This window comes from Conexibacter stalactiti, assembly GCF_033542075.1.
GTDB lineage: Bacteria > Actinomycetota > Thermoleophilia > Solirubrobacterales > Solirubrobacteraceae > Conexibacter > Conexibacter stalactiti.
On the sequence record NZ_JAWSTH010000007.1, the window covers coordinates 1 to 56827 of the forward strand.

General features: G+C 72.1%; 50 protein-coding genes (1 of these 50 cut by a window edge). 13 read left to right on the top strand and 37 right to left on the bottom strand.

From position 1 onward, the window contains the following. A partial coding sequence (locus tag R7226_RS04540; protein ID WP_404827773.1) for a sensor histidine kinase occupies positions 1 to 1266 on the top strand: 1266 nt, incomplete at its 5' end. Next, positions 1259 to 1933: a response regulator transcription factor gene (locus R7226_RS04545; protein ID WP_318595849.1), complete on the top strand. Its 675-nt coding sequence runs from the start codon at positions 1259 to 1261 to the stop codon at positions 1931 to 1933. The genes R7226_RS04540 and R7226_RS04545, both read left to right, overlap by 8 nt. A gap of 5 nt (positions 1934 to 1938) precedes the next feature. Here R7226_RS04545 and R7226_RS04550 read toward each other — a convergent pair whose 3' ends face one another. The 3 genes from R7226_RS04550 to R7226_RS04560 form a co-directional block, all read right to left on the bottom strand. After that, positions 1939 to 3414 (bottom strand): hypothetical protein, encoded by a 1476-nt coding sequence (locus tag R7226_RS04550; RefSeq protein WP_318595850.1) that lies wholly within the window; start codon positions 3412 to 3414, stop codon positions 1939 to 1941. A gap of 75 nt (positions 3415 to 3489) precedes the next feature. Then, on the bottom strand, positions 3490 to 4434 hold the full coding sequence (locus R7226_RS04555; RefSeq protein WP_318595851.1) for an ATP-dependent DNA ligase: 945 nt from the start codon (positions 4432 to 4434) through the stop codon (positions 3490 to 3492). Beyond that, positions 4361 to 5371, bottom strand: a complete 1011-nt coding sequence (locus tag R7226_RS04560) for a DMT family transporter (protein ID WP_318595852.1) — start codon at positions 5369 to 5371, stop codon at positions 4361 to 4363. Before R7226_RS04560 ends, R7226_RS04555 begins: the two co-directional genes overlap by 74 nt. 71 nt (positions 5372 to 5442) lie before the next feature. On the opposite strand from R7226_RS04560, the gene R7226_RS04565 reads away from it, so the two are divergent. Further along, entirely contained in the window at positions 5443 to 6360 is a 918-nt protein-coding gene (locus R7226_RS04565) for a LysR family transcriptional regulator (protein WP_318595853.1), read from the top strand. Here R7226_RS04565 and R7226_RS04570 read toward each other — a convergent pair whose 3' ends face one another. Continuing rightward, positions 6361 to 7167, bottom strand: coding sequence for an SDR family NAD(P)-dependent oxidoreductase (locus R7226_RS04570; protein ID WP_318595854.1), 807 nt, complete (start codon positions 7165 to 7167; stop codon positions 6361 to 6363). A 76-nt stretch (positions 7168 to 7243) separates the two neighbouring features. Between R7226_RS04570 and R7226_RS04575 the strand changes: the two genes are divergently transcribed. Next, positions 7244 to 7960 (top strand): metal-dependent transcriptional regulator, encoded by a 717-nt coding sequence (locus tag R7226_RS04575; protein WP_318595855.1) that lies wholly within the window; start codon positions 7244 to 7246, stop codon positions 7958 to 7960. A gap of 14 nt (positions 7961 to 7974) precedes the next feature. Here R7226_RS04575 and R7226_RS04580 read toward each other — a convergent pair whose 3' ends face one another. The 3 genes from R7226_RS04580 to sucC form a co-directional block, all read right to left on the bottom strand. Continuing rightward, complete coding sequence (locus R7226_RS04580; RefSeq protein WP_318595856.1) at positions 7975 to 9075, bottom strand: aminotransferase-like domain-containing protein; 1101 nt, start codon at positions 9073 to 9075, stop codon at positions 7975 to 7977. 74 nt (positions 9076 to 9149) lie between these two features. After that, entirely contained in the window at positions 9150 to 10022 is an 873-nt protein-coding gene (gene sucD / locus R7226_RS04585) for a succinate--CoA ligase subunit alpha (protein ID WP_318595857.1), read from the bottom strand. Continuing rightward, positions 10019 to 11173, bottom strand: a complete 1155-nt coding sequence (gene sucC / locus R7226_RS04590; protein ID WP_318595858.1) for an ADP-forming succinate--CoA ligase subunit beta — start codon at positions 11171 to 11173, stop codon at positions 10019 to 10021. The genes sucD and sucC overlap by 4 nt, the downstream gene beginning before the upstream one ends. Before the next feature lie 84 nt (positions 11174 to 11257). On the opposite strand from sucC, the gene R7226_RS04595 reads away from it, so the two are divergent. Then, complete coding sequence (locus R7226_RS04595) at positions 11258 to 11938, top strand: HAD-IA family hydrolase (RefSeq protein ID WP_318595859.1); 681 nt, start codon at positions 11258 to 11260, stop codon at positions 11936 to 11938. Between the two features lie 19 nt (positions 11939 to 11957). Next, on the top strand, positions 11958 to 12752 hold the full coding sequence (locus R7226_RS04600; protein WP_318595860.1) for an MBL fold metallo-hydrolase: 795 nt from the start codon (positions 11958 to 11960) through the stop codon (positions 12750 to 12752). Positions 12753 to 12810: 58 nt separating this feature from the next. On the opposite strand, the gene R7226_RS04605 is transcribed toward R7226_RS04600, so the two are convergent. The 11 genes from R7226_RS04605 to R7226_RS04655 form a co-directional block, all read right to left on the bottom strand. Beyond that, positions 12811 to 13296, bottom strand: coding sequence for a GNAT family N-acetyltransferase (locus R7226_RS04605; protein WP_318595861.1), 486 nt, complete (start codon positions 13294 to 13296; stop codon positions 12811 to 12813). Continuing rightward, positions 13293 to 13748, bottom strand: coding sequence for a DUF4442 domain-containing protein (locus R7226_RS04610; protein ID WP_318595862.1), 456 nt, complete (start codon positions 13746 to 13748; stop codon positions 13293 to 13295). The genes R7226_RS04605 and R7226_RS04610 overlap by 4 nt, the downstream gene beginning before the upstream one ends. A gap of 4 nt (positions 13749 to 13752) precedes the next feature. Then, on the bottom strand, positions 13753 to 15543 hold the full coding sequence (accC, locus tag R7226_RS04615; RefSeq protein ID WP_318595863.1) for an acetyl-CoA carboxylase biotin carboxylase subunit: 1791 nt from the start codon (positions 15541 to 15543) through the stop codon (positions 13753 to 13755). An 11-nt stretch (positions 15544 to 15554) separates the two neighbouring features. After that, positions 15555 to 16556: a phosphatase PAP2 family protein gene (locus tag R7226_RS04620; protein WP_318595864.1), complete on the bottom strand. Its 1002-nt coding sequence runs from the start codon at positions 16554 to 16556 to the stop codon at positions 15555 to 15557. A gap of 85 nt (positions 16557 to 16641) precedes the next feature. Then, on the bottom strand, positions 16642 to 17928 hold the full coding sequence (locus R7226_RS04625) for a sulfate adenylyltransferase subunit 1 (RefSeq protein ID WP_318595865.1): 1287 nt from the start codon (positions 17926 to 17928) through the stop codon (positions 16642 to 16644). Between the two features lie 17 nt (positions 17929 to 17945). Continuing rightward, on the bottom strand, positions 17946 to 18851 hold the full coding sequence (cysD, locus tag R7226_RS04630) for a sulfate adenylyltransferase subunit CysD (RefSeq protein ID WP_318595866.1): 906 nt from the start codon (positions 18849 to 18851) through the stop codon (positions 17946 to 17948). Then, entirely contained in the window at positions 18851 to 19789 is a 939-nt protein-coding gene (locus tag R7226_RS04635) for a sulfite exporter TauE/SafE family protein (RefSeq protein WP_318595867.1), read from the bottom strand. Before R7226_RS04635 ends, cysD begins: the two co-directional genes overlap by 1 nt. Before the next feature lie 43 nt (positions 19790 to 19832). Beyond that, positions 19833 to 20507: a phosphoadenylyl-sulfate reductase gene (locus R7226_RS04640; protein ID WP_318595868.1), complete on the bottom strand. Its 675-nt coding sequence runs from the start codon at positions 20505 to 20507 to the stop codon at positions 19833 to 19835. A 42-nt stretch (positions 20508 to 20549) separates the two neighbouring features. Further along, positions 20550 to 21233, bottom strand: a complete 684-nt coding sequence (locus R7226_RS04645; RefSeq protein ID WP_318595869.1) for an HAD family hydrolase — start codon at positions 21231 to 21233, stop codon at positions 20550 to 20552. A gap of 25 nt (positions 21234 to 21258) precedes the next feature. Beyond that, entirely contained in the window at positions 21259 to 23091 is a 1833-nt protein-coding gene (locus R7226_RS04650; protein WP_318595870.1) for a nitrite/sulfite reductase, read from the bottom strand. Positions 23092 to 23172: 81 nt separating this feature from the next. Continuing rightward, entirely contained in the window at positions 23173 to 23388 is a 216-nt protein-coding gene (locus tag R7226_RS04655; RefSeq protein ID WP_318595871.1) for a hypothetical protein, read from the bottom strand. A gap of 26 nt (positions 23389 to 23414) precedes the next feature. Here R7226_RS04655 and R7226_RS04660 point away from each other — a divergent pair, with 26 nt between their 5' ends. Together R7226_RS04660 and R7226_RS04665 are read left to right on the top strand one after the other, a co-directional pair. Then, complete coding sequence (locus R7226_RS04660) at positions 23415 to 24572, top strand: hypothetical protein (RefSeq protein ID WP_318595872.1); 1158 nt, start codon at positions 23415 to 23417, stop codon at positions 24570 to 24572. Further along, positions 24569 to 25504, top strand: coding sequence for an SGNH/GDSL hydrolase family protein (locus R7226_RS04665; RefSeq protein ID WP_318595873.1), 936 nt, complete (start codon positions 24569 to 24571; stop codon positions 25502 to 25504). The genes R7226_RS04660 and R7226_RS04665 overlap by 4 nt, the downstream gene beginning before the upstream one ends. 49 nt (positions 25505 to 25553) lie before the next feature. Here R7226_RS04665 and R7226_RS04670 read toward each other — a convergent pair whose 3' ends face one another. The 3 genes from R7226_RS04670 to R7226_RS04680 all read right to left on the bottom strand — a co-directional run bounded on the left by R7226_RS04670 (position 25554) and on the right by R7226_RS04680 (position 30762). Then, positions 25554 to 27122, bottom strand: coding sequence for an acyl-CoA carboxylase subunit beta (locus R7226_RS04670; protein ID WP_318595874.1), 1569 nt, complete (start codon positions 27120 to 27122; stop codon positions 25554 to 25556). Between the two features lie 62 nt (positions 27123 to 27184). Further along, on the bottom strand, positions 27185 to 27688 hold the full coding sequence (locus R7226_RS04675; RefSeq protein ID WP_318595875.1) for a DUF2269 family protein: 504 nt from the start codon (positions 27686 to 27688) through the stop codon (positions 27185 to 27187). A 116-nt stretch (positions 27689 to 27804) separates the two neighbouring features. Next, positions 27805 to 30762 carry a hypothetical protein gene (locus R7226_RS04680; protein WP_318595876.1) on the bottom strand — a complete coding sequence of 986 codons (2958 nt, stop codon included), beginning with the start codon at positions 30760 to 30762 and terminating at the stop codon, positions 27805 to 27807. A 276-nt stretch (positions 30763 to 31038) separates the two neighbouring features. On the opposite strand from R7226_RS04680, the gene R7226_RS04685 reads away from it, so the two are divergent. Beyond that, on the top strand, positions 31039 to 32964 hold the full coding sequence (locus tag R7226_RS04685; protein WP_318595877.1) for a metallophosphoesterase family protein: 1926 nt from the start codon (positions 31039 to 31041) through the stop codon (positions 32962 to 32964). A gap of 44 nt (positions 32965 to 33008) precedes the next feature. On the opposite strand, the gene R7226_RS04690 is transcribed toward R7226_RS04685, so the two are convergent. Beyond that, positions 33009 to 34622, bottom strand: a complete 1614-nt coding sequence (locus R7226_RS04690) for an acyl-CoA mutase large subunit family protein (RefSeq protein WP_318595878.1) — start codon at positions 34620 to 34622, stop codon at positions 33009 to 33011. 100 nt (positions 34623 to 34722) lie between these two features. Here R7226_RS04690 and R7226_RS04695 point away from each other — a divergent pair, with 100 nt between their 5' ends. Further along, complete coding sequence (locus R7226_RS04695; protein ID WP_318595879.1) at positions 34723 to 35418, top strand: molybdenum cofactor biosynthesis protein; 696 nt, start codon at positions 34723 to 34725, stop codon at positions 35416 to 35418. A gap of 305 nt (positions 35419 to 35723) precedes the next feature. On the opposite strand, the gene tenA is transcribed toward R7226_RS04695, so the two are convergent. Together tenA and R7226_RS04705 are read right to left on the bottom strand one after the other, a co-directional pair. After that, positions 35724 to 36470: a thiaminase II gene (tenA, locus tag R7226_RS04700; RefSeq protein ID WP_318595880.1), complete on the bottom strand. Its 747-nt coding sequence runs from the start codon at positions 36468 to 36470 to the stop codon at positions 35724 to 35726. 2 nt (positions 36471 to 36472) lie between these two features. After that, a complete protein-coding gene (locus R7226_RS04705; protein ID WP_318595881.1) occupies positions 36473 to 37006 on the bottom strand; it encodes a ferritin in 534 nt (177 codons plus the stop codon). A 113-nt stretch (positions 37007 to 37119) separates the two neighbouring features. Between R7226_RS04705 and R7226_RS04710 the strand changes: the two genes are divergently transcribed. Next, entirely contained in the window at positions 37120 to 38067 is a 948-nt protein-coding gene (locus R7226_RS04710) for a UDP-glucuronic acid decarboxylase family protein (protein ID WP_318595882.1), read from the top strand. Between the two features lie 56 nt (positions 38068 to 38123). Then, positions 38124 to 39659, top strand: a complete 1536-nt coding sequence (locus R7226_RS04715) for a sugar transferase (RefSeq protein ID WP_318595883.1) — start codon at positions 38124 to 38126, stop codon at positions 39657 to 39659. 22 nt (positions 39660 to 39681) lie between these two features. Here R7226_RS04715 and R7226_RS04720 read toward each other — a convergent pair whose 3' ends face one another. The 8 genes from R7226_RS04720 to R7226_RS04755 all read right to left on the bottom strand — a co-directional run bounded on the left by R7226_RS04720 (position 39682) and on the right by R7226_RS04755 (position 50033). Then, positions 39682 to 40068 carry a response regulator transcription factor gene (locus R7226_RS04720; protein WP_318595884.1) on the bottom strand — a complete coding sequence of 129 codons (387 nt, stop codon included), beginning with the start codon at positions 40066 to 40068 and terminating at the stop codon, positions 39682 to 39684. Next, on the bottom strand, positions 40065 to 43046 hold the full coding sequence (locus R7226_RS04725; protein WP_318595885.1) for an ATP-binding protein: 2982 nt from the start codon (positions 43044 to 43046) through the stop codon (positions 40065 to 40067). The genes R7226_RS04720 and R7226_RS04725 overlap by 4 nt, the downstream gene beginning before the upstream one ends. Further along, positions 43046 to 43777, bottom strand: coding sequence for a CheR family methyltransferase (locus R7226_RS04730; protein WP_318595886.1), 732 nt, complete (start codon positions 43775 to 43777; stop codon positions 43046 to 43048). The genes R7226_RS04725 and R7226_RS04730 overlap by 1 nt, the downstream gene beginning before the upstream one ends. Positions 43778 to 43892: 115 nt before the next feature. Continuing rightward, positions 43893 to 46091 (bottom strand): tetratricopeptide repeat protein, encoded by a 2199-nt coding sequence (locus R7226_RS04735; protein ID WP_318595887.1) that lies wholly within the window; start codon positions 46089 to 46091, stop codon positions 43893 to 43895. Beyond that, entirely contained in the window at positions 46066 to 46710 is a 645-nt protein-coding gene (locus tag R7226_RS04740; RefSeq protein ID WP_318595888.1) for a hypothetical protein, read from the bottom strand. Before R7226_RS04740 ends, R7226_RS04735 begins: the two co-directional genes overlap by 26 nt. A 368-nt stretch (positions 46711 to 47078) precedes the next feature. Next, the gene (locus R7226_RS04745) at positions 47079 to 48296 is read right to left on the bottom strand and encodes a glycosyltransferase (RefSeq protein ID WP_318595889.1); all 1218 of its coding nucleotides are present in this window, start codon (positions 48294 to 48296) and stop codon (positions 47079 to 47081) included. 46 nt (positions 48297 to 48342) lie between these two features. Next, positions 48343 to 49197 carry a hypothetical protein gene (locus R7226_RS04750; RefSeq protein WP_318595890.1) on the bottom strand — a complete coding sequence of 285 codons (855 nt, stop codon included), beginning with the start codon at positions 49195 to 49197 and terminating at the stop codon, positions 48343 to 48345. Continuing rightward, positions 49194 to 50033 (bottom strand): glycosyltransferase family 2 protein, encoded by an 840-nt coding sequence (locus tag R7226_RS04755; RefSeq protein ID WP_318595891.1) that lies wholly within the window; start codon positions 50031 to 50033, stop codon positions 49194 to 49196. Before R7226_RS04755 ends, R7226_RS04750 begins: the two co-directional genes overlap by 4 nt. A gap of 169 nt (positions 50034 to 50202) precedes the next feature. Between R7226_RS04755 and R7226_RS04760 the strand changes: the two genes are divergently transcribed. Next, positions 50203 to 51567 (top strand): GAF domain-containing protein, encoded by a 1365-nt coding sequence (locus R7226_RS04760; protein ID WP_318595892.1) that lies wholly within the window; start codon positions 50203 to 50205, stop codon positions 51565 to 51567. A 57-nt stretch (positions 51568 to 51624) separates the two neighbouring features. On the opposite strand, the gene R7226_RS04765 is transcribed toward R7226_RS04760, so the two are convergent. From R7226_RS04765 to R7226_RS04785, 5 genes are all read right to left on the bottom strand, one after another. Next, positions 51625 to 52488 carry a TetR/AcrR family transcriptional regulator gene (locus R7226_RS04765; RefSeq protein ID WP_318595893.1) on the bottom strand — a complete coding sequence of 288 codons (864 nt, stop codon included), beginning with the start codon at positions 52486 to 52488 and terminating at the stop codon, positions 51625 to 51627. A gap of 92 nt (positions 52489 to 52580) precedes the next feature. Further along, positions 52581 to 53213, bottom strand: a complete 633-nt coding sequence (locus R7226_RS04770) for a TetR/AcrR family transcriptional regulator (RefSeq protein ID WP_318595894.1) — start codon at positions 53211 to 53213, stop codon at positions 52581 to 52583. Between the two features lie 136 nt (positions 53214 to 53349). Beyond that, positions 53350 to 54339 carry an NAD-dependent epimerase/dehydratase family protein gene (locus tag R7226_RS04775; protein ID WP_318595895.1) on the bottom strand — a complete coding sequence of 330 codons (990 nt, stop codon included), beginning with the start codon at positions 54337 to 54339 and terminating at the stop codon, positions 53350 to 53352. Further along, positions 54336 to 55622, bottom strand: a complete 1287-nt coding sequence (locus R7226_RS04780) for a nucleotide sugar dehydrogenase (RefSeq protein ID WP_318595896.1) — start codon at positions 55620 to 55622, stop codon at positions 54336 to 54338. Before R7226_RS04780 ends, R7226_RS04775 begins: the two co-directional genes overlap by 4 nt. A gap of 69 nt (positions 55623 to 55691) precedes the next feature. Beyond that, positions 55692 to 56827 carry the 3' portion of a hypothetical protein gene (locus R7226_RS04785; protein WP_318595897.1) on the bottom strand. Its footprint extends 571 nt past the window's final position, so the window shows 1136 of its 1707 coding nt (coding positions 572-1707); its start codon lies beyond the right edge, outside the window; it ends in the stop codon at positions 55692 to 55694.

Consider the following 56827-nt stretch of genomic DNA (forward strand, 5'->3'; position numbering starts at 1 on the left):
CGCCGCGAGAGCGCGGAGAGCGCGCCCCGCCGAGCGCCGGGAGCCGCGCAGATGACGGCCGCGCGGCTGCGCGATCCCGCCTGGCGCGCGACCGCGCTGATCGGCGTCGTGCTGCTGGCCGCACTCGTGCTCGCGCTGGCGGCGCGCGACGGCGCGGCGCGTGCCGCGGCCGTCGCGATGGCGCTCGGCGTGCTGCCGTTGGTGGCACTCGTGCTCGGACCTCCGGCGGTGCGGCGGTTGCGCAGCGCGGAGGGGCGTGCGCTGCTGGCCGCGATCGCCGTCGGGGCCGCCGCGCTGCTGCTGCTCGCGATCGCCCGCTTCGACGGCCGCCAGTCGGTGCTGCTGCTCGCGGTCGCGCTGCTTGGCGCCGCCGCGGGCGTGGTCCTGATCGGCGACGACCTGCGACGTCGCACCGCGCGCGCCGGCAGCCGCGCCGAGCGCTCGCCATGGCAGCGGATGACGGCCGGCGAGCGCGTCCGTGCGCTGCCGTGGCAGTCCGGGGCCGGAGCGCTCCTGATCGGCTGGTCGACGCTCGTCGGCCTCGGCATCGTCGGGCCGTACCTGGCCGACACCGGGATCGCGCTCGCGCTGCTGGTCGTGCTGCTGGTCGGGCTCGCGGGCCTCGTGCTCGTGCTCGTGCCGCTGCTCGTCGGCGCGGCCGCGCGCGGCGACCGCGACCGGCTCGCGCAGGCACGCGAGGACGAGCGGCTGCGCGTTGCCGCGCACCTGCACGACTCCGTCCTGCAGACGCTCGCGCTCGTGCAGCGGCAGGCCGGCGACCCGGCCGCCGTCGCGCGGCTGGCGAAGGGTCAGGAGCGCGCGCTGCGCGCCTGGATGGCGGGCGAGGCGGAGCTGGGGGCGGCGACGCTCGCCGGCGCGCTGCACGCGACCGTCGACGAGGTCGAGCGCGAGCAGCGCGTCGACGTCGAGGTGACGGTGCTGGGCGACCGCCCGCTCGACGACCCCGGCCGCGCGCTCGTGGCGGCCGCGCGCGAGGCGCTGCGCAACGCGGCGCGCCACGCGCCCGGCGCCGCGATCGTCGTCTTCGCCGAGCTGTCGGAGCGGGGCGCGGCCGTCTACGTGCGCGACGAAGGCGGTGGCTTCGCGCTCGAACAGGTCCCGAACGAGCGGCGCGGCGTGCGCGACGCGATCGTCGGCCGGATGACGGGAGCGGGCGGCGCGGCGAACATCGATTCCGTCCCCGGCGACGGGACCGAGGTCGCGCTGCGGCTCGGCGACGCGATCGGGGAGGCGGGCGATGAGTGACCGGCCGCTCGTCGTGATCGTCGACGACCACCACCTCTTCCGCGCGGGCGTGCGCGCGGAGCTGTCGGCCGCCTGCGACGTCGTCGGCGAGGCGGCGACGCCGGAGGAGGCGATCGCCGTGATCGGCGCCGCCTCGCCCGATGTCGTGCTGCTCGACGTGCACCTGCCGGGCGGCGGCGGCCTGGCGGTGCTGGAGGCGTTCCGCGGTGAGACCGGCGCGCCGGCCTTCCTCGCGCTGTCGGTCTCCGATGCGGCCGAGGACGTCGTGCCGATGGTGCGCGCCGGGGCGCGCGGCTACGTCACGAAGACGATCGACACGGCGGCGCTGCTCGACGCGATCACGCGCGTGCGCGACGGTGAGCCGTACTTCAGCCCGCGGCTGGCCGCCTTCGTGCTGCAGGCGTTCAGCGCCCCGCCGGAGAAGGCGACGGACGACGAGCTGGACCAGCTGACGCCGCGCGAGCGCGAGGTCCTCCATCACCTCGCGCGCGGCTACGCCTACAAGGCGATCGGCGCCCGGCTGGGGATCAGCCCGCGCACCGTCGAGACGCACGTCGGCTCGGTCCTGCGCAAGCTGCAGCTCTCCTCGCGCCACGAGCTGAGCCACTGGGCCGCGAAGCGCGGCCTCGTGGGCGAGGAGGAGCCGCCGGCGCCCGACGGCCCTTGACCGCCTCAGCGGCGGCCGCGGCGGCGCGCGGCCTCGCCGTCGGCGACGAAGCGGATCGAGCGCACGACCGCGCCGTCCTGCTCGTCGACGGTCACGACGACGAAGCCGCTCGCGACCGTTCTGCGCCCGGACTTCGCCGTCAAGCGATAGCTCCAGCTGCCCGGCTCGTCGCCGCGCGGCGTCAGCCGCAGCGTCTCTCCGGCGCGCTGCGCCGCGACGTCGGGCAGCGCCATGCCGGGCGTGCTCCACTCCGCGCAGGGGTCGTCGACGCGGTAGCCGCGGACGTAGCCGAGACCTTCCAGCCGCACGCTCAGCGGCCGCTCGGCGAGCGCGTGACAGTCGTGGCCGCGCGCGCCCCAGGCGAGCGTGAGCCGGGCCGGATCGCTCTCGCGCGCGATCGACAGGCGCGGCTCCAGCGCTCTCACGACGGCGACGCTGATGCGGCGCGAGCGTTGCGGGCAGTCGACGCCGTCGCGCTGCTCGACCCAGCTCAGCACCACATCCAAGCGCCCGGGCTCGGCGGGCGCGCGCAGCTGCAGCGCGTAGCCGCGCGGCGGCAGCGAGATTCGCGACGGCTCGCCGACGGCGCGGCCGCCGCGCACGGTCGTCAGCGTCGCGACGAGGTCGCTGACCCGCCGTCCTCTGCGCGCCTGCACCGGCACGAGCGCGGTGCCGCGCGCCGCCAGCTCGCGTGGAAACGGCTCCCACTCCAGCGCGGGCAGCCCGCTCCGCCGGCAAGCTCCGCCCTCGGTCGGGCGTCTCGCCGTCGACTGCGGGGTCGTCGGCGCGGACGGCGGGACCGGGGCGCCGCCGGACGGCGCCGCCGGCGCGTCCGGGAGCGGTCTCGGCGGCGGCGGCTCGACGACCGGCCGCTGACCGTCGAACCAACCGGCGAGCGCGTCGTCGCCGTGCTCGCCGGGATCGTCGGGCAGTCCGTCGGAGCGGCCGCGCGCGACCGCCTCGGCGCAGCGCGGCGCCGCCTGCGCCAGCAGCGGGTCGGTCAGGGCGAGCGAGATGCGCGCGCCGTCGGGTGAGCGGTCGACGGTCAGCGGGCGCGGGAGCGGATCGGGCGCGATCGTCGCGCTCGCCGTCAGCGTGCCGTCGAGCGGGTCGGTGGCGAGCGTCAGCACGACGTCGCCGGGCGCGGCCGGCGGCTCGACGCGGCAGCTCGTGCCGCCGTCGGCGACCGCGTTGGACGCCAGTCGCACGGTCACCGTCGCCGCGTCGACGGCCGGCGGCAGCGGCGGCGGGAGGTGCAGATCGAGCGCGATCGCCAACGTCCCGGCCGCCGGGTCGAGCACGACGTTCAGCGCTGCGAGGTCGTAGACGACACCGGGGTCGGCGGCGTCGGCGATCGTCGCGGTGCGCGGCTGCGGCGGCTCCTGCGCCGCGGCTGCGGCGGGCGCTGTCAGCGTCGCGAGCGCGACGCCGGCCGCGAGCGCGGTCAGAAACGATCCCCGTTGGCGCGCACGCGCTCCCATGCCGGGCATCCTACCGACCGCTCAACCGCTGCTGAGCGGTCTGGTGCCGCGGCCGCCCACCGCGCCGCCGCGCCCTCAGTCGTCGAGCTGCTCGATGCGGCAGTCGGCCGGCGGCTTGTCCTCGCGCCAGCGCTTCAGCTTCGCGCCGTGGCGGATGCGGCCGCCGGCGACGTGGTCGAAGCTGACCTCGACGACCAGCTCGGGCCGCAGCCCGACCCATTCGAGGTCCTTGTCGTTCTTCCAGCGCGAGGGGTCGGCGGAGCCGCGCTCGCCGCTCTCGAACGGCCGCAGTCTGTCGACCAGCGAGCGTCTCTCCGCCGCTCTCAGCGACGACGTGTGGCCGACCACGCGCAGTTCGCCGGCATCGTCGTAGAGGCCGAGGATCAGCGAGCCGACGGTCAGCGGCTCCTTGCCGGGGCGCCAGCCGACGAGCACGGCGTCGGCGGTGCGCAGGCGCTTGATCTTCGCCATCCCGGCGCGCTCGCCGGGGCGGTAGGGGGCGTCCCACTCCTTCGCGACGACGCCCTCGGCGCTGCGCAGCCATTGCTCGGCCTCCTGCGGCGTGCGCACGAGCGGGGTGCGATCGAGGCCGGGGGCGTCCAAGGCCTCCAGCGCCGCCCGCCGCGCCGAGAACGGCTCGCTCAGCAGCGAGCGCTCGTCGTCGGCGAGCAGGTCGAAGGCGATGTAGCGGGCCGGCGTCTCGACCGACAGCTTCTCGATCCGTGACGCGGCCGGGTGGATCCGCTGCGAGAGCAGGTCGAAGTCCTGACGGCCCTCGGCGTCCTCGATCACGATCTCGCCGTCGACGACGTAGCGGCCGGGCGGGAAGTTGAGCTCGGGGAAATAGCGCTCCAGCGGTCTGCCGCCGCGCGACTGGATCCGCACGCTGTCGCCCTCGACGAACGCGATCGCGCGGAAGCCGTCGAACTTCGGCTCGTACGCCCAGCTATCGCCGCTCGGAAGTGACGAGCGCGAGCGAGCCAGCTGAGGGCTGAGGGGCGGGCTGAGCGGAAGCGCCACGGTGGCGCGATGGTATCGGCAGCGACAGCGTGCTGGTGCGCAGGCGGGCCGCGACGGGCAGTTGGATGACCACGACCGCTGAGACGACGAGCAGTCCGCCGAGCAGCTGGACCGGCCCGAGCGCCTCGCTGAAGACGAGGCCGCCGAGCGTCACCGCGACGAGCGGGTCGAGCGCCGACATGATCGAGGCGCGGCTGGGGCCGAGCCGCTCGACGCCCGCTATGAAGGCGGTCATGCCGACGGCGGTCGAGAAGACGGCGATCACGGCGATCCACAGCCACGCCTGCCAGTGCAGCGCGCCGAGGTCGACCGAGCCGGAGGCGGTGCCGGCCGTCGCGAAGGCGATCGCGGCGCCCGTGCAGACGAGCGCGGAGAAGGTCAGCGGATGGAGGCGGCCGCCGAGCGCATCGGCGCTCAGCACGTAGGTCGCGTAGAGCGCGGCGGCGGCGAGCGCGAGCACGACGCCGAGCGGGTCGATCGCGCCGGTCGAGCCGCCCGCGAGCACGAGCAGGACGCCGCTGGAGGCGATCGCGACGGCGCCGAGCCGGCGGCGCGACGCCGGCTCGCGGCGCAGCACGATCGCGGCGATCACGACGATCGCCGGGTAGCTGAACATCAGCAGCTCGCCGAGCGACGCGTCGATCCGCGTCAGCGCGGTCGCGTAGAGGCCCGACTCGGCGCTGTAGAGGAAGAGCCCGAGGCCGAGCGCGGCGAGCGCGGCGCGACGCGAGCCGATCCGTGCGACGCCGCGGTAGGCGGCGAAGCCCCACAGCAGCGCGGCGCCGATCGCGAAGCGGACCGACATCAGCGTCAGCACCGAGGCGCCGGCGGCGTAGGCGAGCTTGGCGAGCACCGCCATCGAGCCGAAGCCGACCGCGGCGATCAGGCACAGGAGCAGCCCCTGGCGCTCGCGGCTGATGTCGGGAGAAACGTTCACGCAGACCAAGGTAGGCGTGCGCGTGCCATCGCGTTACCCTTGATCTCCATCGGTATCCATAGGATCTGCCTTTGACACTGCAACAGCTCCAGTACTTCCTCGCCGCGATCGAGCACGGCACCTTCAGCGCCGCCGCCGACGCGCTCTACATGGCGCAGCCGTCGCTGTCGGAGCAGATCCGCCGCCTGGAGACGGAGCTGGGCGTCGCGCTGTTCGTGCGCGCCGGCCGCAGACTGGTGCTGACCGAGGCCGGCCGCGCGCTGCGGCCCGAGGCCGAGCGGACGCTGGAGGCGGCGGCCCGCGCGGCCGCGTCGGTCGCCGACGTGCGCGAGCTGCGCGCCGGCACGGCGACCTTCGGCACCTTCGGCGACGCGCCGACCTGGCTGATCGGCAACGTCGCCGCCGCCTTCCGCCGCCGCCACCCCGACGTGCGCCTGCGCGTCGTCGGGCTCAACTCCAGCGAGGTCGCCGACGAGGTGCGCGAGGGCAGCGTCGAGGCCGGCCTCGTCGTGCTGCCGATCGACGACGCCGGCCTCGACGTGCGCCCCGCGATGGAGGACGAGCTGGTCTACGTCAGCGCGGCGCCGGAGCGCGTCAGCGGGCCGATCGCGATCGAGCGGCTCGCCGACGCGCCGCTGATCCTCTACGACGCCCGCTGGGGCTGGGAGGACCCGACCCGCCGCGCGCTGCTCGCACGCGCCCAGCGCGCCGGCATGCGGCTGGAGCCGGCGATCGAGGTCGAGGAGGTCGGCAACGCGCTCGACCTCGCCGCCCGCGGCCTCGGCGACACCGTCATCTCCGCCTCGATCTCGCTGCGCCGCGGCGCGCTCCCGAGCGCGCTCAGATACGTCTCCTTCGATCCGCCGCTGCACGAGACCTTCGCCTTCATCACGCGCCGCGACGCCGTCCTCTCGCCCGCGACGAGAGAGCTGATCGCGCTCGCCGAGCGCCAGCTCGCCGACATGGAGGCGCGGCGCGCGGCGGCGTAGTCAGTCGCGGCGCGGCGCCGCGCTCGGTCCGCGCAGGCGGCGCAGGATCGCGTCGGCGAAGCGCGGGGAGATGCCGTTGGCGACGCCGAGCAGGCCGACGAGGCGGGGAAAGGCGACCGTGCGGCGGTCGGCGGCGACGGCGGCGAGGATCGCGTCGGCGAGCGCGTCGGGCGAGGCCGCTCTGGCATCGCCGCGGTACCAGGCCGGCATGCGCGCCTTCTCGTGGTCGTGCAGCGCGGTTGCGATCTCGCCCGGGAAGGCGACCGTCAGCGAGACGCCGGTGCCCGCCAGCTCGTGCCGCAGCGCCTCGCCGAAGGCGCGCTGGGCGGCCTTCGTCGCGCCGTAGACGGCGGCGTCGGGGAAGGCGCGCTGGCCGGCGCCGGAGGAGACGATCACGACGTGGCCGCGGCCGGCGGCGACCATCGGCTCCAGCGCCGCCCGCACCGTCCAGACGGTCCCGAGCCAGTTGACCGCCGTCATCTGCTCGATCCGCTCCGGCGACAGCTCGCGGAACGGGCCGTAGTGGGCGATGCCGGCGTTGGCGACGACGAGGTCGATCCCGCCGGTCGCGGCGACGAACCGCTCCACCGCCGCCTCGACCTGCGACCGCTCGGAGACGTCACACGGCAGCGCGTGATGGCCGCCGGCGAGCCCGGGCAGCTCGGCCGCGAGCCGCTCCAGCTCCGGCGCCGAGCGCGCCGCCAGGCCGACGCGCGCGCCGCGCGCCGCCAGCGTGTGCGCGAGCGCGCGCCCGATTCCGCTCGATGCGCCCGTCACGAGCGCGCGCGTGCCGCTGCCGACCTCCATGGGGGCGAGCTTAGTACTACGATCCGGAGTCCGGGCCGGGTTGCCGGCGAATCGAGCAGCGGAAAGGGGAGCACGCGTGTCCCACGAGCACGTGACGGTCGCGGAGGAGGAGTACCTCCAGATGCTCTTCTGGCTGTTCGAGGCCAACCTGCCGATGACGGGCGCCAACCTCGCGCGCGCGATGCAGCTGTCGGCGCCGACGGTCCACGAGATGCTCGGCCGGCTCGCGCGCGACGGCTACGTCACGCGCGAGGCCGACAAGTCGATCTCGTTCACCGAGGAGGGCCGCCGGCAGGCCGAGGAGGTCACCAGCCGCCATCGCCTGATCGAGCGCTTCCTGACCGACGTCGTCGGCGTCCCGTGGGACGAGGTGCACGAGGAGGCCGAGCGGCTCGAGCACGCGATGACGCCCCGCTTCGAGGCGTACGTGCGCGCGTCGGTCTCTGACGCCACGACCTGCCCGCACGGCCATCCGATCAAGGTCGGCGAGCGCATCTCAGGCGTGCCGCTGGCCGACTGCGTGGTCGGCGCCAGCGTCAGCATCCTGCGGCTGGAGAACGAGGCCGAGGACGTCCTCCACTACCTGATGGCCCACGGCATCGAGCCGGGTCTCGACGGCACCGTCGCCGCCAGCGACGACGAGCAGGTGACGGTCGCGACCGCCGCAGGCGAGGAGCGCACGATCACGCGCATCGTCGCCGAGACGGTCACCGTCAGAGCCGACCCCTCACCGCCGCCCCGCACCGCGATTCCGGCGGAGCAGCTGGTAATGGGCGACCGCTACGGCCGATGACCTGAGCGGGCCGCTCAGGCCACCGGCAAGGAATTGACGGCGTCGGCCAGGCGGTCGACGCCCTCCTCGATCTCCGCCGGCTTGACGCCCGAGTAGGCGAGGCGGAAGGCGTTCTCGCCGCCCTCGATCAGGAAGTCCGTGCCCTTCACGATCGCGACACCGCGCTCGGCGGCCGCCTTGAAGAGCGCGTCGGCGTCGAAGCCCTCCGGCATCTCGACCCAGAGGAAGTAGCCGCCCTCGGGGGCGACGAAGCGCGCCTCCGGCAGCTTCGCGGCGAGCGCGTCGCAGAGCGCCTCCGAGCGCTCCTTCAGCGCGACCTTGACGGTCTCGATCGAGCGCTCGTACGAGCCGTTGCGGCAGAAGGTGTTGACGATCGACTGCGCGACCATGTTCGGCGAGATGTACGTGTTCGTCGCCAGCTTCGCGATCCGCGCGATCAGCTTCTCCGGGCCGACGAGGTAGCCGACGCGGATGCCGGGACAGACGGTCTTGGAGAACGACGAGGCGTAGACGACCTGGTCGTCCTGCGCCAGCGACAGCATCGTCGGCAGCGTCTCGCCGGTGAAGCGCAGCTCGACGTACGGGTCGTCCTCGAAGATCAGGAAGCCGTTGGCCTTCGCCAGCTCGACCAGCGCCTGCCGCTTCTCCAGCGACAGCGTGTAGCCGGCGGGGTTCTGGAAGTTCGGGATCAGATGCGCCAGCTGCGGTCTGACGCCGTCGGCGAGCAGCGCCTCGATGCCGGCGACGTCGACGCCGTCCTCGTGCAGCGCGACCGGGCGCAGGTCGCCGCCGCGCGAGCGCAGCGACAGCAGCGTGCGGTCGTAGGTCGGCCGCTCGACGATCACGACGTCGTCGGGCTCGACGAGCGCTTCGAAGAGGAAGGCGTCGGCCTGCATCGAGCCGTTCGTGACGATCACGTTCTCCGGCGCGACTCCGTGCTTCTCGGCGATCCAGGCGCGCAGCGGTCTGTAGCCGATCGACGTGCCGTACGAGAACGTCCCGGACGGGTCAGCCGTGAAGGCGGCGTCAGCCGCGGCGCGCAGGCCCTCGACGTCGATGATGTCGAGCGAGGGTGCACCGCGCGCGAAGGAGATCGGAGCGGGTTCGGAGGCCATCCCCGCAGGGTACGCGATTAACGACGCAGCGCCCCTTTCGGGGCGCTGCGACAAACACAGATGCGGCAGGCTGCCTACTTGAGCAGCTCCATCGCGAGCTCCGCGGTCTCGGTCGGGGTGCGGCCGACGCGGACGCCCTTGCTCTCCAGCGCCTCGGCCTTCGCTCTCGCGGTGCCGGCGGTGCCGGAGACGATCGCGCCGGCGTGGCCCATCGTCTTGCCTTCGGGCGCCGTGAAGCCGGCGATGTAGGCGACGACCGGCTTGGAGACGTGCGCCGCGATGTACTCGGCCGCCTCCTCCTCGGCGGAGCCGCCGATCTCGCCCGACATCACGATGATCTCGGTCTCGGGATCGGCCTCGAACAGCTCGATCACGTCGATGAACGACGAGCCCGGGACCGGGTCGCCGCCGATGCCGACGATCGAGGAGTTGCCGAAGCCGCGCTGCGCCAGCTCGTTGCCGATCTGGTAGGTCAGCGTGCCGGAGCGCGACACGACGCCGACGTTGCCCGGCTTGAAGAACGACGCCGGGATGATGCCGACGCTCGCCTTGCCCGGCGACAGGATGCCCGGGCAGTTGGGGCCGACGAGGCGCACGTCCGGGTTGCGCTTGAGCTGCGTGTAGACGCGCAGCTCGTCGTGCGCCGGGATGCCCTCGGTGATCGCGACGATCAATCTGATGCCGGCGTCCGCCGCCTCGAGGATCGAGTCGGCGGCGAAGCGCGGCGGGACGAAGATCATCGCCGTGTTGGCGCCGGCCTTGTCGACCGAGTCGGCGACCGTGTTGAAGACGGGGATCCCGTCGACGTCCTGGCCGCCCTTGCCGGGCGTCACGCCGGCGACGACCTGCGTGCCGTAGCGCTTGTTGTTGGTCGCGTGGAAGGTCCCCTCGCGGCCGGTGATGCCCGTGACGACGAGGCGGGTCTCTCTGTCGACGAGGACGCTCATGCGGGAACTCCGGTCTTGGCGAGCTCGACGACCTTCTCGGCCGCCTCGTTCATCGTCGTCGCGGTCGCGACGTTCGGCAGGTTCGCGTCGGCGAGCAGCTTGCGCCCCTCGACGTCGTTCGTGCCGTCGAGCCGGACGACGAACGGCACCGTCGGCTGGATCACGCCGTACGCCTCGATCAGGCCCTTCGCGACCTCGTCGCAGCGGGTGATGCCGCCGAAGATGTTGAAGAGGACGGCTCTGACCTTCGGGTCGGAGAGGATCACCTCGACCGCGGAGACGATCGCGTCGGACTTCGAGCCGCCGCCGGCGTCGAGGAAGTTGGCCGCCTCGCCGCCGTGGAGGCCGACGACGTCGAGCGTCGACATCACGAGCCCGGCGCCGTTGCCGAGGATGCCGATGTCGCCGTCGAGCTTCACGTACGTGAGGCCGCGCTCGTGCGCCATCTGCTCCTGCGGGTCCTCGGCGGAGGGGTCGCGCAGCGCCGCGTTGTCAGGGTGGCGGTAGAGCGAGTTGCCGTCGAGCGTGACCTTCGCGTCGAGCGCGACGACCTCGCGAGCCGGCGTGATGATCAGCGGGTTGACCTCGATCAGCATCGCCTCTTCGGCGACGAAGGTCGCGTACAGCTTCGTCAGCATCGCGCCGACCGGGCGGATCAGGTCGGCCGGGATGCCGGCGGCGAACGCCAGCTTGCGGCCGTGGAAGTCCTGAAAGCCGAGCAGCGGGTCGACGTGCAGTCTCGCGAGCGCCTCGGGCGTCTTCTCCGCGACCTCCTCGATGTCCATGCCGCCCTGAGTCGAGAGCATGACGAGAGGGGCCTTGGCGGCACGGTCGAAGACGATCGACGCGTAGTACTCCTCGGCGATCTCAGAGGCGCCCTCGATCCAGACCTCATGGACCGTGAAGCCCTTGATGTCCATCCCGAGGATGTCGGTGGCGTACTGCGTCGCCTCCGCTCTGTCCTTCGCGAGCTTCACGCCGCCGGCCTTGCCGCGGCCACCGATCAAGACTTGCGCCTTGACGACGCAGGGGTATCCAATTTCATCAGCTGCGGCGACGGCGGCTTCAACCGTCGCGGCAGGCTTCCCGGAGGGGACCGGGATTCCATGTCGGGCGAAAAGTTGCTTGCCCTGATATTCGAGCAGGTCCATAGCGCTCGCGGACTCTACTCCGCAATACCAGAATTGGTCCCCACAACGCGCGAATACCTGCCGAGCAGGCATAATGGCCGGCCAATGGCCATTCCCAGAACTGTCACATTCGTTACGTTCGACGTCTACGGCACCCTGATCGACTGGGATTCGGGCGCCTACGACGCCTTCGCCAGAGAGGCGAAGCGCGACGGCTTCACGATCGAGCGCGACCAGCTGATCCCGCTCTTCCACTCGATCCAGGCCGAGATCCAGGCCGGCTCCTACGAGCTGTACGCCGAGGTCCTGCGGCGCACCGCCGTGCGCATCTCCGAGGAGCTGGGCTGGGGGCTGGAGCCCTCGCGCTCGGGCTTCCTGCCCGACTCGGTCCAGCGCTGGCCGGCGTTCAGAGAGGCCAACTCGACGCTCGCGAGATTCGCGAAGCAGTTCAGAACCGGGCTGATCTCGAACATCGACGACAAGCTGCTCGGTCAGACGCGGCGCCACATCCCGCTCGACTTCGACCTCGTCGTGACGGCGCAGCAGGTGCGCTCGTACAAGCCCGACCCGGCGCACTTCAAGGAGTGCGAGCGGCGCGTCGGCGGCAAGAGAGGCTGGGTCCACATCAGCTCCAGCTACCCGACCGACGTCGAGCCGTGCCTCAGAGCGAGAGTCCCCGTCATCTGGGTCAACCGCGACAGAGCGACGCTCGAGAGCGGCCAGAAGAAGCCTGACGCGGAGGTCACGAACCTGCGCGAGGCGCTCAGACTGCTGGCCGGCGACTGAACCGCGGAGGCCGCGCGCGATGAAGGCCGTCAGCGTCCACGCCGACGTCATCGTCGTCACCAGCCGCATCTGGAAGACGACGGCGACGCTCGTGCGCAGCGGCGGCGAGGCCTTCCTGATCGACTCGCCGATCATGCCGGACGAGCTGGAGATCCTGCCGGCGCTGGCCGAGCAGGCCGAGTTCCCGATCAGCGGCCTGCTCGCCACCCACGCCGACTGGGATCACCTGCTCGGCCGCTACGCCTTCCCGGAGGCGGCGCTCGGCGTCGGCGAGACGACGGCCGCGCGGCTGACGGCCGAGCCCGGCGCGGCCGCGCGCGAGCTGCGCGACTTCGACGAGGAGTACTACATCGACCGGCCCGGCCCGCTGTCGCTGCCCGGCGTGCAGGCGCTGCCGGTGCCCGGCTACTGCGCCGTCGGGGAGCAGGAGCTGCAGCTGCACCCGGCCGACGGTCACACGGCCGACGGCAGCGCCGTGCTGATCCCGTGGGCGCGCGTGCTGGTCGTCGGAGACTACCTCTCCTCGCACGCGATCCCGGAGCTGTCGCCGGGCGCCTCGATCGACAAGTACCTCGCGACGCTGAGACGGTTCGGCCCGCTGCTGACGGAGGCCGACGTCGTCGTGCCCGGCCACGGCGAGCCGCTCGACGGCGCGCGCGCCGCCGCGATCCTGCGCGAGGACGTCGCCTACCTCGAAGCGCTGCGCGGCGAGGATCCGGAGAGAGCGCCGCTGCCGCTCGCGCGCCGGACAGGCGCGCAGAAGAACCTGCACCAGTACAACCTCTCGCTGCTGCGCGACGGCAAGGCCGTCTGAACGGAAACCGGCTCGAGGCGCTGAAGGCGCCGCGGCGTCGGGCGCCGGTCTTCGCGCTCTAGCGCGGATCGTCGAGCGAGCGTGCGAGCACCAGCTCGCGCTTGCCGCCGGAGCGGCCGACGTGGAAACCGAAGCGCTCGTAGAGCGCGATCGCCGGCGCGTTGTCCTCGTGCGTGTCCAGCTCGATCCAGCGGCAGTTGCGCTCGCGCGCACGCTCCAGCGCCGCCGCGACCAGCACCGCGCCGAGCCCGGCGCGGCGGGCGCTCGGCGTCACGTAGAGATCCTCCAGCTGGCACTCGCTGCCGGCCCGCCAGAGGTTGAAGGCGAAGCGCAGCTGGCAGACGCCGGCCGCCGGCTCGCCCTGCGCCGGCGCCGCCAGCAGGAAGTCGGCCTCGCCGCGCTCCAGCACGCGCTCGACGCCGGCGTGGAAGGCGTTGTCGGAGGGCCAGTCGCGGCCGAGGTGGTCGCGGAACTCGACGAGCAGGTCGGCGACCGTCTCCGCTTCCAGCAGCGTCGCGCGCCAGACGTGCGGAGCTCGTGTCACGCCGCGGCGCGCTTCACGTACCAGCGGACCGTCATCTCGGCGACGACGTCGCCCCCGCCGTCGCGCAGGACGACCGCGACGGGGAAGCGGGTGCGGCCGTCGGCCTCGACCTGCGCCAGCAGCTCGCTGACGTCGGCGTCGAGCGTCGCGGTCGCCGTGATCGGGCCGTTGGCGACCTTTCTGTAGGCGATCTCGGCGCTCTGCGCGAGCGGGATCAGACCGGCGAGGTGCTCGCCGAAGGCGCCGAGGAAGGCGGCGCCCGAGGCGAACTCGCCGGCGCCGAAGAGCGCGGCGGCGTGCTGCGAGCCTATGTGGTTCTTCCCGTGGTCGGCATCGGGGGCGACGACGACACCGCGGCCAGGAGCGACCTCGATCAGCTCCAGGCCGTTGTGCGCGTTGAACGGGATCGCCGAGGCGAGGCCCGCGCGGACGGCGTCGAAGTCGAGCCCCATCGCGCTACTCCGCGGCCGCCGGCGATCTGATGACGGCGATCGTGTCGCCGGCGCTGATCGCGGCGCCCTCGGTGATCGGGATCTCAGCGATCACGCCCGCCTTGTGGGCGGTGATCTCGTTCTCCATCTTCATCGCCTCGATGATGCAGAGCAGCTGGCCCTCCTCGACCGTGTCGCCCTGCTTCACCTTGACTCTCCACATGTTGCCCTGCATCGGCGAGGGGAGCGTGTCGGCGCCGCCGGCGGCACCGCCGCTCTTGCGCTCGCGGCGCGGTCTCTTGCCGCCCGCGGCGGGAGCGGAGCCGTTGAGCGCGACCGTCCCGCCGCCCGCGTACGCGGCGCCGATCACTCTCACGTCGAAGCGGCGACCGGAGACCTCGACCGTGTAGGTCTGCTCCAGCTTCGGCTCGTCCTCGTCATCGGTGGGGACCGGCGGGGGGAAGGCCAGCTCTCTGAGCCACTTGCGATCCTCGACGAGGTCGCGGCAGGTCTCCGCGTTGTCCCACTGCGGGGTCGCGAGGATCGCGGAGTGGAACGGCAGCAGCGTCTTCAGCTCGCCGATCTCGTACTCGGAGAGCGCGCGCAGCATCCGTCTCGTGGCGGAGGCGCGGTCGCTGTCCCAGACGATCAGCTTGGCGACCATCGGGTCGTACATCGGCGAGACCTCGCCGCCGGGGCCGACGCCCGAGTCGACGCGCACGCCGGGGCCCGAGGGCTCCTTGTAGTCGCTGATCTTGCCGGGGGCGGGCGCGAAGTTGCGCGAGGCGTCCTCGGCGTTGATGCGGCACTCGATCGCGTGGCCGCGCAGCACGACGTCGTCCTGGGTGATCGACAGCGGCTCGCCGGCGGCGGCGCGGATGCCCTCCTTGACGATGTCGACGCCCGTCACCATCTCGGTCACGCAGTGCTCGACCTGGACGCGCGTGTTCATCTCGAGGAAGTAGTACTCGCCGTCCTGCAGGAGACCCTCGATCGTGCCGGCGCCGACGTAGTGGACGGCGGCAGCGGCGTCGGTCGCGATCTTGCCGATCTTCTCGCGCAGCTCGGCGTCGACGGCCGGCGCCGGCGCCTCCTCGATCAGCTTCTGGTGGCGGCGCTGGATCGAGCAGTCGCGCTCGCCGAGGTGGATCACGTTGCCGTGACGGTCGGCCAGCACCTGCACCTCGACGTGGCGCGGATCCGGCAGGTAGCGCTCGAGGTAGACGGTCGCGTCGGAGAAGAACTTCTCGCCCTCGCGCGCGGCGCCCTCGAAGGCGGCATCCAGCTCGTCGTCGGTCAGCGCGACGCGGAAGCCCTTGCCGCCACCGCCGCCGGCTGCCTTGACGGCGACGGGAAAGCCGATCGTTCTCTCGATGATCTTGCGCGCCGCTCTGACGTCCTTGACCGGCTCGGTCGTGCCCGGCACGATCGGCACGCCGGCCTTCTTCATCAGGTCGCGCGCGGCGGTCTTGGAGCCCATCGCGTCGATCGCGGCGGCCGGCGGGCCGATGAAGGTGATCCCCGCCTCCTCACAGGCGGCGGCGAAGGCGGCGTTCTCGGCCAGGAAGCCGTAGCCGGGGTGGATCGCCTCGGCGCCCGATCTCTTCGCGACGTCGAGGATCTTGTCGACTCTCAGGTAGGAGTCGGCGGCGGGGCCGGGACCGATCAGGTAGGCCTCGTCGGCGCGCTTGACGTGCAGCGCGTCGCGGTCGAGCTCGGAGTAGACGGCGACGGAGGCGATGCCCAGCTCTTCGCACGCGCGGATGACGCGGACGGCGATCTCGCCGCGATTGGCGATCAGGATCTTCGAGAACACGCGGCGGAAGGTTAGTCGGTGGACACCGAAAACGACCCCGATCTGACGTTGCGATCGTTGCGGTCGCGTCGAGCCGTCCAGCGGGCGAAGGCGCGCCGCACGCCCCAGAAGGCGACGACGGCGTAGATCCACCCCAGCAGGATGTCGACGACGTAGTGCTCACCGCTGTAGACGAGCGCGAACGCCATCACGAGCGGATAGGCGCCGAGCAGCACCCGCAATGGCCACCGCCGCGCCGACTGCCACAGCTCCAAGGTGATCAGGAGCGAGAAGGCGGCGTGCAGCGACGGCACCGCGGCGACGTCGTTGGCGTACTCGTAGCCGGTCCCGACGACGCCGAATCTGGCGGGGATCCCGAGCTGGCCCCACAGCTCCGGGATGACGCGCGAGACCGGCGGGATCAGGCCGTCCTGCGCCGCCATCCACGGCGGTGCGGCGGGGAACAGGGCGTAGGTCGCGAAGCCGAGCAGCGAGAGCGCCGCGACCGTCACCGCGTAGCGGCGGAAGCGCATCCGGTCGACCTTCCAGAGGATGCCGGCCAGCAGCGGGGTCGCGAAGAAGTGCGACATGTAGACCGCCCACGCGATCACGCCCCACCACGGCAGCGCGCCCGGTTCGTAGAGGCGCTCCTGCAGCCACACCGTCGGCACCTGGCCGCCGAAGAGGAACTCGTCGGCGTCGATCTGCGGCAGGAAGAACGGCTCGAAGATCAGCCCGTCGGCGACGCCGCGCAGCAGGTCGTAGAGCGCGAGTATCCCGAAGAACGGCAGCCAGTCGAGCACGACGCCTCTGAACCAGCCGCCGACGTCGCCGAGCGAGAAGGCGAGCAGGCCGAGCACGACCCACGCGGCGATCCAGTCGCGCGTCAGCGGCAGCCCCTCGAAGGCGACGAACCAGACGGTCGCCGCCAGCCACGCCAGCGGCGCGGCGATCTGCAGGACGCGCAGCCAGGCGGGACGTCCGCGCGGCGCGGCGACCCGCTGCCGCCGCTCCGCGCTGGTCCTCGATTCCATCGCGCGACGATACCGCCGCCACCCGTTCCGCGAGTTCCCGCTGACGTGGCGCGCCGGCGCCCGCCGCCGTGGAACTCGCAATCCGTCAGGACACGATGAGGCCCGCGCCGACGGTGTCGTTGGTCGACTCGTCGATCACGATGAAGCTGCCGGTGTCGCGGTTGCGCTCGTAGGAGTCGAACGCCAGCGGCGCGCTGAGGCGCAGCTTGACGTGGCCGATCTCGTTCAGCGACAGGCCACCCTCGGCCTCCTCGCGCTCCAGCGTCTCGACGTTCAGGCGCCAGTCGATCGCGTCGACGATGCCGCGCACCGAGCGCGTCGCGTGCTTGATCGCGTATCTGCCGCGCGGCTGCAGCGGGGCGTCGGTCATCCAGCAGACGACCGCCTCCAGCTCGCGCGCGACCGTCGGCGCGTCGGAGGGGCGGGCGATCAGGTCGCCGCGCGAGACGTCGAGGTCGTCCTCCAGTAGCAGCGTCACGGACTGCGGCGGGAAGGCGGCGTCGAGCGGGCCGTCGATCGTGTCGATGCCGGCGAGCTTCGTCGTGCGGCCGGAGGGCAGCACGACGACCTCCTCGCCGGGGACCAGCACGCCGCCGGCGACCTGCCCGGCGTAGCCGCGGTAGTCGTGGTAGCGCTCGTCGTTCTGCGGCCGCACGACCCACTGGACGGGGAAGCGCCAGTCGTCGAGGTTGCGGTCGCCCGCTATCTCGACGGTCTCGAGGTGGTGCAGCAGCGTCGGGCCGTCGTACCACGGCATCGTCGTCGAGGGGTCGACGACGTTGTCGCCCTTCAGCGCCGAGATCGGGATGAAGGTGATCTCGCTGAAGGCCGCGATCGGCTCCGACCACGCGGTGAAGTCGGCGACGATCGCGTCGAAGACCGACTGGTCGTAGTCGACGAGGTCCATCTTGTTGACGCAGACGACGAGGTGGGGCGTGCGCAGCAGCGCCGAGATCGCGGCGTGGCGGCGGGACTGTCTGACGAGGCCGTTGCGGGCGTCGACCAGCACGAGCGAGAGGTCGGCCGTCGAGGCGCCCGTGACCATGTTGCGCGTGTACTGCTCGTGGCCGGGGCAGTCGGCGATGATGAAGCGCCGCTTGTCGGTCTGGAAGGAGCGGTAGGCGACGTCGATCGTGATGCCCTGCTCGCGCTCGGCGCGCAGGCCGTCGGTCAGCAGCGCGAGGTTCAGCTCGCCGTCGCCGCGGCGCTCGCTCGTCTCCTTCACGTGCGCCAGCTGGTCGGCGAGGATCGACTTGGCGTCGTGCAGCAGGCGCCCGATCAGGGTGCTCTTGCCGTCGTCGACGGAGCCCGCCGTCGCGAAGCGCAGCAGCTCGGTCGTGTCGGACCCCCAGTCGTGGGAATGCCCGTTCATCGCGGCCGTCGCTGCCATTAGAAGTAGCCCTCTCGCTTGCGGTCTTCCATCGCGGCCTCGGTCGCGCGGTCGTCCGCGCGCGTCTGGCCTCGTTCGGTGATGTTGGTCGCCGCGATCTCGGCGACGACGCTCTCCAGGGTGATCGCGGTCGACATGACCGCGCCGGTGCAGCTGATGTCGCCGACGGTGCGGTAGCGGACCATCTCGGTGAAGACGTCCTCGCCCTCCATCCGCTCCATGAAGTCGAAGGCGGCGTAGAGCATCCCGTCGCGTCTGAAGACCTCGCGCTCGTGCGCGAAGTAGATCGACGGCAGCTCGAGTCTCTCGCGCTCGATGTACTGCCAGACGTCGAGCTCGGTCCAGTTGGAGATCGGGAAGACGCGCACGTGCTCGCCCTTGCGGACGCGGCCGTTGTAGAGCGCCCACAGCTCGGGGCGCTGCGCCTTCGGGTCCCACTGGCCGAAGTCGTCGCGGAAGGAGAAGATCCGCTCCTTCGCGCGGGCGCGCTCCTCGTCGCGGCGGGCGCCGCCGAAGGCGGCGTCGAAGCCGTGCTCCTCGATCGCGTCGAGCAGCGTGACGGTCTGGAGGCGGTTGCGCGAGGCGCGCGGGCCGGTCTCCTCGACGACGCGGCCCTGATCGATCGAATCCTGCACGGAGGCGACGATCAGCCGCTCGCCGATCTCGGCGATGCGGCGGTCGCGGTACTCGACGACCTCGGGGAAGTTGTGGCCGGTGTCGACGTGCATCACCGGGAACGGGAAACGGCCCGGCCGGAACGCCTTCTCGGCCAGCCGCAGCAGCACGATCGAGTCCTTGCCGCCGGAGAACAGCAGCACGGGACGCTCCAGCTCGGCGGCGACCTCGCGCATGATGTGGATCGCCTCCGCTTCGAGGGCGTCCAGGTGTGAGAGCTCGTAGGTCATCAGTGATCTGTGGCTGGGTCGTTGGTCACGAGAGAGGGCGCCGCCGCCGTGTCGCTCGCGTCTCTGTGGCTGCGCGAGCGGTGGAGGAGGAAGGCCGCGACCGCCACTGCGGCGGGCACGATGAAGATGACATATACCGGATAGTCCGCAACGCCGGCCTTCTTCAGCAGCGCCATACCCGCTGCGAGCAGAACGATGCCGAGCGTCGGGCGCAGCGCGTTCTCCGGCATCTTGAACGCGAGGTTGGAGCCGATCCAGACGCCCGGGATCGAGCCGATCAGGATGTTGCCGGCCAGTGCGAGGTCGACGTTGCCGCTGAAGAAGTGGGCGATCGACGCGACCCACAGCAGCAGCGCGGCGTGGAAGACGTCGGTGCCGACGACGCGGATCGGCGTGAGGCGGAAGACCAGGATCAGCGCGACGGCGATCAGCGCGCCGCTGCCGGCCGAGGTGAGTCCGAGCACGAAGCCGACCGAGATGCCGATCAGGACCGACGCGACCTTGTGGCGCGTGTCGAAGTCCTCGACCGTGACGCGCTCGCCGCCGCTGCTCATGAAGAGCGCGCGCGCCAGGACGGCGATGCCGGTGACGAACAGCGCGCCCGCGACGAGCGTCAGCAGGAAGGTGTCGAAGCTGTCTCCGCCGAGCGCTTTCTCCAGCATGTGCAGCACCTGCACACCGCCGAGCGCGCCCGGGATCGAGCCGACCGCCAGCCACAGCGCGATCGTCATGTCGACGGAGCCGCGACGCCAGTGGCGCCAGCCGCCGACCGTCTTCGTGACCGCCGCGTAGGCGAGGTCGGTGCCGATCGCGGTTGTGGGGGCTGTGCCGAGCACGAGGATCAGGAGAGGGGTCATCAGCGAACCGCCGCCGATCCCGGTCATCCCGACCAGCAGACCGACGCCAAGGCCGAATGCGATGACGAGAGGCCAGTCCATCGCCGTCAGTCTCGCACTTGTCCGGTCGGATTGGCCGGCCGGCTCAGCCGTGCAGGCCGCACTCGACCTTCCCGTTGCCGGCCCAGCGGCCGCTGCGATCGGCTGCCGGCACCGTGCAGTGCGTGCAGCCGATCGACGCGTAGCCGCGGTCGTGCAGCGGGTTGTACGGGAGATCGTGCTGATGGATGTAGCGCCAGACGTCTCTCTCGCTCCAGTCGGCGAGCGGCGCGGCCTTCCAGATGCCGTGCTTGGCGTCCCAGTCGATCTTCGGCGTGTTCGCGCGGGTCGGCGCCTGGTCGCGGCGCACGCCGACGATCCATGCGTCGACCTGGCTCAGGGCCTCGCGCAGCGGCGTCACCTTGCGGATCGCGCAGCAGGCGTCAGGCTCCCGCTCCCACAGCGCGGCGCCGTGCTCGGCTGCCTGCTGCTCGAGCGAGATGCCGCTCCAAGGCTCGAATTCCGTTTCGTAGCGCGCTTCCATCGTTCTCCACGTCTCGTACGTCTCCGGGAAGAGAACACCGGTGTCGAGCGTGAAGATGCGGGCGTTCGGCTCGATTCTCAATAAGAGATCGATGAGAACCGACTCCTCCTGCTGGAAGGAGCAGGCGAGGAAGAGGCGCGGGTGGAAGCGCTCGACCATCCGCGTCAGCACGTCGGAGGCGGTCAGGGACTCCGCGTCGTCGGTCAGCGAGCTGTCGATGGGAGCGGTCGCACTCATGGTCGAGAGAAATTAGCAGAAACCCGACTGGGTTTCAGGAATTTAGACCAAGGCGGTCAACAAGGAGGGCAGCTCCGCCATCTCCTGAAACGGCTCGGCGCCGGCCTCGCGCAGCACGCTCGCGGGCGTGCGGCCGCTGTAGCCGAGCACGCGCATCCCGGCGGCTCGGCCGGCCTGCACGCCGGCGGGGCTGTCCTCGACGACGACCGTCGCGGCCGGGTCGAAGCCCATCCGCTCGGCCGCGTGCAGGAACAGGTCCGGCCACGGCTTGCCGCGGCCGACGTCGTCGGCGGAGAAGATCCGCGCGTCGTCGAAGCGGTCGGAGAGGCCGGCGGTCGCCAGCCCGCCGCGGATCCGCTCGTGGTCGCCGCTGGAGGCGACGCAGTAGGGGACGCCGGCGGCGTCGAGCCCGTCGAGCGCCGCCGCTATGCCCGGCACGGCCGGGACCTCGCGCGCCGCGTAGGCGGCGAACAGCCCGGCGCGGTAGTCGTCGCGCAGCCCGGCCGGCGGCGGCGTGCCGAGCCGCTCGGTGACGACCTCGACCATGTGCTCCCACGAGCGGCCCATGAAGGCCCGCTCGGACTCCGCGGGCGTCGTCGCGAAGCCGATCGCGTTCAGGCCCTCGGTGAGGAGCCTGTTCGCGGTCGGCTCGGAGTCGACGAGAACGCCGTCACAGTCGAAGATGACGTGCTTCGCATTGCGAGTTCCACGTCGGGTCTCGGTCACGGCGCGATGCCGGGGGAACTCGCGGTTAGACCGCGCACTCACCCTCGCCGCGTTCCACCACAAACGGCACGTTCTTGTTCCAGTCGATGAACAGGTTCATGTTCTCGAGGTTGAACTCGGCCGGCATCGAGAGGTCCTTGACGAGCTCCTCGAACGGCTTCGTGCCGACGCGCTCGGCGAAGGCGTTGAACTCCTCGCCCTGCTCGCGGTCGGACTCGTAGAAGCGGACCCAGCGCTCGACGGCGTCCGGCACGCGCTTGCTCGGCAGGCGCAGTCTCAGGCGCGCGCCGAAGATCACCTCGCCGCCGACGTATCTGCCGCCGATGTGCGGGATCGAGGCCGGGATCGTCTTGTCGCCGACCTTGATCGAGGCGCCGTAGAAGCCGATGTTGGCGATGTGGTGCTGGGAGCAGCCGTTCGGGCAGCCCGACATCTTGATGTGGATTCTGCGCGTCAGCGGATCGTCGAGTCTCATCTCGACGATGCGCTGCTTGACGGCCTGGTTGAGGCCCATCGAGCTGGTGATGCCGAGCTTGCACGAGTCGGTGCCGGGGCAGCTGACGACGTCGGTGATCTCGTCGACGCCGGCCTCGCCGAGGTCGAGCGCGACAAGCCGCGTCCAGACGTCGTAGAGCGCCTCGTCGCGGACCCAGCGCAGCACGATGTTCTGCTGCACCGTCGTGCGCGCGTAGCCGCCGCTGTAGTCGCGCATGACCTGCGCCAGGCCGCGGAACTGCTCGGGCGTCAGGTCGCCGCGCTCGATCTTCACCTCGACGGTGGAGAAGCCCTCCTGGCGCTGCGCTCTGACGTTGGTCGAGACGTAGCGCTCGAAGTCGGAGAGGTCGCCGTTGGGCGTCCCGTACGAGGGGCGCAGCTCGGGCGCGTAGGTCTCCTCGTCGTGCACGAAGAGGCGCTGCATCGGGTCGAAGTCGCGCTCGGCGACCCAGTCGCCCTTCAGCTCCTCCTCGACCTGGTTGCGCAGCTCGTCGATGCCGAACTTGTCGACGAAGACCTTCAGGCGGGCGCGGGCGCGGTTCTTGCGCAGCCAGTCCTGGCGGTCGAAGATGCGGAAGACGGCCTCGGAGACCTTCAGGTACTCGCCGTCCTCGGCTCTGACGAAGTCGTAGAGGGTCGGCGCGACGCGCGCCATGATCGACGTGCCGCCGCCGACGCGCACCTCGAAGCCCTTGACGCCGTCGCGCACTCTCGCGAGGAACGCGATGTCGTGGATGCCCGTGATCGCGCGGTCCTCGGCGGTGCCGTCGAAGGCCGTCTTGACCTTGCGCGGCATCAGCTGCGTCGTCGGATGGCGCACGAAGTAGCGCACGTACGCACCCGCCCAGGGCGTCGTGTCGAACACCTCGTCGTCGCAGATCCCCGCCCAGGGATCGGCGGTGACGTTGCGCACCGTGTTGCCGCAGCCCTCGCGGCTGGAGAGGCCGACCGCGCTGACGTCGCGGATCAGCTTCGCCATCTCGTCGAGCGGGACGTGATGGATCTGGATGTTCTGCCGCGTCGTGACGTGCCCCTTTCTGAGGGGCGCGTAGCGCTCGACGACGTCGCCGAACATGTCCATCTGCTCAGGCGTGACGCCGCCCCACGGCAGCTTCACGCGGACCATCTGCACGTTCGGCTGGCGCTGGCCGTAGACGCCCTGTCTGAGGCGGAAGCCGATGAACTCGTTCTCGGGATAGTCGCCGCGCAGGAATCTCTGCGACTCCGTGTCGAAGTCGTCGAACTCGCGCTCGAGGATCGGGATGACGTACCCGGGGACGTCCTGGACGACCTCCGGATTGTCGATCGTGCCCAGCTTGCCGCCGGGTCTTCTCTGCGTCTCGCTGACCGAGCTCGGTTCCATGCGCTGCGTTCCTCCTACGGGCGGGCGGAGGACAAACGTAGCAAAGCCGGGCGCCTTTCGGCTATTTTCGCTGCGGGGAGGTCAGCGGCCCCACGGATGCGCGTCAGCGCTGACCTGGGGCGTGCCGCGCACGCCCTCCAGCAGCGCCGCGCGGCTCCAGCGGTCGATGCGCGCCGGGGCGGCGACGACGACCGGGGCCGTGTCGCGCATGAACTGCTCCAGCGCGGCGACGACGGCGGCCGCCTCCTCGGGAGACGCGTTCGGCGCCACGATCTGCAGCTGCGGACGTCGGTTCATGGCGGTCAGGGTATCGTCCCGCCGCTGTGAGCGGAGCACGTCAGAGCCTCAGCTGGCCGGTTCGCGTGGGGCTGCTCGCCGCCGCTGCGCTGATCGTGCGGCTCGTGCTGGTCGCCGTCACCGACGGCGGCGCCGACCTCGCGATCTACGACTTCTTCGGCGGCTACGCGCTCGACGGCGTCAACCCCTATGACGTCCCGGCCGGCGGCCCGATAGAGCCGCGCTTCGCCGACAGCCCGCCGCTCGAGTTCGCGCTCTTCGCCGGCCTGCTGGCGCTGCACGACTCCGACACGACGCTGCGGATCTTCTTCGCGCTCTGCGACGCCGGCACGATCCTGCTGATCGGCCTCGCCTTCCCGCTCGCGCGCGCGTGGCGCTGGCGCGTGCTGCTCTTCTACGCCTTCAACCCCTTCGTGCTGACGGCGTGGACGGCCTTCTCCGAGGACAAGACGGTGCTGTTCCTGCTGATCGCCGCGCTGCTGCTGGCGCTGATGCAGGGCCGGCTCGGGGCGGCATGGGCGGCGACCGCGCTGCTGACCGCGCTGAAGTTCCTCGGCGCCTTCTTCGCGCCGGTGCTGGCGCTGCACACGCTGCGCGTGCGCGGCAGACGCGGGCTGATCCCGATCGCGCTGTGCGCGGCCTTCGTGCTGCTGACCTGCCTGCTGTGGTTCCCCGACAGCCTCAACATGCTCGACAACCGCAGGGAGCGCGGCGCGCTGAGCGAGCCGATCCACGCCAGCCCCTGGCTGTTCCCGTCGGAGATCGGGCTGTACGCGAGCTGGCTGCCGCAGGTCTGCATGGTGCTGTCGCTGCTCGGCGTGATCTGGCTCTACCTGCGCGAGCGCGTCGACGTGCGCGAGGCGGTCGTGCTGTCGATCGCCGGCGGCTACGTCTTCCTGCCCGACCAGCCGTCGAACCGGATCCTGCTCGTGCTGCTGCCGTTCCTGCTGTTGGCCGACCTCTCGCGGCGGGCATGGCTGCTGCTGTGGCTGACGTCGCTGCCGGCCGCGGCGGCGGTGATCGAGGCGTCGCGCGATCTGCCCGCGGGGCTGGCGGACGCGATCGGGCCGAGCGGCTCGCTGCGGCAGGTCGTGTGGCTGCACCTGCCGCTGCTCGTGGTGGTGGTCGGGTGGATACGTGAACGTTCACGCAACCGCCCGATCTCCGTTAGCGTGTCGTCATGATCCCACCACGTTTTGCGAGCGGCATCGCCGCTGTCGCGGCGGTTGCCGCGCTGGCGCTGCCGTCCGCGGCCATGGCCGCCAGAAAGCCCTCGGCACAGGGCAGAAGAGCGGCGCCGCAGTACCTCGTCTCGCTCGGCGACTCCTACGCCGTCGGCTATGAGCCGAACGCGGAGACGGGCGGCCCCGGCAGCGGCTCGACCGCCGGCTTCGTCTACCAGACGGTCCCGCTCGCCGCGAGACGCGGCTGGAGACTGAGAGTCGCCCAGTTCGGCTGCGGCGGCGCGACGACGACGTCGATCCTCGAGCAGCTCGGCTGCCCGGTGCCGGCACGCGGCCCCGACTACAAGCCGTACGAGGGCAAGACGCAGATCGCCGCCGCCGAGGCCTTCCTGAAGAAGAACAGAGCGAAGACGGGGCTGATCACCGTCTCGATCGGCGGCAACGACGTGACCGCCTGCGCGAGAGAGGCCAACCCGACCGTCTGCGTCGCGAGCGTGCAGCCGAAGCTGCAGGCGAACGTCAGAACGCTCGTCAACCGCCTCCGCAAGGCGGCCGGCCCGAAGGTCCGGATCGTCGGCACGACCTACCCGGACGTGATCCTCGGCGCCTGGCTGCTCGGCACGCCGGAGGGGAGAAACCTCGCCGGTCTCTCGACCTTCGCGTTCAGAACGGTCATCAACCCGACGCTCGACCAGCAGTACAGATCGATCAGAGGCCAGTTCGTCGACGTGACCGCCGCGACCGGCGCCTACACGCCGCTGGAGCAGACGACCGACGTGCCCGGGCTCGGCACGATCCCGATCGCCGTCGCGAAGGTCTGCGACCTCACCTGGTACTGCAAGTACCAGGACATCCACGCGAGAGCGTCCGGCTACAAGATCATCGCCGACCTCGTCGCGAGAACGCTGCCGAAGGGCAAGCAGTTCAGATGAGCCGCTAGTCGGTGGCGGGTCGTGTGACCCGCCACCGCGTGGCAACGCCCTACAGCGGGATGTTGCCGTGCTTGCGCTGCGGACCGGGCTCGCGCTTGGTCTGCAGCGTGTGCAGCGCGGCGATCAGCTTCGGCCGCGTCTCGTGCGGCACGATCACGTCGTCGATGTAGCCGCGCTCGGCCGCCGAGTACGGGTTCGCGAAGCGCGCCTTGTAGTCGTCCATCAGCTTTCTGCGGCGCTCGTCGGGCGTCGGGCTGCCGGCGATGTCGCGCCGGTAGATGATGTTGACCGCGCCCTCCGGCCCCATCACCGCGACCTCCGCCTGCGGCCAGGCGAAGTTGAAGTCGGCGCCGAGGTGCTTGGAGGCCATGACGTCGTAGGCACCGCCGTACGCCTTGCGCGTGATCACGGTGATCTTCGGCACGGTCGCCTCGGCGTACGCGTACAGCAGCTTGGCGCCGTGGCGGATGATGCCGCCCCACTCCTGCGCGGTGCCGGGCAGGAAGCCGGGCACGTCGCAGAGCGTCAGGATCGGGAGGTTGAACGCGTCGCAGGTGCGCACGAACCGCGCCGCCTTCTCGGAGGCGGCGATGTCGAGCACGCCGGCCAGCGACGCCGGCTGGTTGCCGACGATCCCGACGGGGAAGCCGTCGAGCCGCGCCAGCCCGCAGATGATGTTGGTCGCGAAGTGCTCGTGGACCTCGAGGAACTCGCCGTCGTCGACGATCAGCCTGACGACGTTGCGCATGTCGTACGGCTTGTTCGGGCTGTCCGGGACGACCGTGTCCAGCTCCGGGTCCTGACGCAGCGGGTCATCGGTCGGCGCCACGCGCGGCGGCAGCTCGAGGTTGTTCGACGGCAGGAAGGAGAAGAGGTACCGTGCATCCTCCAGGCAGGCGTCCTCGTCGTCGGAGGCGAAGTGCGCCACGCCCGACTTCGAGTTGTGCGTCATCGCGCCGCCGAGCTCCTCGAACGTCGGCTCCTCACCGGTGACGGTCTTGATCACGTCAGGGCCGGTGATGAACATGTGAGAGGTCTCTCTCACCATGAAGATGAAGTCCGTTATCGCCGGCGAGTAGACGGCGCCGCCGGCGCACGGGCCCATGATCAGCGAGATCTGCGGGATCACGCCGGAGCAGCGGACGTTGCGCAGGAAGACGTCGCCGTAGCCACCGAGCGAGACGACGCCCTCCTGGATGCGGGCGCCGCCGGAGTCGTTGATGCCGATGACGGGCGCGCCGATCTTCGCGGCGAGGTCCATCACCTTCACCATCTTCTCCGCCATCACCTCGCCGAGCGAGCCGCCGACGACGGTGAAGTCCTGGCTGAAGACGCAGACGGTGCGGCCGTCGATTCTGCCGTGGCCGGTGACGACGGCATCGCCCCACGGCCGGTTCTTCTGCATCTCGAAGTCGTGCGTGCGGTGGCGCACGAACGTGTCCAGCTCCTGGAAGGAGCCTGGATCGAGCAGCTTCTCGATCCGCTCGCGAGCGGTGTACTTGCCCTTCGCGTGCTGCTTCTCGACCGCGGCGGCAGAGGCGGAGTGGATCGCCTCCTCGCGAAGCTCGTTGAGCTGGCCGAGCTTCTCTTCGAACGTCTCTGGAGCCTTTTGGCGCATAGCGGCGGCGGATGCTATCGACCCGCCGTTGCAACGCTCCCCAATGAAACGTTGCGGAGCGGCTACCCGCCGAAAGAGACGCCCGGCTTGACGACCATCAGGAAGACGGCGACGACGACGAGCAGCGAGGCGACGGCACCGAAGATCATGCGCTGACGCGCCAGCTGCTCGTACTCGGCGCTGAGCGCCCCGCCGGAGCCCTGCACGTCGAGCGCGGCGCGGTCGCGCATTCTGCGCGCGTTGGGGATCATCACCGCGTGCTCGATCCCGATCAGCACGATCACGATCGCGAAGGCACCGCTCCACCAGCCGCTGGAGAAGTCGCTCCACTTGTCCGTCGCCATGTAGATGCCGGCGATCAGCAGCACGATCGCGGCGGGCGTCACGATCTGGCGCCCGATCTGGATCTGCGCCTCGTGGAAGGTCGGCAGCGAGCGCGGGTCGCGCGTGCGCACGACCTTGTCGATGACGGGGTAGGCGAACGTCACACCGAACGCGACGATCGCCGCGACGATGTGGATGAAGAGGACGATCGCGTAGAAGTCGACGTGGCCGGGAGCTGTCATGCGGCAGACGCTACCCGACGGTGCCGACGCGAGGCGGGCCGCGCGCGCCGACCCGGGGAGGGGCGCGACGCGACCGCGCGTCGCACCCCCGGGGGAGGCGGCGCGCGGCCCGCGGCTCAGCGCAGCTTCACGCGCACCGACTGCGTCGCCTTCGCCTTGTTCGTCTGCCGCGTGACGACGCGGACCGACAGGCGGCCTCTGCGCGCCGCCAGGCGTCTGGCGAGTCTGCCCTTGGCGCCGATGCCCTTGACGCGGAGCGTGACCGACGAGGCGCCGCTCTTCGGCAGCTTGACGCTGGCGACGCGGCCTCTGATCCGCAGCGCGCGTCTGCCCGCTCTCTTGCCGCCGGCCTTCGCGGAGACGGCGGCCTGGCTGAGCGAGAGGCCTCTCGGCAGCGCCACCGCGACGGTCGCCATCGGCTTTGCGCCTCTCGGGACCTTCGCCGTGACCGTCAGCGCGCCGCGGCCTCTGCGGAAGCGCAGCGACGCGGTCGAGCGCGGCGCGGTGCAGCCGAGCGGGATCAGGCCCGGCGTGCGGTTCTGGCTCTTGCCGTTCTGACCGCTGAACGCCGCTGTCAGCGGCGGCGCCGCGCAGAGGTCGCCGACGGTGCTCAGCACGCCCTCCGGCCCGCCTCTGAAGGCCAGCTCGAAGCTGGAGAGGGCGAGGTCGGGGATCGCGCCGAAGGTCGTCACGACGAGGCCGTTTCTGATCGTCACGATGCCGTCGAGGTCGAGCGAGACCTCGCCGCGCAGCTGCACGCCGAGTCTCGGCAGGCCGCCGGTCGGCACTCTGACGAGGTAGGTCGGGCCGGTCAGCGGTCTGCTGATCAGCGGGCTGACCGCGGTCGCGGTCGCGACCTGGGAACGGGCCGGGCATCTGCCGGCGGCGTAAGCGGCCGGCTCGCAGGCGGCCTTGATCGTCGGCAGGTTGGTCGAGATCGCTCTCGGCAGCGTGACGACCGCCGACTTCATCGCGGCCTCGTCGCCTCTCTGCGTGATCGTCGTCGTGAACGCCGGCTGCTTGCCGACGTTGATCAGGCCTCTGCCGCCGATCGTGCCTCTGATCTGCGGCGCGAACGGCAGTCGCTCGCAGCCGGTGACGGCGATCGTCGAGCTGGCGGTGGCGTTGGCACCGCCGCCGAGCGGCTCGAAGACGCCGTTGGCCGGCTTCTCCCCGCACGAGCTCGGATTGCGCATGAAGCCGTCGCGGTCGATCGTCACGATCAGTCTGCGGATCGCGAGCGGGATGCCGAACTGCAGCGCCGGGATCGGGTCGCTGATCACGTCGAGACCGCCGTCCTGACCGAGCAGCAGCCGCTGTCCGACGATCACGGTGCCGGCGTCGACCGGGCCGAGTCTGGCGGGGACCTTGATCGAGAGGCCGGCAGGGTCACCGGCGACCTTCGGCTCGGTCAGGTAGATGCTGCCGGGCAGCGTCGGCGGCTCGCTGCCGGAGCCGACGATCGACTGCACGCTGCCGATCCGGCTCGACGCCTCGCAATTGCCGGCGGCGGCGTTCGCGAGCGAGCACTTCGTCAGCCCTCTGAGCGCGAGCGACCCTATGAGGCCGGGCGGCAGGTCGAACGACACTCTGCCGACCGGGACCGTTCTGTCGGGGCGGTCGAACGTCAGCGTGAAGGCGGTGGTGGCGCCGCCCTGCGGGTTGGCGACCGCGGTCCCCATCGTCGGGGTGAATCTGCGCTGGCAGTCGCCGTCGGTTCTGAACGATGCGGTCGGTCTCGCCTCGCCGAAGCCCGACCACGGCGTCACGATCGCCTGCGAGACGTTCTCGCCGCAGGTGGTCGGCGTCACCAGCGCCGATCTGGGGCCGCCGGCGAACGTCAGTCTGAAACTGGTGAAGGCGATCTGCGGGAGGTCGCTGAACTTCGTCGTGATCTGCCCGGTCGTGGTGTCCGGGTTGACGGTCGCCGAGACCTTGATGTGCGCGCCGAACAGCGGCACGTCGAGGAACAGCCGCAAGCGGTCGGTCGCCGTCTGGGTGCCGAAGTAGACGGTGCCGGGGAATCTGCCGAGGATCGGCGAGATGAACTCGATCGAGCCGACTCTGGAGGACGGTGGGCAGTTGGCCTCGACGGCCGTGTTGTCCTTCTGGAAGCCGGCGTCGGTGCAGGCGTCGAGGCCGGCCGCCAGCGAGGAGTTGAGCAGCGTCCCGGGGGGCGCTATCACGGTCGTGCCGCGGACGTGCGAGCTGTCGCGGACCGGCGTGCTGCCGGCCGGCTGGACGTTGAAGCTGATCGCCGAGGTCGAGTCCGGCGTGGACGGGTCGGCGGCGGTCGCGAGCGTCGCGGAGAACGGCACGTTCTCGCAGTCGTTCGGCGTGTAGCTGCCGCCGTTCTCCGCCGTCACACCGTCGTGCGAGGTCGCGACGACCCCCACCGCGGCCGGGATGCACGAGGTCGGGTTGGTGAAGAACGGTCTGCCGCCGACGTAGCCGTAGAGCGTCTGCGTGATGCTGTCGATGTGCAGAGGGACCGTGCCGCCGAGCGTGTCGTCGGGCAGCCCTCTCAGCGTCGCGGTGAGACCGAGGTTGGACGGGTTGACGCCGATCGGCGCGACGAGCTTGATCGAGCCGGTGATGTTCGGGATCCAGATGCCGAACGCGGCGGGCGAGCCGGCCGGCGGTTCGATGTTGTAGATCTCGCCCGGGAGCGTCAGCGGTATCGGCGAGATTGCCGCGCTGGCGACCGTCGAGGTCTCGCCGACCTGCGAGCCGGCCGGGCAGCTCGGCGCGGTTCTGCCGGTGCCGAACTGCTCGGCGGTGCACAGTCTGACGTTGCCGATCGCGGCGACGATTCCGGGTGCGAGCCGGAGCTGCAGGTCCTGGACGCTGTCAGCGGTAGGTCTGCCGGCGTCGCTGAAGTTGATCACCGTCGACTGGTTGGGATGGGCGCCGGCGGCATCCGAGCCTGATGGCGGCAGATCTCCGCCCGTCGGTGCCGAGGTCGTGACTCTTACGTCGTCGATCGCGAAGGCGTTCGCGCTCGCTGCGAACGCGCACGGCAACAACAGGGCCAAGAGCGCTGCGACCAGCGCCCGCGGGGGGACGAACTTCATTCTCACCTCTCCTTGCGACGTGCCTGCGACGGGATCTTCCGGTTCCGATCTGGGGACATGCCCGCGAGAAACGAGTGGCAAACACGTGCGTTTCAAGGCGATGTCCGTGAGCGCGGCGGCGCATGCACGGTCTCGTCCTCATTTCGAATTACGTCGATTTCACCGTCAGGTAACGACTTCGACAGTGCGGAGCGCTTCTGTGGAGCGGTCAGGCCCCAACCGAATGGACGTACCCGCATGAGTCGCACCCCCTCAGGCCGCCGCGGCGGCCTGGCGGTGGCCGCTGCCCTGGCCGCCGCCGTCGCGCTGCCCGTGTCCGCGGACGCCGCGATCACGCAGGCGCACCTCGCCCTCACCGGCGACACCAGCTCGACGATGACGGTCACCTTCAAGGAGGACGCCGCCGTCGCCGACATGACCGCGCTCGCCTACGCCCGCCCGATCGGCGGTGTCGACGGCGCCGCCGCCTGCGCGGTGGCGCCGGCGCCCGCCGACTGCCTCCAGATCCCGTTGAGACGGACCGATGCGCAGGGCAGAGCCGGCACCGGGCCCTTCTACACCTTCTTCACCGGCACCTTCACCGGCCTCGCCGCCGGCGCGACCTACGACTGGTTCGTCGCCGACAGCGTCAGCCCGGCCGGGCAGACACCCGGCACCTTCACGACCGCGAAGGGCGGCAACAAGCCCTACACCGCCGCCACGTACGGCGAGGTCCACACCGACGACGGCGACGACGTCGTCGCGTTCGGCGCCAGCGGCCCGGGCGACTACTCCGTCCAGGGCGTCGTCGGCCTCAGCTACGCCGACAGAGTCGTCTGGAACCAGGACACGCGGCCGTCATTCGTCGTCTCATCGGGCGACAACATGAACGACGGCACGATGGAAGAGAGATGGACCGACCTGCTGAGCGGCGCGCCCGCCAGCCCCGCCGGCGCCGGCAGAACGGCCGACACCACCTTCATCGGCACGTTCACCGGCAGCGTCCCGTTCATGACGGCGCTCGGCGACCACGAGTACAAGAACACGGCGGTCAGAGGGACGCCGTCGCCGCTCTACGACGCCCACTTCCCCAACCCCGGCAACGGGCCGAGCGGGCAGGAGACGCGTTCCTACTCCTACGACTACAACGGCGTCCACTGGACGGTGCTGGAGGCCAGCCCCGGCGTCCATCCGGCCGACTACCCGGAGTACTGGAGACACGAGCTGGAGTGGCTCGACGCCGACCTCGCCGCGGCCGCGCAGCGGACCCGCTTCCAGGTCGTCGTGATGCACCAGCCGCCGTTCCACTCGAAGACGAGCCGCGTCTACCCGGAGTACGCCGACCCGGAGTTCCGCGACGACGTGATGCCGATCTTCGACAGATACGGCGTCGAGGTCGTCGTCTCCGGGCACGACGCGCACAATGTCCGCAGCTTCCCGCTCGTCGGCGTGCCGACGGAGGACTGGCAGGAGGGGCAGCCGAGAATCTCGCCGGAGCTGGTCGCCCCCGGCAAGGGCACGACGTACCTGGAGCAGTCGACGACGGGCAAGAACTACGACGGCCTGCTCGACCGCGAGCCGTGGGTCGCCTGGTCGCAGTCGCAGGAGACGATGCCGGCGGTGCTGCTGTTCACCTTCGGCACCAGATCGATCAGCGCGAAGTTCGTCCGCACCGACGCGCTCGACCCGGTCACGAGACTGCCGCTGTACGGCGGCGAGCTGGTCGACGGCTTCACGATCCCGCAGGTGCCGCTGCCGGGCAGCGACGAGCCGGCGACGGGACCGGAGGGGCCGGCCGGGCCTGCCGGGCCGAAGGGCGACGCGGGCGCTGCCGGCGCGAAGGGCGACAGCGGGGCGACCGGCGCCGCAGGCGCCACCGGAACCGGCATGGCGGGCGCGAAGGGCGACACGGGCGCCGCAGGCGCCGCGGGCGCGAAGGGCGACACCGGCGCGCGCGGCCCCGCCGGTCGCGACGCGAAGGCCACCTGCACCGTCAAGCGCGGCAAGGGCGCGCCGCGCGTCACCTGCAAGGTGAGCGGCGCGAGCAAGAGCACGCGTGCGACGCTGGCGCGCTCCGGCGCCCGCCTCGTGCGCGGCGCTCACACGTACGCGAGCGGCACGACGACCCGCCTGCGTCCGCGCCGGGTGATCACGCGCGGCCGCTACACGCTGCGTGTGAAGGCCGGTCGCAGCACGCTGACGTTCCCCGTCCGCGTGAGCTGAGCCGCATGCCGTCCGGCGCCCGGGAAGGGCGCCGGACCGCCGGCTCAGATGTCGGCCTGGTATCTCCCGAAGACGTCGCGCATCGCGCCGCAGACCTCGCCCATCGAGGCGTTGTCCTTGAGCGCCTGGCGGATGAACGGCAGCAGGTTCTCGCTGCCGCGGGCGGCGGCGCGCAGCTCCTCAAGACGCCGTGCGGTCAGCGCTTGGTCGCGGTTGGCCTTGAACGCCTTCAGCCGGTCGACCTGCGCGTGCTCCGTCGCCGGGTCGACGCGCAGCAGGTCCTGCACCTCGAGCGCCTCGTCGACGTACTTGTTGACGCCGACGACGATGTCCTGACCCTGCGCGTAGCGCTCCTGGTAGCCCCACGCCGACTCCTCGATCTCGTTCTTGATGAACGCGATCGCGTTGACCGAGCCGCCCAGCTCGTCGACCTTGCCGATCAGCTCGGTCGCACGCTGCTCGATCTCGTTCGTCAGCGCCTCGACGAAGTAGGAGCCGGCGAACGGGTCAACGGTGTCGGTCGCGCCCGACTCGTGCCCGATGATCTGCTGCGTGCGCAGCGCGATCTTCGCGGCCCGCTCGGTCGGCAGCGCGAGCGCCTCGTCGAAGCCGTTGGTGTGGAGCGACTGCGTGCCGCCGCAGACGGCCGCGAAGCCCTGCAGCGCGACGCGCACGATGTTGTTCTCCGGCTGCTGCGCGGTCAGCGTGACGCCGCCGGTCTGCGTGTGGAAGCGCAGCTTCAGCGACTTCTCGTCTCTGGCGCCGAAGCGGTCGCGCATGATCGACGCCCACATCTTGCGGGCGGCGCGGAACTTCGCGACCTCCTGGAAGACGTTGTTGTGGCCGTTGAAGAAGAAGGCGAGGCGCGGCGCGAAGTCGTCGACGGCGAGGCCGGCATCGATCGCGGCCTGCACGTAGGCGATTCCGGAGGAGAGCGTGAAAGCGACCTCCTGGACGGCCGAGCAGCCCTTCTCGCGGAAGTGATATCCAGAGATCGAGACCGTGTTCCATCTCGGCACGTTCTCTTTGCAGTACGCGAACAGGTCGGTCGTCAGCCGCATCGACCCCTCGGGCGGGTAGATGAAGTTCCCGCGCGCGATGTACTCCTTGAGGATGTCGTTCTGGACGGTCCCCTGCAGCAGCTCGGGCGCGACGCCCTGCTCCTCGCCGACGAGCTGGTAGAGCAGCAGCAGCACGCTGGCGGGCGCGTTGATCGTCATCGAGGTCGAGACTCTGTCGAGCGGGATCCCGTCGAACGCGGTCCGCATGTCGTCGATCGTGTCGATCGCGACGCCGGTGCGGCCGACCTCGCCGAGGCAGCGCGGGTCGTCGGAGTCGAGGCCGAGCTGCGTCGGCAGGTCGAACGCCATCGAGAGACCGGTGGAGCCGTTGGCGAGCAGGTACTTGTAGCGCTCGTTCGACTCCTTCGCCGTCGCGAAGCCCGCGTACTGCCGCATCGTCCACAGCCGCTTGCGGTACATGTCCGGATGGACGCCGCGGGTGTAGGGAAACTGGCCCGGCTCGCCGAGCTGCAGCTGCTCGGGGACGTCCTGCTCGTCGTAGCGCTGTCTGACTTCGATGCCGGAGTCGGTGAAGTGGCGGGGATCGTCCGGGCCGACGATCGGTGCGATGAAGCGATGGTCCTCGGTCACGCTCATCGACTGAGCGTACTTCGCAACCCGTTGCAAGACCGCCGATCGCGCGGCCGTTCTGTAACCGCACCGGCTGCGTTGGCGCGTGCTGGCGTACCCTTGGCCGATGCACGTGCGGATCCGACTGTTCGCGATGCTGCGCGAGCGCGCCGGCGCGAGCGAGCTGGAGCTCGAGCTGCCCGACGGGGCGCGCGTCCGCGACGCGCTCGCGGCCCCGCAGGTCGCGGAGCTCGCGGGCGGCCTGTCGCTCGTGATGGCCGTCAACCGCGAGTACGCCTCGGAGGACGCCGTGCTGTCGCCCGGCGACGAGCTGGCGCTCGTGCCGCCGGTGTCGGGCGGGGCGGGCGACGCGCCCGCCGAGCCCGTGGCTGACGGCGCGACCGGCGACGCCGTCCACGTGCGCGTCACCGACGCGCCGCTGACGCTCGACCCGCTCGTGGCGCTGGTGCGCGACCCGCGCGCCGGCGCGGTCGTGACCTTCTCCGGCGTCACGCGCGACGTGCCGTCGCTCGTCTACGAGGCGTACGGCGAGATGGCGCTCGCGCAGATGGGGGCGATCGTGCGCGAGGCGATCGAGCGCCACGGCCTCTGCGCCGCCGCCGCCGAGCACCGCGTCGGGACGGTGCCGCTGTCGGAGCCGTCGGTGCTCGTCGCCGTCTCGGCACCGCATCGCCCCGAGGCGTTCGCCGGCGCCCGCGAGATCATCGATCGCATCAAGGCCGCCGCGCCGATCTGGAAGCAGGAGGTCGACAAGGGCGGCGCCGCGACCTGGGTCGACGGCACCACCCCGCCGCTCGGCTGAGCCGGCGCTCCCCCGCAGCACGCCCGTGACCCAGTAGCGCCACCGCCCGCTGATCGGGTCGGGGTGTCTCCTGATGCCGTGGCCCCATCTTGCGCGGGTCAGGAGCACCTGTCTACCCCAAGGATCTGTGGTTTGCCGCGGCCACATCGGCGGCGACCATATGCCTGTTGTGGCGGGCGATTCGCGGATCGGCGCCGATCGCGCGAGAGGATTTGCGACGCCGCGCGTGAGGCGTCGCGAAGTGGGGGTGAACGGCGACGCGCGCCGGGTGCGGTGCGCGGGGCGCGGGGGCGCGGGGCGGCGCGTCAGGCGGCGGCCGGCTCCAGGCGCCAGGCGGCGTCCCAGAAGGCCAGCTCGTGGCGGCTGCTCTCGGAGAAGATGGAGTGGAGGCGGGTGCGGGCGGCGGGGGAGGCGGCGTCGCCGAGCTCGTCCATCAGGCCGCGGCACCAGCCGACAAGCGCCTGAAACTCCGGGTCGGCGTACGTCGCGATCCAGCGTGCGTAGGGGTTGGCGGGGGCAGCGGACGCGGCGGGGGCGGGCGCGGATGATGCGGCGAGGGCGGGCGCGGACGATGCGGCGGGGGCGGGCGCGGCGGCCGCGGGCTGCGCCGCCGCGAGCCGCTCACCGACCTCGGCGTAGCCCCACATGCACGGCAGCAGCGCCGCGACCAGCTCGGCGAAGTCGCCGAGCGCGGCGGTGCGCAGCAGGAAGTCGACGTACGCGCGCGTCGTCGGTGTCGCCGGCTCGGCCTCCAGCTCGGCGGCGGCGATGCCCCACTCGGCCGCGAAGGCGCGATGGAGATCCATCTCCGTCACGAGGATCGCCTGCGTCAGCTCGGCGAAGCGGCGCATCGTCGCCAGCTCCGGCGCCCGCGCGCAGCCGAGCGCCAGCAGCCGTCCGTAGTCGACGAGGTAGACGTAGTCCTGCCGCACGAAGTGGCGGAAGCGGTCGAGCGGCAGCGTGCCTTCGCCGATCCCGCGCACGAACGGATGCGCGTGCTGAGCCTCCCATGTCGCCGCCGCCGCGGCGCGCAGCTCGTCGCTGAAGGGCAACCTCAGAGCGCGCCGCCGGCGGCGTTCGGCGCGGTCGGATCCGAACCCTCGTCGCGCGGCTGCTCGCGCGCCAGCCAGTCCTCGATGTCCATCGGCCGGTCCGAGAGGCGCTCCGCGATCGTCAGCAGGTCCGACATCGAGGCGACCTCCTCGATCTGCTCCTTCAGGAACCACTGCATGAACTGCTCGCTCTGGAAGTCTCCCTCCTCGCGCGCGACGCCGACGAGCGCGCCGATCTGCTCGCTGACGCGCTTCTCCTGCTCGAGCGAGAGCGCGACCGGGGCGACGACGTCGGCGAAGACGGTCTCCGGCGCGCGCACGCCCGGAACGGTCACCTCCTCGTCCGCGTCGAGCAGGTACTGCACCATCATCATGGCGTGGTTGCGCTCCTCCAGCGCCTGCGCGTAGAAGAACTCGGCCAGCCGGGGGAGCGTCAGCGCGTCGTAGTAGACGGCGACCGCGATGTACTGCTGCGAGGCGGCGAACTCGTAGGCGATCTGCTCGTTGAGGCGCTCGACGAAGCGGGTGGCGGGCATGGGACTCCTGGGATCTCGGGTTCGCTCGAAACGGGCCCTGCGGAGGGCAGGCAGCGATCGTAGAGGACCGGCCTGTCCGCAAACATGCCGGTTCCAGGGCTATCCTCCCCGGAATGTCTACCTGTCTGGTGACCGGAGGCGCAGGCTTCCTCGGATCGCACCTGTGCGACGAACTGCTGCGCCGAGGAAACCGCGTCATCTGCGTCGACAACCTCGAGACGGGCTCGCTGGCGAACATCCACCACATCCGTCAGCCGGAGTTCGTCCACCTCAACCTCGACATCATCGAGCCGTTCTTCGTCGACGAGCCGGTCGACTTCGTCTTCCACCTCGCCTCGCCGGCGTCGCCGATCGACTACCTGCGGCTGCCGCTGCACACGCTCAAGGTCGGATCGCACGGCACCCACCACGCGCTCGGTCTCGCGAAGAAGCACCGCGCCCGCTTCCTGATCGCCTCGACCAGCGAGGTCTACGGCGATCCGCAGGAGCACCCCCAGAAGGAGACGTACTGGGGCCACGTCAACCCGATCGGCCCGCGCGGCGTCTACGACGAGGCGAAGCGGTACGCCGAGGCGCTGACGATGGCATACCACCGCCAGCAGGGCGTCGACACGGCGATCATGCGGATCTTCAACACGTACGGGCCGCGGATGCGCCCGCACGACGGCCGCGCGATCCCGACCTTCCTGCGCCAGGCGCTCCAGGACCAGCCGATCACGGTCTTCGGCGACGGCTCGCAGACGCGCAGCTTCTGCTTCGTCAGCGACCTGATCCGCGGCATGATCGCGCTCGCCGAGTCGGGCATCCACCACCCGGTCAACATCGGCAACCCGGACGAGTTCACGCTGCTGGAGCTGGCCGAGGCGGTCATCGAGACGACCAGATCGCGCTCGGAGATCGTCCACGAGCCGCTGCCGACCGACGACCCGCAGGTGCGTCGTCCCGACATCACACTCGCCCGCGAGCTGCTCGGCTGGGGACCGGAGGTCGAGCTGCGCGAGGGTCTGCGCCGCACGATCGACGACGCCGGCGTCGAGGCGCTCGTCGGAGCGACGAGCTGACCGAAGCGACGAAAGGCCGGAACTCCCGCGGTTCCGGCCCGTTGCAGAAGGAGGTCATGCAACGAGTGGCGAACGGCGCGCTGAACGTCGACGAGCAGCATCCGGGCCGGCCGGCCGACGTCGCCGCGCTGTCCGACAGAGACGTGCGCCGCAAGCGCCCGCCGGCCTTGTCGTTCCTGCTGCGCCTCGTCACGCTGCGCAAGCTGCTGCGGATCGCCTCGCTGCTCGCGCTCGACTTCGCCGGCGTCTGGCTGGCGCTGTTCACCGCGCTGCTGCTGAAGGCGCTGATCAAGGGCGAGCACGATCTCGCCTCCGGCGTCGAGCTGGCCTCCGGCCAGACACGCGACTTCCTCGCCTTCGCCTACCTGCTGACGGTGCTGCTGTTCGCGCGCTCGGACCTCTACGCCGACCGCCCGCGGCGCCCCGGGCTGACGCGGATCGTCACGTCGCTGTTCCAGGTGACGGTCGTGGCGCTGATCTTCGCCGTCGTCAGCGGCCAGGAGTTCAGCAGCTATTACCTCTTCTACGGCACGCTCGGCTTCGCCGTGCTCTACGTCTCGTCGTTCCGCTGGCTGCACACGGAGGTGACCGGCTTCCTGCTGAGCCAGGCCGGCTACACGCGGCGCACACTGCTGGTCGGCAGCGGCAAGCACATCGACCAGGTCGCGCACGCGCTCGCGGGCGGCTCCGGTCGTGAGATCGAGATGGTGGGGTACATCTCGCTGACGCCCCGGCCCGACAACGGCCTGCGCTCGCTCGGCGCGCTCGCCGACCTCGGCGCGGTGCTGGAGCGCGATCGCGTGCAGGAGGTGATCATCGCCGACCCCGACTTCCCGCAGGAGCAGGCGGTCGAGCTGGTCGACACCTGCCACCAGCGCGGCGTCGAGGTGCACATCGCGCCGTCGACGATGGAGATCCTCGTCCAGCGGGCGGAGTTCGTGCCGGGCCAGAGCCTGCCGCTGTTCACGCTCAAGCCGCCGGTCTTCGAGGGCATCGACTTCGCCGTCAAGCGCACGTTCGACCTGATCGGCGCGTTCGTGATCCTGCTGCTGCTGTCGCCGTTGCTGCTGACGATCTCGATCGCCGTCAAGCTGACCTCGCGCGGCCCGATCCTCTACCGCTCCGCGCGCCCCGGGATCGGCGGCCTCCCGTTCGACTGCTTCAAGTTCCGCACGATGCGCAACGACGCCGGCGTCACCGATGAGGAGCTGGAGCTGCTCAACGAGGCCGACGGCGCGCTCTTCAAGATTCGCGACGATCCGCGCGTCACGACGGTCGGCAGACTGCTGCGGCGCTTCTCGCTCGACGAGCTGCCGCAGCTCGTCAACGTCGTGCGCGGCGAGATGTCGCTCGTCGGCCCGCGACCGCTGCCGATGCGCGACTTCGAGCGGCTGGAGGAGTGGCACAAGAAGCGTTACCTCGTGCTGCCCGGCATCACCGGCCTGTGGCAGGTCTCGGGCCGCTCCGAGCTCGACTTCGACGATCTCGTGCGGCTCGACTTCCTCTACCTCGAGCGCTGGTCGGTCGCGCTCGACCTCGTGATCCTGCTGAAGACGGTTCCGGCCGTCGTCACGCGGCGCGGCGCCTTCTAGCCGCTGCCGCGCCCGCCGGGGCCTAAGCCGCGCGCCGCTTCTCCAGCGCCGCCGCGACCCGCTCGCGCAGCTCCTGCGGGCTGAAGGGCTTGCGCACGTAGTCGTCGGCACCGGCGTCGAAGCCGCTTCTGACGTCGGCCTCCTGCACGCGCGCGGTCAAGAGGATCACCGGCACCTCCTGGGTGCGCGGGTCGGCGCGCAGCTCGCGCGTGACGTCATAGCCGGTCAGCTTCGGCATCATCACGTCGAGCACGCAGAGGTCGGGCAGCTCCTGCCGCGCCCGCTCCAGCGCCTCGGCGCCGTCGCGCGCGACGAGCACCTCGTAGCCCTGCCGCTCCAGCCGGAAGGCGACGAGCGTGAGGATGTCCTCGTCGTTGTCGGCCACCAGGATCCGGGTCGTCTCGCTCATGCCCCGCGCGCTCCATTTCCGTTCGCGGCCTGCTCGGCCGGTCGCTCGTCGTCGCTCGTCGTCCGCAACGGCAGCAGGACGCGGAAGGTGGTGCCTCTGCCGACCTCGCTCTCGACCTGGATGCGGCCGCCGTGGCCCTCCGCGATCGCCTGGCAGATCGAGAGGCCGAGGCCGATGCCCGGGATCTCCTCGGCGACGGCCGTGGAGGCGCGGAAGAAGCGGTCGAAGAGACGCGCCTGCTCGGCGGCGGGGATGCCGATGCCGGTGTCGGTGACGGCCAGCTCGGCCTCGTCGCCGCGGTTGCGCAGCGCGACGGTGACGCTGCCGCCGGCCGGCGTGAACTTCAGCGCATTGGAGATCAGGTTGTCGACGAGCTGGCCGAGGCGGTCGGCGTCGCCGCGCATCTGCGGGACCGGCTCGGTGGTCGCGGTGACGGTCACCTGCGCCTGCTCGGCGCGCGGGCGGGCGCCGTCGACGGCGTCGCGCACGACCGTCTCCAGCGACGCGCGGCCATGCTCGAGGTTGAGCGTGCCGGCCTCGACCTGGGCGACGAACAGGAGGTCCCCGACGAGCCGCTGCAGCCGCTTACCGTTGCGCTCGACGATCGCGAGGAAGCGCTTCTGCTGCTCGTTGACCTCGCCGGCCTCCTCCTCCAGCACCAGCTCGACGTAGCCGACGATCGACGTCAGCGGCGTGCGCAGCTCGTGCGAGACGAGCGCGAAGAACTCGTTCTTGAGGCGATCGGCCTCGGCCTCGGCGGCGCGCTTCTCGGCGACCTGGACGACGAGCCCGGCGATCCCGTCGAGCGTGTCGAGCAGCTCGGTGTCGGGCGGGGTGCCCTCGTGCTGCCAGTACTGCATCACGCCGACCGCGTGCGGACCGCGCCCGACCGGTATCGCGGTCGTGATTCCCACGTTCGCCTCGGCCGGCGCGCCGTCGGTGGCGAGCAGCTCGCCGGCGACCGCGGCCCAGCCGGCCTCGCCGGCCGACCAGACGCGTCCGGGCAGCCCGGCGCCGGGCTCGTGACCGCCGTCGCGGACCTGCCGTACGAGGCCGTCGAGCGCCTCGGCCTCCGGCGCTCGCCAGATGCCGGCGCAGCGCAGCCGCCCGTCGGGCTCCGGCACCCAGAAGGCGACCAGCGGCCACTCCATCGTCTCGCCGAGCGCGGCCAGCGTCGGGTCGATCAGCTGCTCGCGCCCCTCGACCTCGGCCAGCACGCGGCTGACGGCGCCGCGCGCCTCGCGCTCGCGCTCGCGCAGCAGCCGGCTGCTGATGTCGCGCACGAACGCGTTCGTGCGCCAGCCGGTGCCGACGCGCAGCGGCACGATCGACAGCTCGACCGTCAGCTCGCGGCGGTCGCGGGAGCAGGTGGTCACGGCGAAGCGGTGGGTGCGCGTGCCGACGTACTCGGCGTCGGCGAGCAGCTGGTCGTAGCGGTTCTCGAACGTCTGCTGCTCGCTCGGCGGCACGATCAGGTCGGGGATCCGTCTGCCGACCGCCTCCTCGACCGACCAGCCGAACAGCGCCTCGGCCTGCGGCGACCAGTCGAGCACGACGGCGTCGTGGTCGGCGGCGATGTAGGCGTCCTGCGCCGTCTCCAGCACGGCCTGGTTGACCTCGGCGTGGTGCTGCGCGTAGCGCGTGGCGAGCGCGCGCACGAGGCCGACGGCGGCCGGGTCGGCGAGCCGGCCGGCGAGGTCGATCGCGGTCGCCGAGAACGGCGCCTCGCCGACCCGGCCGAACGACAGCACGCCGGCGACGCGGGTCGACCCCAGCAGCGGCAGGTGCAGCTCGTGGCGCAGCGCGGCCTCGCCGCCGAAGGCGGGGATCGTCAGGCCGCCCTCGCCGTGCTCGACGTGCACGGCGCGGCGCTCGGCGAGCGCGCGCCCGGCGAGGCCGCTGCCCGGCTGCAGCCGGCGCGGCAACCGTGAGCGGTCGAAGCCGCGCGCGCTGCTGAGCAGCAGCGGACCCTCCGGGTCGGTCACGTCGAGCGTGTACAGCAGCCCGGCGTCGGCGTCGAGCACGTCGCCGATCTCCTCCAGCAGCACGTCGCCCAGCTCCTCCAGCTCCGCGGCGGCCGAGATCCGCGCGACGACGCGGTGGAAGGCGTCGCCACGCTCCTTCTCGCGCGCCAGCTCCTCCAGCGTCCGCTCCAGCTCGCCCTGCTGCGCCTCCAGCTCCGCGTTCTGGTGCTCCAGCTCGTCGCGACTGTGCTGGGCCGAATCGGCCATCTCGTTGAAGGCATCGATCAGCGTGCGCGCCTCGGCGACGCCGCCGGCCTCCGCGCGCGCGTCGAACTCCCCGTTCGCGCGGCGCGTGGCGGCCGCTGCGACGCGGCGGATCGGCACGACGACGAGCCTCGACAGGTAGCCGCCGTAGAGCACGACCAGCAGCGGGCAGACGATCAGGCCCAGCAGCGCGAAGAAGGTGGCGCGGTCGGCGGCGGCGTCGCTGTCCTCGCGCACCGCGGCGGCATGCTGCCGCTCGGCGCGCTCGAGCGCGGAGAAGTCGGCGCGGATCGCGTCGACGCGGCGCTTGCCTCTGCCGCTGGCGACGACCGCGCGCGCGGCGGCCGGGTCGTCGGTGGCGAGCGTGACCTGACCGGGGACGTATCTCCCGACGTACTCGTCGACCTTCGCGATCGCGCTCTCGGCGAGCGGCCGGCGGCCGTTGGAGGTTGACGCCGGCAGCGCGTCGAGCAGCGCCCGCTCGGCGCCGGCCAGCTCGCGTCTGGCGTCGTCGTAGGGTGCGAGGAAGGCCTCGTCGCCGGTGAGGATGAAGCCGCGCTGCGAGGTCTCGGCGTCGATCACGAGCCGTTCGAGGCGGTCCGCGGCGGCGATCGCGGTCAGCGAGCGGGCGAGGTCGCGGTTGGCGTCGTGCAGTCTGTCGACCGAGTGCAGCGTGACGGCGAAGGCGGCGGCGACGACCAGCAGCAGCAGCGCCGCGCCGATCGCGAGGCGGCCGTTGAGACCTCTCATCACGCCGGCCGCCGGTAAGCGTGGGGTCCGGCCGGCACGAGCCCGAGCGCGGCCGCGTCTCTGAGCCGTTCGGCGCGGCCGAGCAGCAGCACGCCGCCCGGCGCGAGCGCCGCGGCCAGCAGCGCGTCGAGCCGCTCGCGCGCGGCGGCGGTGAAGTAGATCGCGACGTTGCGGCAGAGGATCAGCTGCCAGCTGCCGCCGGGCGCCGCGCCGGCGAGCAGGTCGCGGCGCTCCCAGCGCAGCCGCAGCCGCAGCTCCGCCTCGGGCAGCTCGGCGGTGCCGGCGCGCGCCCGTTCGACGTTCTCCTCCAGCAGGTCGCTGCCGAGCAGCTGCGCCCGCTCGAGGCCTCCGAGCCGGCTCAGGACACGCCCGGCGGAGATCAGCTCGGAGCCGTCGGAGCAGCCGGCCGACCAGACGCGCAGCCTGCCGGGGCGCGCCAGCAGCGGCGGCAGCAGCTCGCGTTCGAGCAGGTCGAACTGGTGCGGATCGCGGAATGGGCCGGTGACCGAGACGGCGATCGAGCGGCGGAAGCGGCGCAGCGCCGTCGGGTCGGCGGCCAGCCTGCGCGCGAGCGCGCCGGCGTCGGCGACGCCCTCGGAGGCCAGCGCGCGCCGCAGCTGCGTCGCGAGGTGCTCGTCACGGAAGCCGTCGAGCGGCAGCGCGCTCACGCGCGCGAGTGCGGCACGGTCGGCCTCCACGACCGTCGTCGCTGCGAGCTGCTGCGTCGACATCTGAACTCGGGATACCCCTCTGGGCTGGTCGCGCACGTGCGCGATGGTGGGAATGTGGCGCTTCCGGCCCCGAACCGGTCATCGGCGGGTGCGGTTCGCCGCTTGAGTCGCGGCGTCAGGGCGTCGGCGCGGCCGCCGGGATGCCGGCGCGCGCTCTCACATCCGTCAGCAGCCCCTGCACGACCGGCGAGAAGCGATCGAGATAGGCGGCCGCGAGCGCCGACTGCAGCGCCGCCGCGACGTCGTTCTGCGCCAGCTGCTGCTCGCTCAGGCGGATCCACGTGTCCGGGTTGGCCGGCTGCAGCTCGACCGCCTCCTGCGCGACTCTCACCGCCTCGGGAGCTCTGCCCTGCGCGGCGAGCACGTCGGCGATCGTGAACAGCGGCTCGACCGAGAGCGGGTCGATCGCATGCGCGTCGCGCGCCGTGGAGAGCGCCTGCGGCAGTCTGCCGGCGTCGAGCTCGGTCTGCGCGTCCTCGTTGACGTTGGAGGCGCGCAGCGGCTGCCAGATCGTCCATGCGCCGGCCAGCCCGATCAGCACGATCGCGGCCGCCAGCGCCAGCCGCACGCGCGTCGCCTTCGAGCGCCAGGCGCCCGGCAGGCGCGCGGGCGGCGGCGGGTCGGCGAGCGGCCCGCGGCCGGCGACCCAGCCGGCGCAGATCAGGCCGGCGACGGCGGTGCCGGGGACGAACCAGGTCCAGTCGACGGCCGAGTGGACGCCGAAGCCGATCGCCGTCACCGCCAGCGTCACGAGGCCGATCCGCTCCGGCGTCCAGTCGGCCGCGGGGCGCCGCGGGACGGGCGTGCCCCGGTCGCGCGAGCGCGCCGCCGCGACCGCCCAGGCACCGAGCTTGCGGCGCGGCAGCAGCGCGGTCGCGCGCGCGACCGCGGCGAGCCAGGCGACCAGCAGCAGCAGGTTGACGAGCAGGCCGGAGAGGCCGAGGTCGGCGAGCGTCTGCGGCACGTAGCCGTGTGCGTGCCCGGCGCGCAGCCGGTCTCTCTGGAGCGCGCGGCGGGCCGAGCGGTAGCCGTCGGCGCCGACACCGGCCCAGCGCGTGCGGTCGTTCCACTTCCACAGCGTGAAGGCGTCGTCCCAGTATCTGGCGCGCACGCCGCCGGCCGAGCCGAAGCGGCCTGGGTCGTTGCCGGGCTGCGCGGCGTCGGGGTCGGTCAGCTCGTTCCAGTGGAACTTGACCGAGCCGGTCAGGCCGCGGTCCGACAGCGCCAGCTTGCCGACGGCGGCGACCGGCAGCAGCGCGACCAGCACCAGCAGCACGCCGCCGAGCGCCTGCCGCCGCTCGCGCGGCCACTGGCCCTTGGAGGTCGCGAAGGCGAGCGCGAGACCGGCGCCGAGCGTCACTATCAGGACGGTCAGCAGCAGCAGGCCGAGGTCGTGGCCGGCGTCGGCGCGCACGTCGAGCGGGACGCCGTCCTTCGCCAGCCCGTCGTTGCCGAACGACCACAGCCCGACGACGAGCGTGCCGGCGCCGGCCGCCAGCAGCATCGCGGCGCCGCGCAGCCGCAGCGGCACGATCGCGAACCACAGCGCGATCACGAGCAGCGTCGCCAGCAGCGCGCCGCGGCTGTAGGCGAGCAGCATCGCGGTCAGCAGCAGCGTCAGCGCCGGCACCGACAGCGCGCGCAGCGCCGCGTGGCCGTCACGGCGAGCGCCGACCCAGAGGCATCCGGGGATTCCGATCACCGCCATCAGGCCGACGGCGTTCCAGTACGAGTAGGGCGCGCGCAGACGGGCGGTGCCGGTGTCGACGCCTTCCAGCGACGGGAAGACCTTCACCAGCAGCGCCCAGCCGGAGATCACCAGCGCCGCCAGCACGACGCCGCCGAGGATCGCCGCCCAGCGGCCGGCGGCGATCCGCACGAGCGCGGCCGCGCCGGCGAACGCGGCGAAGTAGGCGAGTGTGAGGTTGGCGGCCAGCCACGAGTCCGACGGCGCGACCGACCAGGTGATCGAGATCGCCGTCAGCGCCGTCAGCGCGCCGAACAGCAGCACGGTGACGCCGCCCCACAGCGGCCGGCCGGCCGGCGACAGCAGCGCGGCGAGCGCGACCGCCGCGGTGCCGATCAGCGTCAGCGCGATCTCCGGCGCGGTCGTCTTGTGCAGCGAGCTGCCGCCGGCGGCCGTGAAGGAGATCGCGACGATCAGCGCCGCGAGCGCGAGCGTGACCGGCAGGTCGGGGTGAGCGCCCAGACGCGCGCGCGGCGAGCGCGCGCGAACGGGCGCGCCGGCGCCTTGCGGCGCCGGCGGATTCAGCTGCGCGGGCTCGTCCTCAGGCGCGTCTGCGAGCGAGGACACGTCGCCCGATCGTCGGGAGGCCGATGCCGATGGCGCCGGCAGCGAGCAGCACGAGGAAGGCGATCAGCGGCGTCGGCAGCGCGCGCGCGTCGCCGTCGAGCGTGATGCCGGGGGTTATCGTCTCGCCGGCCAGTCTGACCGCCTCGCTGCTGCCGGCCTGCGGGTTCGCCATCGCGGCGGCCGCTGCGGCCGGGTCGGTCGTGCCCGTGCCGCCGTCGGTCGCGGTTCCGTCCGCGCCCGTACCGCTCGTCGACGGGGCGGGGTCGTAGTAGTCGCCGCCGCTGGAGCCGGTGCCGCCGTCGAAGCCGCCGCCACCGCCACCGCCGCCGGTGTCGCCACCGCTCCCATCGCTGCCGTTGCTCCCGTCGCCGTTGGTCGGCGCTCTCGCGCGCAATCTCGCGGCGATCGCATCGGGGCAGCCGGTGTACTCGATGACGTCACCGGTCATCTCCTTCTGCGCCCGCCGCAGGTCGGCCTTGGAGTAGTCCTTCTGCAGCAGGCCGGTCGCCGAGCCGGAGCAGTCCTTGATGATCTGGTCCGGGGTCGCGGCACCGGCCGACGCCGCGGCGAGGCCGAGGGCGAGTGCGAAGAGGGCGATCAGGAGTGTCGGTCGGAGCATGCGAAACGGTTCCCTTCGGAGTGGTTTCAACCTACCAAGGGGTTGTGTCCGGGGCCGGCAGCCGTGTTACGGCCGCTCGTCTCCTCAACGGCGGCGGCTGAGCGAAGTTGCGCACGACCGCCGGGTGCTGATGCCGCGAGGAGCGCCTCCGGCGCGGGGGAGGAACATCGGCAGATGCCGGTGCTCCTCCCCAACTGCGCCGAAGGATGCCGCGCTGGCGACGGAAGCCCGGGACCGGGGGCGGCCTCCGTCGACCAGGACCAGCGCGGCTGAGGCGCCTCCCGACCCGAGGCGCGCCGGGCCGGGAGAACACCTTGCCCGCGTGGTACCCCGACTCCAGAGCGTGAAACCCGGCCGTCAGAGCGCGGTCAGCGCGCGAGCGCGCGCTCATATGCCGCGACGGTGCTGGCGCCGCAACGCTCCCATGTGAAGCGCTGCTCGACCGTCGCCCGCGCCGCGGCGCCGAGCGCGCGGCGGGCGGACGTGTCGCGCAGCAGCTCGTCGATCCGCGCGGCCAGCGCGGCCGGGTCGCGCGGCGGCACGCGCACGATCCCGCCGCCGGCGGCCGCGATCTCCTCCGGCCCGTCCTCGCCGGCGCAGCCGATCACGGGGACGCCGCCGGCCATCGCCTCGATGTACGCGACGCCGAACGCCTCGTCGACGCTCGGCAGCACGAACAGGTCGGCGCGCTGGGCCTGCGCGTGCGCCTGTGCCGGCGGCAGCTGGCCGCGGAAGTCGACGCGGTCGGCGACGCCGAGCCGCTGCGCCAGCGCCGCCAGCGGAGCGCGCTCGGGGCCGTCGCCGACGATCTCGTAGCGCAGCGCCGGATGGTCGTCGCGCAGGCGCGCGAGCGCCTCGACGACGTCGGCGTGGCGCTTGCGCGCGACGAGGTGGCCGACGGTGACGAGCGTCGGCGGGGCGGCGCTGCGTTCCGCGTCGGCGGCGTCGTGCGCGCCGTCCGCATCCGGCTCGCGCGCCGGCGGCAGGTCGGTGCCGAGGTGGACGACCTCGACGGCGTCGGCGGGGGCGCCGGCGGCGCGGCAGCGGACGGCCGTGCCGGCGCTGTTGGCGAGCACCAGCCGCGCGTGCGCGAAGGTGCGCGCGACGGTACGGCGGGCGTAGGGGCCGCGATCGATCGTCGCGAGCACGTCGCCGCCGTGGACCGAGACGACCAACGGCGCGCCGGGCAGCGCCCGCCGCACCGCGTCGCCGGCCGGGACGGCGTAGTGGGCGTGGACGAGCTCGAACGGGAAGCGCACGTGCAGGTCGCGCAGCGCGCGCTTCAGCGCCGGCGCCGCCCACGCGCCCCAGGCGCCGTAGCTCCACGGCCGCGGCGGCGAGACGTACGGCACGTAGGTGACCTCGATCCCGTCCAGCTCGACCGCGCGCGGCTGGCTCAGCGCGGCGCGCAGCGCGCGCACGTCGCCGCGCTTGACGGCGGCCAGCGGCGGCAGCGGGCGGTGCAGCACGAGCACGCGCACGTCGGCGCCGGCGGCGCGCGCGGCGAGCGCCTGGCGGTGGGCCCAGACGCCCAGCACCGGGTCGTTCGCGCGCGGATAGAACTCGGCGACGACGGCGACCTTCATCGCGAGCTCCCGCGCCGGCGGCTCGACGCGCTCGCGCGGCCGGCGCTCATCGCCACCCCCGGTGCGTCGCGGTCGTGCGCTGCGCCTGCTCCGCCGTGACCTGCTCGCGGCCGGCGAGGTAAGCGCGCGCCTCCGCCAGCGCCTCCTCGCGCTTGTAGCTGTCGGCGATCGGGCGCAGCACGTGTCGGATCGGGGTCGCGTCGACGACGCCGATCGGCCATCCGCGCGCATGCGCGAGCGCGGCCCAGTGCGCGTCGAGGCCCCAGCCGGCGCGCAGGTCGGGGAACGGCAGCAGCGTCGGGAAGGTGTCGGCGTGGAAGGCGCTGATCGGACCGATCTCGACGAAGCCCGTCTCGCGCACGACGCTGCCGCCGCGCCGCCGCGTCACGCGCCATGCCGCGTGCGAGCGGCGGCGATGGGCCGGCTGCGCCATCCGCAGCCCGAAGCGCTCGGCGAGGAAGAGGAAGTCGTCGAGGAAGCCGCGCGGCAGCTCGACGTCGTCGTCGATCACCAGCAGCCAGTCGCGCCCCTGCGCGGGGTGGTCGGCGAGCAGCAGGTTGAGGTTCTCCCACTTGCCGCGCCCGCCGACGTCGGTCGTCGCGATCTCGACCTCGTGCCGCGAGCGCAGCAGCTCGGTGCGCGCCTGCGCCATCAGGTTCTCGCGGTCGGTGCGCTCGATCCCCAGCACGAGCACGCGCCTGCGCGGCGGGCTCGCGGCGGCCGCGCGCCGCAGGCGCCACGGCTCGAGCGTCGCGGCGCGACGGGCGTCGAGCGCGGCGTCGAGCAGGCGCGTGCGCACGTTGGCGCGCACCCCCGCGACGATCCCCGACTCGCCGGAGGCGAAGGGAGCACCGTCAGCTGGACCCCCGCCAAGGGGTGCGGGATGACGCTCCTCACTCATCGCCCGGTCGCCTCGCGGATCCGGCCGGCGCTGTGAGCGGCCATGATCACGCCGCCGAGGCAGAGGCGGCGGGGGACGTGCAGGCAGCAGCCGGCGAAGGTCAGCAGCTCCCGTCCCAGCGACGGCGCGGCGCCCTTGCGCACGTCGTTGCGGCGGCCGGCGCGGCCGCGGTGGTAGCCGGCGCGGGCGAGCTTGCGCAGTGTCGCGTCGGCGGCGGTGCGGCGATGATCGAGCGCGGCGGCGGCGACGTAGCGAACGTGGCCGCCGGCGCCGCGGTGGCGCTCCTGCCACTCCTCCTCGTCGCCGCCGTTGTGGATCGACTCGTCGAAGCGGCCGACCGTTTCGAACGCCGACCGCCGGATCGCCAGGTTGGCGCCCCAGCCGAGCGGTACGTCGGTGTCGGCGGGGCCGGCGTCGAAGGCGGTGATCGGCGGTGCGTCGCGGCCGCAGAGATGCGGGCCGCCGCCCTCCAGGACGGCGCGGATCGGCCCGGTGAAGACGTCGCGCTCGGGCGTCGCGGCAACCGCCGCCAGCAGTGCTCCGAGCCAGCTCGGCGGCGCGTGCACGTCATCGTCGACGAACACGATCAGGTCGGCGAAGGCGGCGTCGACGCCGGCGTTGCGGGCGGCGTTGAGCCCGCGCGGCGCGTCGAAGGCGACGACGCGTGCGTTGCGGCCGGCGGCGACGGCGGCGCTCGTCTCGTCGGGGCCGTCGAGCACGACCAGCAGCTCGGCGCCGAGCGCCGCGGCCTGCGGCGCGAGCGAGGCGAGCGCGACGTCGAGGTAGCCGGGCCGGTCGCGCGTCGGCACGACGATCGTTGCGGGCGGGGCGCTCATGCCGGGACTACGTTAGAGGCGCGCGCGAGATGCGGCTGCGCGCTCGGCTGCGCGCCAGGATAAACACAATTGTCTAGGCGAAGACATTAGGGTGGGCGGACGCCAGCGGTCGCAGGCGGCAGCAAGGAGAGAGATGACGAGCAGGGCTGCGCCGCCGGGGCGGAGCGAGATGGATGAGATCGCGCGTGCGGTCGCGAACGCGATCGGGGACGGCTGTGTCGTGCGGCTGCTCGACGAGCGTCGCGAGCTGCTGCACGCGATCGCCGTCGATCACCGCGACGAGGCGCGCCGCGCGCTGATCGCGGCCTCTGCCGACGCCAGCCCGCGACGCGTGCGGGACGGCTGGGCGGCGACCGTCGTCGTCGACGGGCGGCCGCTGCGCCTGAACCCGCCCGCGGCGCGCGAGGGGTCGCGGCTCGACGGCTGCGGCCATCCCCTGCCGCACGAGGTCGCCGGGCTGATGGTGGTGCCGCTGCGGTGGCGCGGCGAGGTCGTCGGGATCGTCGCCGCGCTGCGCGACCGCGGCGGCGCGCCGTACTCGCTGCGTGAGCAGACGCTGCTGGAGTCGCTCGTCGGCAGAGCGACGCGACGTGCGCTCGCGAAGGGCGTCACGTCGCCGGGGGCCGGCGTCACCGCTGCCGCTCCGGGCGCGCTGACCGGGCCCGATCCGCTCGACGCCACGACGCTCGCCGAGCAGCTGATGCGGCGCAGCCACGCGGCCGTCTGGGCGACCGACCCCGCCGGCCGCACGCTCGCGGTCACGCCGGCGCTGAGCGAGCTGGTCGCGCTGCCCGCGAGCCGCCTCATCGGGCTGCCGATGGGCGACTTCGTCGATCCGCTGCCGCTGTCGCTGGCCGGTCAGGTGCCCGACGAGCCCGAGCGCGGCGACCGTCAGCTGCTGCGCGCCGACGGCGTACGGCTGTGGGTCGCGACGACCTCGACGCCGCTCGTCGACGCGGCCGGGCGGCGCCGCGGCACGCTCACGACCGTCGCCGAGGTGACCGAGCGCAAGCGGGTCGAGGTCGCGCTGCGGCTGCGGCTCGACGCGGCGCGCCAGCTGACGCGGCTGCTCGCCGGCGTCCTGCGCGGCGACGAGCCGGCGCGACTGCTCGCCTGCGCCGCCGACGCGGCCGCCGACGTGCTCGGCGTCCGCCGCAGCGGCGTCTTCGAGCTGCGGCGTGACGGCGGGCTGCTGCTGCGCGCCGGCCACGGCTGGCGACCGGGGCTGGTCGGCAGGCAGCGCGTCGCGACGCTCGGGACGCCGGCCGCCGTCGCGCTGACCGGCAGCAGCCCGATCGTCGTGCGCGACGCCGAGCATGCGGCGTTCGCGCTCGACGCGAACGTGCGCAGCGGCTGCTGGATCGGGATCGGCGACGGCCGCGGCGTGCTCGCGGTGCTGCATGACGCGCCGCGCGACTTCGACCGCGACGAGCTCGACTTCCTCAGCTCGCTCGCGGAGGCGCTGAGCGGCTGCATCGGCGTCGCGGCGAGCGGCGTGACGCGGCTCACCGTGGCCGACGCGGCGGGCGGCTGAACGCGCGCGGGGCGGCCTGCCGCGCGCGTGCGGCGCAGCGCGCGGCCCGGCCGTCGACTACGCCGCGTCGTCTGGCTTCTGGCGCGCTCTGCGACCGCTGCGGCGGGGCGGGATCGCGACCGTCTCGCCGTCGGCCAGCTCCTCGGCGCGCGGCTTGCGGCCGCTGCGCCGCGGCGGCACGGCAGCGGGCGCGGCGAGCGGCGGCGCCGGCGCCGCCTCCGACCGCAGCCGCTCCATCTCCGCGACGGCGGCGTCGTGGCCGAGGAACGGCATCATCGCCCAATACATCAGCTCGGGCAGCAGCCGCGGCAGCTCGTCGATCGCGTCGCGCAGCACGCGGCCGTAGACGATCTCGTACATGCCGCCGGTGACCGCCTCGGCGGTCAGGCCGGGCAACGCGCGCGGCGCGTCGGCGCGGCCGGCGTCGAGGAAGTAGTAGAAGCCGCGCACGGCGGCGTCGCGCCGTGCCAGCCCGCGCGTGCCGACCGCATGGACGTCGACGATGCAGAGCCGCGTCAGGTCCGGGTGCTCGGCGAGGAAGCCGAGGAAGGCGGTGAGCGCGGCGCGGATCGCGTCGATCCACTCGTCCTCGGCTTCGTAGGCGGCGGTGACGCCGCCCATCAGCAGCGAGACGGAGGCGTCGTAGGCGGCGAGGAAGCACTCCTCCTTGTCCGCGAAGTGCTCGTAGAAGGTCTTGCGCGAGACGCCCGAGCGCGCGATCAGATCCGTCACGCGCGTCTCCGGATAGCCCTGCTCGCCGACGCAGGCGATCAGCGCGTCGAGGATCCGGGCGCGCTGCGATTGCGCGACGAAGTCGCGCGAAAGGCCATGTCGGCCGGCGGGCAGCTGCCCGTCGTGCTGTTGGGTCCAAGGGGCCGGTGTCATCAGCCCGTTGCCGCCGCTCTCCTCACGGTCGTCCATGCTACAGAAACTCACTGTTTCCGTTTTCGGTGCATTGCACGCGCGAACCTCTCCTCCGTCCCCGGCGCCGCCGACGGCGGCGTTCCCCCTTGTCAGTGCGCGTCGTCGCGCTCTACGAGCTGCCCCAGTCCGGCGTCCATCAGTTCGTCGAGCAGCTGCGGCAGCTCCTCGGTCTCACCGCGGGCGATCCGCGTGTAGACGATTCCGTAGATCCCGCCTGCGATCGCCTCGGAGACGAGGCTCGGCGCCGCGGCCCCGCGCGCTTCTTCGCGCGGAAACTCGATGAAGCGCGCGAAGTCGAGGATCGCGGCGTCGCGCCGTGAGCGCGCGAGCGGCCCGGCGGCGAGCACCTCGACGACGCACATCCGCGCGAAGGCCGGCTCGGCGGCGCAGCAGTCCAGAAACGCCAGCAGTCCCGACTCGACCCGCTCGCGCAGCGTCCGCCACTCGCCCTCGTGGTAGGCCGCGCCGACGAGCATCCGCATCCGCAGCAGGCCGGCGTCGTACGCCTGCACGAAGCAGTCTTCCTTGTTCGTGAACAGCTCATAAAACGTCTTGCGCGACATGCCGGCTCGTCTGAGCACGTGCGCGACCGACGTGTCGACGTAACCACGCTCCCCGACCTCCGCAGCGATCGCGGTGAAGAACCGCGTTCGCTTTGCAAACAGGGAAAAGTCCTCGGGCGAGAAGTCGCCCGACAAGACGTTGTCGTTCACTGGAGCCATCTGCATGGCGCGAGGTTAGTGGCTCGCCAGCGGCTTGACAACCAAAAACTCATCGTTCTATGGTGGTCGCCCGCGCGGGTACGCGACAGCGCCGCGCCGGGATCGACCCGCCACGGTGGGAGGGGTCTCCCGCGCGCTACTTGCCGAGCGCGCTGAGGTGGCTCGACTGCGTGAGGTCCTGCTCACGCAGCCAGGCGACCGTCTGGGCGATGCCGTCGCGGACGCTGATCCGCGACTCCCAGCCGAGCAGCTCTCTCGCCTTCTCGACCGACGGCCAGCGGCGCACGACGTCGACCTCGAAGGTCGGCAGGTGCTTCAGCTCGAAGGCGGCCGGATCCTCGCCGCACGCCTCCCAGATGATCCGCGCCGTCTCGGCGATCGTCAGCTCCTCGGAGGCGGAGATGTTGAAGTCCTCGTTGAGCGCTGCCGGGTGCCCGGTCGCGACGACGATGCCGTCGGCGATGTCGTCGATGTGGGTCAGCGTGCGCGTCTGTCTGCCGGAGCCGAAGATCTCCAGCGGCTTCTGACCGCTCAAGACCTTCTTGATCACGTCCGGGACCATGTGCGCGATGCCCGGCTCGGGGTCGGGCACCTCGCCTGGTCCGTAGGCGTTGAAGGGGCGGCAGATCGTGTACGGCAGGCCGTGCTCGACGTGCGCGGCGCGGCAGTAGACCTCGCCGGTCAGCTTCGAGAAGCCGTAGGCGGAGGTCGGCACCGGGCAGTGCGGCAGGTAGGCCTCGGTCGTCGGGTACTCGGTCGCGTTCTCGAACACCATCGACGACGAGACGTACGTGAAGCGCTCGACGCCGAGGTCGAGCGCGGCGCGGAAGACGCCGTTGTAGAGGCCGTTGTTGACCTCGGTCAGCGTGTGCGGCAGCTTGTGGAAGTTGCCGATCCCGCCGACGATCGCGGCAAGGTGGATGACGAGCGGGCAGTCCTTCATCGCCTGGCGCGCCTGCGCGACGTCGCGCAGGTCGCCGGTGTGGATCTCGCAGCCCTCGCGCATCCACTGCGGCGCCTCGCGCTGGTCGGAGACGCGCACCTCGTAGGCGGGATCGCGCAGCAGGCGGCGGACGACAGCGGCGCCGATCGTGCCGGCGCCGCCCGTGACGAGCACACGGGTCATGAGTGGGAGGGCTCCGTTCCGGAGATGCGGGTCAGCTCGTCGGCGAACGCGAACACCTGGCCGCTGCCGAGGCAGTTCCAGGGGTCGACGACGAGCGCGTCGTCCGCGGCCAGCGCCGCTATCGCCTGCGCCGTCGCGGGCGTCGAGAAGTCGGAGTGGTTGGCGGCGACGACGACGACGTCGGCGTCGCGCAGCGCTTCGTCGAGCGGCTGCGTCGGCGAGGCGACGTGCGGGTCGTGCACCGCGACGTCGGCCAGCTCACGCTCCAGCAGCCGCACCAGCTTGTGCGCGAGCGAGTCGCGCTCGTCGTCGGTGTCGCGCTTGAAGGCGAGCCCGAGCACGGCGACCTTGCGATCGCGCAGCGTGCCGCCGCCGATCCGCCGCTTGAGGCCGGTGACGAGGAAGTTCGGCACCGACTCGTTGACGCGCGAGACCGCCAGCAGCATGCCGGGGGCGTTGGAGCGCTCCTCGGAGAAGGCGAAGTCCTTGCGCAGGCAGGTGCCGGCGGTGAAGCCCGGCTGCGCGAGCCCGCCGCGCGGATAGTCCTTGTTGACGAGGTCGATCACGTCGAAGACGTTCGCGCCGTACTGCTCGCAGTCCATCATCAGCAGGTTCGGCAGCGCGAAGGTCGTGTAGCGCATGATGTTCGCCCAGATCTTCGCCAGCTCGGCCTGCACCGGCGTCGTCTGCACGATCTCGGCGTCGAAGACCTCGAACAGCGCCGCGGTGCGCGCCCCGGCCTCCTCGCCGACGCCGCCGATGATGCACGGCAGCGTGTCGATCTCCTCGAGGAAGCGGCCGGCGGCGATCCGCTCCGGCGCGTGCGCGACGAAGATCTCCTCGCCGGCGCGCAGGCCGCGCTTGCGCTCCAGGTAGCCGGCGACGAACTCGGTCGTCCCGGGCGCGATCGTCGAGCGCAGCACGATCGTCTGGCCCGGCCGCAGCAGCGGCAGCAGGTCGTCGAGCACGGAGCGGATGTCGCTCATGTCGATCTCGATGTGCGACAGCGACGGCGTTCCAAGCGTCAGCACGATCGCGTTGGCGGCGGCGGCGTCGGTGACCGAGGAGGTCGTCGTCAGCCGGCCGGAGGCGTGGACGCGCTCGATCAGCTCGTCGGCGCCGGTCTCCTTGAACGGCATCTGGCCGGCGGAGATCGCCCCGAGGCGGGCGGCGTCGTTGTCGACGCCGATCACGGACAGACCGCGGTCGGCGAAGCTGAGGGCGAGGGGGAGTCCGATCCGGCCGAGGCCGATGACCGCGACGTCGGGGGCGGGGCTGCTCACCGGGACAAGGGTATCGGGTCGTGCGGCCCAGCCCCTGCATGGGGCTGGGCCGCACGGCGGGCAGGACGCTCAGCCGGTGAGCGGCGTCTCGCTGCCGTCCGCGAAGTACGACCAGAAGCCGGTGAGGTTGGCTGACTGGCCCTGCTTGCCGAGGAACCACGCGCCTCTGCCGCCGATGTTGCGGAAGACGCCGGGATCGTCCTGCCCGTCGCCATCCCAGTCGCCAGCGACAGGCTTGTCGCCGGGGCCGCCGTAGAACCAGCCGGTGTCGGCCGCGCTGCCGCTGAGGTTGTTCTTCACGTACCACGCGTCGCCGACGACGATGGCGATGCCGTCGCTGCCGGCGCCGTAGGGCCCGCCGCGATCCCCATCCCAGTTGCCGACGACGACCGCGTTGCCGGGATCGCCGAACGAGAAGTGGTACGCCGTCGGCCCGGACGCGTTCGTGTTGGAGAGGTGGAATGTGTTGCCTTGGCGCACGCCGACCGTGTCGATGCCGTCGCCGTTCCAGTCGCCCGCGACCGCGGTGTCGCCGGCGCCGCCGTAGCTGAAGACGAGCGCTCTGCTGCCGTCGAGCGCCAGCGGGTCGTTCGTCAGCCACCAGGTGCCGTTGCGGAAGATTCCGGGCGTGGTGACGCCGTCGCCGTCCCAGTCGCCGAAGACCGGCTGGTCGCCGGGCTGGCCCCAGGCGACGACGCGATTGGGGTCGTTCGCGGTGTCGTACGAGAAGCGCTGTCTCCAGGTGCCGTCCTTGAACAGCATCGGTATCGGCGCGCCGTTGCGGGCGATTCTCAGCGCCGCCCGTTCGACGTCGCCGGACCCGAGCAGGCCGGAGTCCCAGCCGTTGGCGCAGGCTCTCGTGACGCCTGCGGAACGGGCGTGGTGGTAGTAGTAGACGCGCTGGACGCGCGCCGCGTAGGTGAGCGCGAAGTTGCGCAGGGTCCACATCGCGTTGCGCTGCACGGCGGCGCCCCAGACGGGTGTGCCGCCGATCGGCTCGGTCGCGCCCGGCTGGCAGTAGAAGGCGCCGGCCTCGGTGAACCAGACGGGCGCGCCGCCGGTCGCCGCGAGGAAGCTTCTGATCTTCGTGTCGTTGTTGGAGTTGATCGCCGAGTACGGGTGCAGCGCCCAGACGCTCGGCGAGCGTGACAGTGCGTTCTTGTACGTCGTCAGATAGGTGTCGAAGCCGGTGCCGGCCGGGTCAC

Bases quoted from the DNA above. Each gene is read 5' to 3' on its own strand.
- R7226_RS04545 (WP_318595849.1), top strand. From the start codon at position 1,259: ATGAGTGACCGGCCGCTCGTCGTGATCGTCGACGACCACCACCTCTTC.
- R7226_RS04550 (WP_318595850.1), bottom strand. From the start codon at position 3,414: ATGGGAGCGCGTGCGCGCCAACGGGGATCGTTTCTGACCGCGCTCGCG.
- R7226_RS04570 (WP_318595854.1), bottom strand. From the start codon at position 7,167: ATGGAGGTCGGCAGCGGCACGCGCGCGCTCGTGACGGGCGCATCGAGC.
- R7226_RS04580 (WP_318595856.1), bottom strand. From the start codon at position 9,075: ATGGCCTCCGAACCCGCTCCGATCTCCTTCGCGCGCGGTGCACCCTCG.
- sucD (WP_318595857.1), bottom strand. From the start codon at position 10,022: ATGAGCGTCCTCGTCGACAGAGAGACCCGCCTCGTCGTCACGGGCATC.
- sucC (WP_318595858.1), bottom strand. From the start codon at position 11,173: ATGGACCTGCTCGAATATCAGGGCAAGCAACTTTTCGCCCGACATGGA.
- R7226_RS04595 (WP_318595859.1), top strand. From the start codon at position 11,258: ATGGCCATTCCCAGAACTGTCACATTCGTTACGTTCGACGTCTACGGC.
- R7226_RS04600 (WP_318595860.1), top strand. From the start codon at position 11,958: ATGAAGGCCGTCAGCGTCCACGCCGACGTCATCGTCGTCACCAGCCGC.
- R7226_RS04610 (WP_318595862.1), bottom strand. From the start codon at position 13,748: ATGGGGCTCGACTTCGACGCCGTCCGCGCGGGCCTCGCCTCGGCGATC.
- R7226_RS04620 (WP_318595864.1), bottom strand. From the start codon at position 16,556: ATGGAATCGAGGACCAGCGCGGAGCGGCGGCAGCGGGTCGCCGCGCCG.
- R7226_RS04625 (WP_318595865.1), bottom strand. From the start codon at position 17,928: ATGAACGGGCATTCCCACGACTGGGGGTCCGACACGACCGAGCTGCTG.
- cysD (WP_318595866.1), bottom strand. From the start codon at position 18,851: ATGACCTACGAGCTCTCACACCTGGACGCCCTCGAAGCGGAGGCGATC.
- R7226_RS04635 (WP_318595867.1), bottom strand. From the start codon at position 19,789: ATGGACTGGCCTCTCGTCATCGCATTCGGCCTTGGCGTCGGTCTGCTG.
- R7226_RS04640 (WP_318595868.1), bottom strand. From the start codon at position 20,507: ATGAGTGCGACCGCTCCCATCGACAGCTCGCTGACCGACGACGCGGAG.
- R7226_RS04650 (WP_318595870.1), bottom strand. From the start codon at position 23,091: ATGGAACCGAGCTCGGTCAGCGAGACGCAGAGAAGACCCGGCGGCAAG.
- R7226_RS04655 (WP_318595871.1), bottom strand. From the start codon at position 23,388: ATGAACCGACGTCCGCAGCTGCAGATCGTGGCGCCGAACGCGTCTCCC.
- R7226_RS04665 (WP_318595873.1), top strand. From the start codon at position 24,569: ATGATCCCACCACGTTTTGCGAGCGGCATCGCCGCTGTCGCGGCGGTT.
- R7226_RS04670 (WP_318595874.1), bottom strand. From the start codon at position 27,122: ATGCGCCAAAAGGCTCCAGAGACGTTCGAAGAGAAGCTCGGCCAGCTC.
- R7226_RS04675 (WP_318595875.1), bottom strand. From the start codon at position 27,688: ATGACAGCTCCCGGCCACGTCGACTTCTACGCGATCGTCCTCTTCATC.
- R7226_RS04680 (WP_318595876.1), bottom strand. From the start codon at position 30,762: ATGAAGTTCGTCCCCCCGCGGGCGCTGGTCGCAGCGCTCTTGGCCCTG.
- R7226_RS04690 (WP_318595878.1), bottom strand. From the start codon at position 34,622: ATGAGCGTGACCGAGGACCATCGCTTCATCGCACCGATCGTCGGCCCG.
- R7226_RS04695 (WP_318595879.1), top strand. From the start codon at position 34,723: ATGCACGTGCGGATCCGACTGTTCGCGATGCTGCGCGAGCGCGCCGGC.
- R7226_RS04705 (WP_318595881.1), bottom strand. From the start codon at position 37,006: ATGCCCGCCACCCGCTTCGTCGAGCGCCTCAACGAGCAGATCGCCTAC.
- R7226_RS04710 (WP_318595882.1), top strand. From the start codon at position 37,120: ATGTCTACCTGTCTGGTGACCGGAGGCGCAGGCTTCCTCGGATCGCAC.
- R7226_RS04715 (WP_318595883.1), top strand. From the start codon at position 38,124: ATGCAACGAGTGGCGAACGGCGCGCTGAACGTCGACGAGCAGCATCCG.
- R7226_RS04720 (WP_318595884.1), bottom strand. From the start codon at position 40,068: ATGAGCGAGACGACCCGGATCCTGGTGGCCGACAACGACGAGGACATC.
- R7226_RS04725 (WP_318595885.1), bottom strand. From the start codon at position 43,046: ATGAGAGGTCTCAACGGCCGCCTCGCGATCGGCGCGGCGCTGCTGCTG.
- R7226_RS04730 (WP_318595886.1), bottom strand. From the start codon at position 43,777: ATGTCGACGCAGCAGCTCGCAGCGACGACGGTCGTGGAGGCCGACCGT.
- R7226_RS04740 (WP_318595888.1), bottom strand. From the start codon at position 46,710: ATGCTCCGACCGACACTCCTGATCGCCCTCTTCGCACTCGCCCTCGGC.
- R7226_RS04745 (WP_318595889.1), bottom strand. From the start codon at position 48,296: ATGAAGGTCGCCGTCGTCGCCGAGTTCTATCCGCGCGCGAACGACCCG.
- R7226_RS04750 (WP_318595890.1), bottom strand. From the start codon at position 49,197: ATGAGTGAGGAGCGTCATCCCGCACCCCTTGGCGGGGGTCCAGCTGAC.
- R7226_RS04755 (WP_318595891.1), bottom strand. From the start codon at position 50,033: ATGAGCGCCCCGCCCGCAACGATCGTCGTGCCGACGCGCGACCGGCCC.
- R7226_RS04760 (WP_318595892.1), top strand. From the start codon at position 50,203: ATGGATGAGATCGCGCGTGCGGTCGCGAACGCGATCGGGGACGGCTGT.
- R7226_RS04765 (WP_318595893.1), bottom strand. From the start codon at position 52,488: ATGGACGACCGTGAGGAGAGCGGCGGCAACGGGCTGATGACACCGGCC.
- R7226_RS04770 (WP_318595894.1), bottom strand. From the start codon at position 53,213: ATGGCTCCAGTGAACGACAACGTCTTGTCGGGCGACTTCTCGCCCGAG.
- R7226_RS04775 (WP_318595895.1), bottom strand. From the start codon at position 54,339: ATGACCCGTGTGCTCGTCACGGGCGGCGCCGGCACGATCGGCGCCGCT.